This is a genomic window from Vibrio intestinalis (assembly GCF_025195085.2).
Taxonomy (GTDB): domain Bacteria; phylum Pseudomonadota; class Gammaproteobacteria; order Enterobacterales; family Vibrionaceae; genus Vibrio; species Vibrio intestinalis.
In genome coordinates this window covers 1-57,671 of the sequence record NZ_JANAVY020000019.1, presented here as the reverse complement: position 1 = coordinate 57,671, position 57,671 = coordinate 1, and the positions used below count along the sequence as shown (strand labels likewise).

Below are 57,671 nucleotides of genomic sequence, written 5' to 3'. Positions count from 1 at the left end.
AATAACAGCAGAGAAGAAGATAATGATAGGGAGGACGCGAACAGCAAAAATAAAACCAGTACTTGCTAAATCGCCAAACAGGAATTTAATACCTTCATCAGCAAAGCCCAACAGGCTCGAAACGCCACTACTCAAACTGGTTAACGCGGCTTGGCCAAGAGGGAAATAGAGAACCAAGGCAGCAAAACCGACTTGAAGCATCAACGCGCGAGAGACTGTTTTCCAATTGATCGCCTTACGACTTTCCGACAACAGTAACGCGCACCCGATCAGGGCGAGGACTCCGATTAAACCAAATAATACATTCACTTTAGATCACCTTTACAAGCATTGAATTGGTAGCTGGTCCGGTCCGTGGGGTCATTCACCATTCCGTGTGACGGCTTGTATTGGTTGAGCTGATGCTCATAACCGGGCGGGAAGTATAACGAACAATATGAGAACTTCATCACATATTTTGACGCAAACGATCAAGCGCTCAGCTTTTAATCACGTAAACGTTTTTCATATTCGTCTCGTTAATGAGATTAAAGACCTATTTATTGAAGCGAAGTCACACTACAAAACGCAAAAGCAACAAAATGCATATAAAAACTGGAAGCGGCTATGATCTATTTCTATTGTTTAACGTAGCTAACGTACTCTTTGCATTCGTTAACAACGTCAAGGCTATACTGAACAAACACAACAACCTTTGCCCCGCCGCCACGTGGGGTATTTTTTTGCCTAAAAGTTTAAGTGCTGCCTTTTATCCACTACTGCCCAAATAAACTTTCAAATGAGTTGATCTCACTCTCATCTTACTAATGTATTAATGAAAAGCCATAGCGCCACATATGAAACCTAATGTACAACAGTAGGTTAGTGTACTTTCATTACATGACAAGGCCGCAGGTATGAAGAACCTTCCTATTTCTTATAAAGTCAGCATCCCGCTGATTGCAGTATTTCTTACCCTTTTGTTTTCCACGCTTTTCTCCATGTATCAAGCGCATCAACAAAAGACTCTTAACCTTCAGTTGAACTCGCACATTCAACCCGCTTTCATCGAACTGGAAGATGCTTATCGAGATCTTTACCAAGTGATGGTCGCTAGTATGAATATTTACCAAGCGAAAAGCGAAGAAAGCATCGCATATCACACTGAAGAATATTACGACAATGCAAAGAAAGCCGTCCCACGCATGCAGTCGCTTCAGCCTCTGTATGATAATGGGCTACTGAGCAATGACACCATAATGCACTATGAAATGATGGTCTCCACTGCTGAAATATGGCTTGAGCGCTTTAAGCCTATGTTTGATGACCCAAGTAACGCGCACGCTTACTATCTCAAACACAGTGAATCACTAGAAAAGCAATTTGAAGTGATAAGAGAAAGCCTAGGCGTGATACAAGATGAAATTGAGGCAGAGAAAATTACTCTGGTTGATGAAATCAATGCGTCCATCTCTCGCTCAAACATTGCGATTCAAATCAGTGCTGCGTTTGCCCTGTTTGTCGCAATTATCGCATTCTGGATGAATAACCGCTTTGTGGTTAAACCGATTAAAAATATCGAAAACGCCATGGCGGACATCGCGCAAGGTGAAGCCGATCTTGCTCAGCGAATTAGCATTGATAGCAAAGATGAATTGGGCAGATTAGCCAATTCCTTTAACCAGTTTGTCTCTCGAATTCATGGCACGGTCGAGCAAGTGATCATCTCTTCTAACGCGGTTCGAGCCGAGATGGAGAACATCAAATCCATTACTCAAGGCTTGGCCAACTTTAGTAGTAATCAGCAACAAGAGAGTGAGACCGTAGCGACGGCTGTATCGCAAATGCTTTCCACCACTGAAAGTGTCAGCGACCATGCCATTGTAGCCGCCGATTCTAGCCGCACCGCCAACTCAGAGGCAGAAACGACCAACCAGACCTTGAGTGCTACCGTGGTATCGATTGAATCGCTTTCAGAAGATGTGCGCAACGCTAGTGACGTCATTCATACCCTCTACACTGACGTAGGCAACATCGCTACCGTGCTTGATGTGATTCGTGATATTGCTGAGCAAACCAACCTACTGGCACTGAACGCAGCTATTGAAGCAGCACGTGCTGGCGAACAAGGCCGCGGCTTTGCCGTAGTGGCAGACGAAGTTCGTTCATTGGCTAGCCGAACTCAGCAAAGCACAGGTGAAATTCAAAACATGATTGAACGCCTGCAAGAAGGTTCAAAACGCGCGGTATCCGTCATGGATTCAGGACAACAAAATACGGGTGAAACCATCACTTCCGCGCAAGAGGCGTCTACGTCACTTAATACCATCCGTGCTTCTATTGAAAACGTTAACGATATGAACACTCAGATCGCAATTGCAGCCACTGAGCAAGCCAATGTCGCGAATGAGCTCAATATGAACATTCATAAGATAGCGGACAACAGTCAACAAATGGTTGAGATGGTCGCAAGCGCTGACAACGCATGTGTCAGCCTATCTGACCAATGTCAGCATCTAGATGAACTGGTCGCTGCATTTAAGGTTTAATTATTTAGCCTTTGCCACTCCCCGTAATAGAAACGCCACTCCCCGTAATAGAAACGCCACTCCTTTCAGAGTGGCGTTTTATCTTTAAAGCGTATGGATATTAATTAGCGAAATAGTTGTCGCTCAACAACTTCACTTAATGGCATCGGCTTATAGAAGTAGTAGCCTTGAATCAGCTCAATGTTTTGCTCGCGCATAAACATCATTTCGTCTTCATGTTCAACACCTTCGACTACGATCTCAGCCCCTGTCACACGCACTAATTGACTGGTGAGGCTAAACATCTCGCGGCCATTTTTATTCTTCAGATTCAGCACTAACGAGCGATCTATTTTTACTTTATCAAACTCGTAACTACTCAAGTAACCAATCGATGAGTAACCTGAGCCAAAGTCATCTAAAGCGATACTGATCCCCAACTGCTGCAATTGAGCGAGTACATTCGCCGTGGTTTTCTCGTCTTGAATCAGTAGGTCTTCGGTAATCTCTAGTTCTACTTGCGAAAAGTCCACGCAGCTTTGCTCAATCAGGTTAGTTACGATGTCGGCAAAGCCTTCCACCAAAAATGTATCAGGAGAAATATTGATCGACACTTTAAAGTCTGGGTTAACCGTTAAAGGCGCCACTTCTTCCAGCGCTTGCTTAACCACCCATAAGTCTATCTCTGACGTTAAACCTAATTTGGCAAAGCTAGACAAAAATGTCGGTGGCGTAATCACGCCTTTTTTACTCTTGTGGCGAATAAGCACTTCTAGTGAACTCACTTTGCCTCTTCGAATATCCACTTGAGGCTGATAAAACAGCACAAACTCACCGCTTGCTTGCAGCTCGGCAATATGACGCTGAGCAGACAAATTCGCACTCATTTGTGGCAATAGACCTACCACTTCTTGTCTTTTTGCCACTTGCGGATAAACAAAGAAGTTATCGGATAAGCCCTTAGTGAAAATGGCATTGCCCCCCACGACTTTGTCCATTTGTTTGAAAAACGGATAGTAGATAGCAACGCCAACCAACAGGATAAGTAATTGCAGCACCGCGGCGGATTCATCCCCACCCGTAGCGTGAAATCCGCTGAAAAACACCGGCGTCATCCAACTGATGAAGCTCGATACTGGCGCGACCAAACCGCTGGCCGTCACAAAATAAGCCAAGCTCAAACCAATCAGTGGCGTCAGAAGAAACGGCACGATCAGAACTGGATTGAAAATCACCGGCAACCCGAACAAAATCGGTTCATTGATATTAAATACACTCAGAGTCAGTGCTGCTAGAGCAAGGGTTCGATACGCTTTGTTCTTAGTAAAGAACAGCATGCAAAGCACTAAGCTTAAGGTATTGCCTGCGCCGCCGATACCCGCATAAATGTCGTAAAAATTGCTAGTAATGATCGGTAACGGCGTGCCAAGCTCGTCATGCATAGCAAAACTTTGTAGCGTCAGCTCATACAACTCACTTTTGTAGGGAGAAAGTATGATGTGGCCGTTAATTCCGATCGACCAAAACAAGTTACGCAGCAGCTCATAGATCAGCGCACTAGAAAGTGAACAGGTGTCTAGGCTCGGCAATAGGGAGTTTACTCCAAATCCCCAATCCACGGCACTTTTCAGCAAAATACCGGCCATTGAGTAGGTAAATACCAAAACGATGGTCGAACCAATTAGGTTGAGCGTTTGATCGACCACATTTGGCAAATCAGACTCAATGAACAGTTTTTTCCGAGTAAGTAACGCCAGCGTTTTGCTAACAAACAGCGGAATAAGTACGGCTAACGGGTAGTTTGAAGGTACTACGGTTCCCGGTTGAAGCATGCCCCACTCGTGACAAATGATCACGTAGATAAGCAGCGACGAAGTGATCACGTTCGCCCGAGATACTCGCTCGTAGCCTGCCAAAAACTGGGAGAAATAGACCACCAGCAAAATGGGAAAAAGTTTCCACACCAAAGTGCTGGTGAAGATAATTTTGTGCCCGAGCCAATCGTAACCAAGCAGCTGAAAGCCGTTTCCAACTAACATACAAAACGCCGATAACAAACTGACCGGCAAAAGCATGACAAATACATTGCAAAGGCCATTGATATAAGCGTTTTCAGAAATATTTGCCAACAAACTATAAAGTGGTTTTATTTTCATTATGGTACTTCAATTTTCGTTATTTGCTCGCGCAAGAGGGTTGCAAATTGAAATGCCGCACCAGTTTCCATGTGGTTTCATACCTAACTGAATATTAGGTAGGTTGGTTCATCAACAACGTCATACTGACATCTTGCTTGATGTCACTAGACACATAAGCAAGCAGGCGCACGTTACAAGCAAACGCCTTTCAGTTCCATTGCAATAATTTGTCGTAACGAAAAGCAAAATCACCCCTATATCGGGGAGATTTACGGCTTAAAATTGAAGAGGTAAAAATAACAAAACCCCAATGTTTCCATCGGGGTTTTATCATTTATCGAGTCTAGTTGAGCACCATGCGCCGCGTAGTTACTAAGCAAATATTGGGATTTTGGTCGGTTAAAAAGGCTTGTTTGCCTTCGACCCGCTTGGCTTTCAATACCATGGTATTATCATCCAGCTTACCTTGAAAATCCCACTTACTGAACGCCTCATGTCTCGCGTCTGCACATGAAGTCTGCAATACATAGCTTTCAGTTACTGAAGTATCGCAGCCACCTTCGCTATTCTTGACCCCATGAAAAGTAACATGGCTTTTTCTATCTCGGTATTGAGTCACTGCTAGTGCATTAAAGAGATGCACATCGCTACCGCTATCATTGTAAGCAAGCATCCTATGAGGATTGCTTTTTAAGCTTTCAATCGATAGCGTCCTTAACTCAGAATCACATGCCAATGTCTGTTCATCAGCAATGGCATCCATAGAGGTCAATTTCGCTTGTTCAGTTGCCGCTAGGCTACTAAACGACGTAATAGCAAAGATCAAAAGCGCTTTATTGCTCATTCAACGACTCACATTTAGTGTTTTTCATTAGCCACAATTGGCATTGAAAACTGGTAACGTTCACCAGACTGTTCGATCAAGGTTATCACAAGTGAAGTATCTGGCTTAAGTTGCTGAGTCACACCCATGAACATCAAATGGTAACCGCCTGGCGTTAACTCAAACGTCTGTTTGGGTTCGACTTCTATATAGTCCACCTTGCGCATGGCCATTTTACTGTCACGCATAAACATACGGTGGAACTCAGTATGCTGAGAGGCGGAAGTTTCCGCTGCCACAAAACGCAGCGGAGCATCACCACTGTTCGTGATCGAAAAATACCCAGAGCTGACTTTAATACCAGGAATAGTCGCTTTTACTCGCGCATTCTCGACCAAAACAGTATCGGTAACTTGAATGGTTGATTCTGCATGATGTGGTTGCGTTGCATGGCCATCTTGGCAATGGGCGTAGGAATAAGAAGCAAAAAGAGCCATGCTCATGGCTAAGGTCAATTTCTTAAACATCAGAAAGGTCCTTAAATTTTAGTTGGAAAGCGTGCGTTCTATCTGTGCCGCCAATTCGATTGGCGTTGTCGTGTGGCTCATTGAATCAATCAACTTACCTGTCCTATCTATGATGTAAAAGCGTGATGCATGGTCAACGGTGTAAGCCAACTCAGAAGATTCCATATCAACCAAGTCAAAATACACACCATATTGGCTAGTCAAGGTTTCAACTTGCTCTTCGGTGCCCGTAATACCTTGCATGCGAGGATCAAAATATTTGGCGAATTCTTCAAGCGATTTAAGGTCATCACGACCGGGATCTACGCTGACGAAAAAGCCTTGGATGTCGTCATAATACTGTTGGTCAACTTGCTTAAATGCTGCCGACATAACGCCCATCGAAGAGGGGCAAACTTCTGCGCAATTTAAGAAGCCAAAATAGAGCACAACGACTTTACCTTGGTACTCGTTTAGATCGACCGTGCCATCTGCGCTATTCAGTGCAAAGTGGCCACCTAAATCTTTCAGCTGTCGAGGCTTTTCACCTATGGGTAATGTGGAGTTGTAAAAATACAGGGCGAAAATAGCAGCCAGCGCAAGAGCGCCAGCCACCAATACCCATTTTACGGGATTTTTTGCCATTAAATCATTCCATTGAGCAAGTCACCAAGCAATGAAGCATGATGAGTAACGGGAACATCTGGTGCAGAAAAATCTACCGAGATCAGTAGACAGAACACCATAATGCTGACTATTGAAAAGATAGTAAGTTGCTTACCCCACTGCTCTGCTGGCATTTTCTGAAAACTCACTTTTGCCAGATATAACCAGTAAAGGCTAACTAACCCCATACCTAACGCATACCAGCTGCCTGCATAACCTAAGTAAGTCAGTGCAAACGCAGCAACCGCAAACGCAATGATGTAACCAATAATATGAGTTCTTGCTTTCGCAATGCCTTCTTTGATTGGCAACACAGGGATAGAAGCTGCTTTGTAATCATTAAAACGATAAATCGCGATGGCATAAGAGTGCGGGATCTGCCAAATACAGAATGTTAGGAACAAAATAGCTCCGCCCATATCTAGCTGATTCGTCACTGCGCAATAACCGATAACCGGAGGACACGCCCCTGATAGACCACCGATTAGTGTGCCGTGTACTGACTGACGCTTGTAATAAAGGCTATAAAAACCGACATAAACAGCGAAGCCCAATACACCAAACGCAAAGGCAACCAAAGAGGTATAGAAGTAAAGAGTCGCAAACCCTGCAACCCCTAATGCGGTCGCAAGGATTAATGCGTGAGATACAGGTACGATTTTTTGCACCAATTCTCGCTGGCAGGTACGCTTCATCTTGGCATCGATATCTCTATCGATGTAGTTATTAAACACGCAACCAGACGCGACAATCAAAGTCGTACCAATACATACCGCTGCAAAAATCTGCCAGTCTATCTGTCCTTGCGACGCAAGAAAAAAGCCAGCAGCCGCGGCAACAAGGTTGCCGCGAATAATGCCCGGTTTCGTCAGTTGTAAATAGTGATTAAACATGAGCTCTTCCTATTAGTGCCCCATCAGCATGTTGTGGTTTAGGTGCTCCATAATCCATAGAGAGCCTATCAATATGATCGCTACAATCACGACCACAAACACCGCCGAAGTAGTGTTCCACATCTGTTCTGAGGATGTATTCATGTGCAAGAAGAAGATCAACTGCACTAGGATTTGCGCTACAGCAGTCACCATAATCACTGTGATAACAAGTGGTTTATCACCAATGCCAAACATCACCATGGCAAAAGGAATGATGGTCAGCAACAAAGAGTAAACTAAACCCGTTACATACTCTTTAACGCTACCATGCGCCTGACCACCTTGGCCTGTTTCTGTTGAGTGCCCCATTACAATACTCCCATCAAGTAAACCACGCTAAACACACAAATCCAGATCACGTCTAAGAAGTGCCAGAACAAACTCAAGCAGTTCAAACGTGCTCGGTTGTCTTCGGTAAAACCGTCGCGTTTAAAGTGGAAGTAAAGAACAATCATCCATACTAAGCCTGCAAACACGTGCAAGCCGTGCGTAGCAACAAGAGCATAGAAAGATGACCAATAAGCACTGCTGTCAAACGTTGCGCCCGCCACAGTGAAGTGGTGGAACTCATAGAGCTCCATCACCAAAAAGCCCAGACCCAAGGCAAACGTAATGCCTAGCCAGCGGAACATACCACTCATGTCTTGAACTTGCGCTTTGAGCATTGCCATACCGAAGGTAAAACTACTAAACAGCAGCAATGCCGTACCACCAGCAACAAACCATAGGTTAAATAGCTCTGATGGCTCAATGATGCCTGCGAAACTGTTTGAGAACACCGCGAATACCGCGAACAAGGTACCAAACAGTAGGCAGTCACTTAAGATGTAAATCCAAAAACCAAATATCGTATCGCCAGCATAATCATGATGATCGTGATCATCATGGGCTTCTGGCTCAGTAGGTACTACTGTCGGTTGGTCTAGATCTGATTCAATAATTGCAGTCATAACTCACCTATCCTTATACCGTTGCATCAGCAGGTTTAAGGTCTGCATCTTTGTCATCGTCGTCTTTCACGTTCGTTTGAGGCTTAACTTCAAACTCTGGGCGCTTAGCATAAACTTGTGCCAAGTGCGGTTCTTCAATCGCTTCAACTTCTGATACTTCAACAAAGTAATCTTTGCTGCGTTGGAAGCTGTATGCGATCCAAGATGCCACCATACCGAGCGCACCAAAGATAACCATCCACCAAACATGCCAAACGAAGGCAAAACCAAACACCAATGAGAACGCACTGATCACCACACCTGCCCAAGTATTCTTTGGCATGTGGATACGCTTGTATTTCTCTGGTTTTTGATACGCTAGACCATTCACTTTACGGTAATGGTGTTCATCACGGTCGTGAATTTTTGGTAGCGTCGCGAAGTTGTAGAATGGTGGTGGTGACGATGTCGCCCACTCTAAAGTACGGCCATCCCACGGGTCACCTGTCGTATCTAAGTTTTGTTTGCGATCACGGATGCTGACGTAGAACTGATAGAACTGCACAGCAATACCCGCAGCGATAATGCACACACCAAATGCAGCAATCCACAGCAGAGGAGCCCATTCAGGGTTGTCTGTCACGTTCAAACGACGTGTCATACCATTAAAGCCAAGCACGTAAACCGGCATGAAGGCTACAAAGAAACCAATTGTCCAAAGTGCACAAGCTAGCTTGCCAAGTTTCTCATTCAGCATGTAGCCCGTTGCTTTTGGCCACCAGTAAGTGATACCTGCGAAGTAACCAAATACCGCACCGCCAATAATTACGTTATGGAAGTGAGCAATAACAAATAGACTGTTATGTAGAACAAAGTTCGCCGCAGGAACGGCCAACATAACGCCCGTCATCCCACCGATAGTAAAGGTAATTAAGAAAGCTATCGTCCACCACATACTCGCGCTGAACTCAACGCGGCCTTTGTACATAGTAAATAGCCAGTTAAATATCTTAACCCCGGTGGGTATGGATATGATCATGGTGGCGATTCCAAAGAAAGCGTTAACGCTTGCCCCTGCCCCCATAGTAAAGAAGTGGTGAAGCCACACGACAAATGAAAGCACCATGATTACCGCCGTCGCCCAAACTAGCGAGGTATAACCAAATAGGCGCTTACGAGCGAAGGTTGCACACACTTCAGAGAAAATACCAAACGCTGGCAGAATCAGGATGTATACCTCAGGGTGACCCCACGCCCAAATAAGGTTTACATACATCATTTGGTTGCCGCCCATGTCATTGGTGAAGAAGTGAGTACCAATGTAGCGATCAAGCGTCAGCAAAGTTAAGGTTACAGTCAGGATTGGGAAAGCTAAAACAATCAGTGCGTTTGAACATAGTGCTGTCCATGTGAACACTGGCATTTGCATCAGCTTCATACCCGGAGCGCGCATTCGAAGAATGGTCACGACAAAGTTAACACCCGTTAGCAGAGTACCGATGCCCGATATCTGTAGCGACCAGAGCCAATAATCGACCCCAACCCAAGGGCTGTATTCCATCCCCGAGAGTGGCGGATACGCTAACCAACCTGTCGCGGCAAATTCACCGATGAATAGCGACATATTGATTAAAATGGCACCCACCACAAATAACCAGAAACTCAACGAGTTTAGGAATGGGAAGGCCACATCTCGCGCACCAATCTGCAGCGGAACAATGATGTTCATCAAACCCACCACTAAAGGCATGGCGACGAAGAAAATCATAATTACGCCATGGGCAGTGAAGATTTGGTCATAGTGTTCGGGAGGAAGATACGACGCATCTATCGTGGCGGCCGCTTGTTGCGAGCGCATTAGTATCGCATCAGAGAAACCACGCACCATCATGACAAGAGCAACGATGATGTACATGACACCAATACGTTTATGGTCAACTGAAGTTAGCCAGTTCTCCCAGAGATACTTCCATTTGCCCATGTAAGTGATAAGACCTAACAGGCCAGCACCACCAAGCACCACCGCAATCATCACAGGAAGGATGACTGGGTCTGAATACGGGATCACATCCCAGTTCAATTTGCCGAAAATCGCATCCGGCTCGGCATAAACATCGCCTTTATAAGCCATTTTGCGCTCCTGAGTGTTTTTCAATAATGTCTTTGAATCTCAGTGGGTCCACTGAAGCGAAGTAAGTCACCGGATGAGGCGTTTTGATCTGCTCTTTTGCGTTTGCAGTTAGCGCATCGTAAGACTCGTCATTAAGCACTTGCTGAGAAGACTTCACCTCAGAAATCCATTGGTCGAATTCAGCGTCATCTGTCGCGTGCGCTTTAAAGCGCATATTGGCAAAACCAAAGCCACTGTAGTTCGCAGACATGCCACGGTAGATGCCTTGCTCACTTGCCATCAGGTTCACTCGGTTCTCCATACCCGCCATGGCGTACACTTGGCTACCAAGCTGAGGAATAAAGAAAGAGTTCATTGCAGTATCAGACGTCACTAAGAACTCAACCGGACGATCAATAGGGAAAGCGACCTCATTGACTGTCGCAACTTGCTGCTCTGGATAAATGAATAACCATTTCCAGTTCATCGCAACAACCTGAATGGTCAATGGCTCTTTATCTGAAACTAGCTCTTTGCGTGGGTCTAAAGAGTAGGTAGTAAGGTAGGTAACCCAACCTAAAGCTAAGATGATCAGACACGGAACCGCCCAGACGATAACTTCGATCTTGGTGGAATGCTCCCAATCTGGCTTATATTCCGCATCTTTGTTGGTATGACGATACTTATATGGAAAGTACACCGACATAAACAACACAGGAATAATGATGATCGCCATCAGAAGCACAGAAGTGATGATTAAAGACTCTTGGGCAAGTCCAATAGGACCTTTAGGGTCAAACAACACCATGTTAGTACTAAAAAGTAGGCCTAATAATACCAGCGAAACAACTGATAATAATATTAATGCAACTTTTATGTTACATTTTATTTTCATTTATCCTCCCTGAGAGAACGCTATAAAACTCTTAAAAATACAATCAGTTACGTATTTTTCTTTGCTCTAACTCTCTTACTCTAAGATGTTTTGACATGAGACAGATGAAATAAAAATAAACAATATTTTAATAATTATTTAACATTCAAACGCTAATGTTAATTTTGACATTGCTCGAGTGTCTATAAAGAATTAGAAACTTAACACTTTATACACAAAATCGAGTAAATTTGAAAACCCCAAACTACAATTTGAAAAACTTTTACCATTAGCCTTTATTAAAATGATATACCGCACAGATTAATAGAACTATCATTTGCACTTCTTGCATTTTTAAGATCCTAAAAATAAATACACCACCAACCCCAAAAGCCACACAAAAACAAAGGACAATAATCCTTACAAATATAAATGATATTTAAATCGATGAAATTAAGCGTAAAAAGCGTGTAAAAAACCAGAAGAAAAAAAGTAAAAACACAAAAATACAACAAGTTAGACTCAAAATGCGTAATGCCAACTGAGTCAAACCTCGTGAGCTTTGGTTTGAACGAACAATAGCCGCACTATTTGAATGGAATAAGTGAAATATTCCTCACCTAAAACACCATAAATATATCACCATATTATTTATGGTTATTAAATATAACCAACACACTTCACTGCATTTTATTACCCTAGTCTATCTTCCTATAGCACTTTCTAAATCTACAGTAAGAACTGAGTACAAGCAGCAATAGATTAACCATGTAGCACGGAAACAAAACCACCCAAAATGTTAAATCCATAGACAAATGTTACAAAAAAGCGCCTTTGGTTTCCCAAAGGCGCTTTTGATGTTCATCTTGGCGAGATATGCACTATGTTCTATATAAGACTTTTACAACATGGTATCCGAATTTGGTTTTTACCAAGTGAGGAACCAGTGTTTCGCCACTAAAACACACTTTATCAAACTGCGGAACCATCTGACCTTTGCGGAACTCGCCTAAGTCACCACCCTTTTTACCTGAAGGGCAAGTAGAATACTTCTTGGCCAAGGTCTGAAACTTTGCCCCTTTTTTCAGTTGCTTAATGATGTCTTCAGCTTGTTCTTTATGCTTCACCAAAATGTGGAGCGCAGCAGCAGTATTTGCCATAACAATGTCTCTGTCAGGTTAATTTAGCGCGGGATTGTATCGAATTTGCGCTCTAGGTTCATCTAAGGTTTGTACCGTGATCTCATTTAGTCAAAGAAACCATGGCAATCCCTGATCTGCTTCATGGATCATAAATCTATTTGCGTTACCATACTCATTTATAGGATGTCATATCTGAGAGACACAATGGCGAAAATTAGTAAAGCAAATCAGTCGCAAGGCATGCTGATGTTTACGCTCACCACCAACAAGCAACTTTTTGCGATCGGAACACTTAAAGTACGTGAAATAGTACCTTATTTGCCGACCACGCAAATCCCCTACTCACACCACAATGTGATTGGTACGGTGACGATTCGTGATCTCAATGTTCCTGTTATCGATATGCCTGCTGCTATTGGTTTTCGTCCGATCCAGCCTGAAGAATACCATTCTTGCTATTTAATCGTGACCGACTGCTTGCGCACCGTCGTAGCGTTTATGGTGCGCTCTATAGAAAAAATCATCGATTGCGATTGGCGTAATATAGAACCGTCGCCACCAACAGCAGGAAACAATGTTTTCGTCACGGGTATTACTCGTTTCGACGAGAAGATCATCCAAATGCTCGATGTTGAATTACTACTCTCGAAAATCTATCCCAACACTGAAGCGGCAAACATTCCGATGCTGACGGATATTGAGCGAGAGAGGCTAAAAGCTTTAAACATTCTTCTGGTTGACGATTCAAGCATCGCCCGCAAACAGCTCGCTGATGCCCTAGACAGTATTAATATCACCTACGCGATTCGAAAAAATGGTGCGGAAGCCCTTGAGTACATGCGTGAGGCTACTCAGCAAGGTAAAGGCATAGATCTGCTAGTAAGCGATATTGAAATGCCGGGCTTAGATGGGTATGAGCTCGCGTTTGAAACACAAAATGACTCTGAACTACGCAAAGCCTACATCATTTTGCACACATCATTATCAAGCGAGATATGTTTACAGCGCGCACAACAGGTTGGCGCTCATGAAGCCCTAGAAAAATTCAATGCTGGCGATCTAATCAAAGCTATGCTCCGCGGTGCAGCGCAACTGAGTCAAGGGACAGAGCTTGCCTAACAAGCCAATGCCGTACACCAATTACTGATAAGTGAGCCTTTAGTCACCACAAGGTTGTTTTCTATCAAGTACGATCACAATTTTTAGGTTTACTCTCTTAGCTTGCTGTACGCACTCAAACAGTTTGATTAACGTAGACCTAACGAATAAGTAATAAACTAACTAAAAACAATTAGACACTTATTTTTATAACTGACTTAATAAGTTTGAGTTAACATAAACAGATAAGTAATAAAGCAAGACTGCCGCTGAAGATCATGACAGAAGACGATTTTAAGAAGTCGACGGCTAATCTCAAAAAAGCTGTCCCACTAATGATGAAGAATCATGTCGCTGCTACCCCAGCGAACTACGCGCTATGGTATGCCTACGTAGATAACGCGATTCCAAAGCTCAACTTCGAGCTAGATACGATTATCGAAAACTTTGGCATCTGCCCACCAGCGAGTGGTGAACAACTTTACAACAAGCATGTCGCTTCCCTTAACGAAACCAAACTGAGCGACCTACGCGCGAACATTGAGATATTAGTCAATGAAGTGGCTAGCTCAATGTCCGATACGCTAAGCGACACCTCTCAGTTCTCAGATCTTATTGATCGCAGTTTTAGCAACCTTGAACGTGTTGAAGACGAAAGCATGTCACTGGATGAAGTGATGACCGTCATTCGACAGCTGGTTGCAGAATCACGTGAAATCCGCCACTCCACCAGCTTTTTGAGCAATCAACTGAGCACCGCAAGTGAAGAAATTGGTCGTTTGAAATCTCAGCTGGCGGAAGTGCAAAAAGACGCGCTCTTTGACAGCTTATCTGGCCTATACAACCGCCGCTCATTTGATAACGACATCAAAACGCTGTGCTTAAGCGAGCAAAACTTCTGCCTCATTTTGGCAGATATTGACCATTTCAAAAACTATAACGATACCTACGGCCACTTGTTTGGCGATACGGTAATCAAAGGGTTAGCGCGCCGATTACATAGTAGTTGCCGTGATGGTATTACTGCTTATCGTTTTGGTGGTGAAGAGTTTGCGCTGATTGTCCCTAACCGCAATGTGCGTGTGGCGCGTCAATTCGCAGACAGTTTGCGCAGAACTATTGAGAAGCTTTCTATTCGTGACCGTCGCTCTGGCCAGCAAGTGGGCAATATCACTGCCTCTTTCGGTGTAACTGAGCGTCTAGAAAACGAACATTTTGAAGCAGTGATTGAGCGAGCAGACAAACTGCTTTACGAAGCAAAACAGCTAGGCCGTAACCGAGTAATGCCGCTCTAAGTGGTTTGAGCTTCTATTCTTTCCGGATCAATGACGCGATTTAACTGAGTTAATATCGCGTCAAATTCTTTTAGCACCTGCGTTATCTCTGCAATAGAAAACTCACCTAGATTCAATGCGAGTTCAACCTCAATAACCGAATCAGACAACTGACCCAACTCAAGATGGTAGGGCTTCATCACTGGCATCTTAGTCAGCGCTTGCAACGCATGCTTGGCTATCGCAATCGGCTCGCGTGCCACACCACTCAAGTTCTGTGTAAATGCACCGCTAACCGCACCTTCTAACAACACGCGAAACGTCGTGAGCTCATCAATGAGTAAAAACGCCTTACCTTGCTCGGTATCATGGGGGTAGCGTGCACTGCAGTGATTGGTCAACTCCAATGGAACGTTAAGATTTAAACCCGCTTGAGCGCAGCGCGAAACAAGCACAGTCAATAGCCCCTGCTCTGGCATCATCTTTTGTATTTCAATGATTCGGGTAAGGTGATAGTCGTTAGACGCTAAAACCACATCAACGCTTTCACCTCGCTCGCACAGGCCACTTTCAATCAATTTGGCACTCGCATTGACGATATTTTGCACCGTATTGATTGAATGATTTTCGATGATGATGTTTTCTTGCGGGATGGTTTGCCATGTAGAACTGCTTGAGCGAAATTCATCCCAAAGCGCCTCAGCTTCTGAGCGTGTTTGACCTGCTAACACGCCACCACAAAAAACCAAGATCGTTTGCTTCGGAGGTATAGATTGTAAATAGTGGTTAAGCTTCGCTATACGCGACACGCCCTCAAGGGTAAGTCTGTTGTCGACTAAGCGTTTGCCAAGAATAAGAATGACTTGCTTCACATTCCTTGATGTTTGATTACTCAATAGCTTCCCTTATCCAACGCATTTTAGTTAAGCCCGACTATATTTAGAGTATACCTGACTCACTTGCTCACTCTAGAGATTAATCTCATCAAGATTCAAAAAAGATCAGGTAACTGCCTGATAATAGATGGAAAGGAGTACAGGTATGTTGTCTATCTTCGACATATTCAAGATTGGTGTTGGTCCTTCAAGTTCACATACTAATGGACCAATGATCGCTGGGTTCGACTTCTTATCGCTCCTCGAACAACAACTTAACGACATATCGCGTGTGCGGGTCGACCTTTATGGCTCATTGTCACTAACAGGCAAAGGCCACCACACCGATAAAGCGGTCATTTTAGGCTTGTTGGGGAACAAGCCAGATACCATCAAGATTACCAGTGCCAAGCAGGCCTTAGCTGATGCCGTTAACAATCGTTCTCTAAACCTTGCGAGCAAAAAGCTTATCGACTTTGATTACGATACTGACATTGTTTTCCACACTGAAAACCTTCCACTGCATGAAAACGGGATGTCGATTACCGCTTTTGATTCAGAGGATAAACCGCTAGTTAGCCAAGTTTACTACTCTATTGGCGGCGGATTTATCGCCACCAAACAGCAACTCACCAATAACGAAACAAGCTCACATGTTAGCGTTCCTCATCCATTCAATTCAGCCGATGAGATGCTCACCCAAGCAGATTCACTCGGTTTAAGCATCGCTACCATGGTGCTGCGCAATGAAGTGATGTTTCAACCCATGGCGGAGATTGACCAACAAGCAGACAAACTTTGGAGAGTGATGCAACTGTGTATGGAGCGAGGCTTTGCTCAAGAAGGCATTCTCGAAGGTGGGCTAAGAGTGACACGCCGAGCCCCTAGCCTACACAAAAAGCTTAAATCCAATAGCGAAATAGAAAATGACCCAATGGCGATAATGGATTGGATTAACTTATTTGCTTTTGCCATCAGTGAAGAAAACGCCGCAGGCGGGCAAGTCGTCACCTCGCCAACCAATGGCGCTGCCGGAGTGATCCCTGCCGTTTTAACTTATTACCACCAATTTATCTGCCCGTTAGATACCGCTCAGCTTAAAGATTTCTTTGCTGTCGCAGGAGCGATTGGCATCCTTTACAAAATGAATGCGTCGATTTCAGGCGCAGAAGTCGGCTGCCAAGGGGAGATTGGCGTCTCCTCATCCATGGCAGCAGCGGGCTTAACCTCGCTACGTGGCGGCAGCAACGAACAAATCTGCATTGCTGCCGAAATCGCGATGGAACATTCATTAGGTATGACGTGTGACCCGATCGCAGGCTTAGTTCAAGTACCTTGTATTGAACGTAATGCCATGGGCGCAGTAAAAGCCATTAATGCCTCACGTATGGCGTTAAAACGCACTAGCAAGTGCGTTATCTCACTCGATAAAGTGATAGAGACCATGTACCAAACTGGTAAAGACATGAATAGGAAGTACCGCGAAACCTCGTTAGGAGGGTTAGCATTAATCCACCTCGCCCACCCTTGTGAATAACTATTTTATAAGACAGAAGTTACATAAGAAATCAACTTCATTGCCAGAATAAAAACCCAAAAAGCAAACGATTGGCATCAAAAAAAGCGGAATATCCCGTCTCGTTGTGGGGAAATTTCGTGCATCATCTCGCATTTCTGCCATAATCTCCGCCCTCAAAATCTATGTACCAACCCCAAGAGAATACTATGTGGAATAGACTCAATAAGTCGATGATGTTCTGCCAAATGATGTTTGGTTTATCTTTCTACGGTGTGATGATCATCCTTACGCGCTTCTTCTTAGAAGAACTGCAGTACAGCGAAGCCGATACCATGATGGTTGTTGGTGCGTTCTCATCCATCGGCCCACTATTTGCTATCGCTGGTGGCTTCATTGCCGATAAATTCTTAGGCGCATACCGCTCACTGACGATTTCTTACGGTGCTTTCGCGACCGGTTACCTTCTGCTTATTCTTGGTGCTTCTACCACTAACATTCCAATGAGCTTAGCGGGTATTGCCCTTGCGAGTTACGCTCGTGGCTTGATGTCTCCAGCTTACCCAAGCTTGTACAAACGTACTTTTGCTACCCCGGAAGACTTCGAAAATGGCTACCCTGTAAACTACTCAGTGAACAACGTGGGTGCGCTACTTGGCCAATACCTATTCCCTATGTTCGTACTGGTTATCGGCTTCCACGGCAGCTTCATGCTTTCTGCTGTTATGGCCGCACTAGCGTTCGTAACACTGGTCTTCTTCCATAAGCCACTCGTTAGTGTAGCGGCTGATATTGACCAAAAACCAGTATCAACCCAAAACTGGATTGCATTCTTTGTGCTTTCTGCAGCCATGGTTGGCTTAGTATTCTTCATGTTTAAAAACATGGATATCGGCCAAAACATCGTTTACGCGATTGGCGCTGCGGCAATCTTGTACTTCATTTCTTTGATGTTCAAATCAGGTAAATCAGATGCGCTTAAGATGGGTACAATCCTCATCATGACGGTGCTCACAACCTGCTTCTTTGTGTACTACGGCCAAATGATGACATCGATGACCATGGTGACTATCAACACCATGCGCGGAGACCTGTTCAACATCATTCCTATCGCACCTGAAGCATCAATGGCGATGAACCCTCTTTGGTGTATCGTAGCAGGTCCGGTTATCTCAATGACTTTCTCATCTTTAGAGAAGAAAGGGATCAACCTATCTACAGCAACTAAGATTGGCCTAGCATTCATCTTTACTGCTATCGCATTTGGTATCTTGACCATGGCGGTAATGAATATTGGTGAAGACGTGATCATTCGCCCTGAAATCTTCCTAGCGATTCACTTCTTCCAAGCTTTTGCTGAAGTCATTGTAGGTAGCTTAGTTGTTGCGTTTATCTTGTCTGTTACACCGAAACACATTGAAGGTTTTTCTGTATCACTGTTCTCAGTAGCAATGGCACTAAGTGGCATCATTGGTGCGGTGTTCTCTACCTCTATCGCGCTAGATAAAGGCCAAGAGATCACGCAAGAGATCGTTAAGAACGTTTATGGCGAATACTTCCAACTGTTGACTATTCTTGCTGTGGTTATGGTTGCTGTAGCGTTTGTTTCTTCGTTCATTATTCGTAAGATGCTTGAAGCAGCTCGTCAACATGAAGAACCAATGGTAGAAGCAGAAGCGCAATAATCTCGCTGACTACCTCTCTATTAAAACCCGAAGTTTTCTTCGGGTTTTTTATTACCTAAAGATTAGAGAATCACTGTATAGCGTGCTCGCGAGCCACTGATGCATTCAGCCAAAGAGTTTGCTATGATTCGCGACCGCACAACACTAGGTGGCATCATGAACCGTAAAAAGAAAATTAATCAGATCTTAAAATCGAAGCAAAAGAAAGCGAATGCAAAGCTGCACAAGAGCAACAAGCCTCGTTACATCTCTAAAGCTGAGCGCGCAAAAATGGAAGCAGAAGACGATCAGCAACAAGTAACAGATACTGTAGAAACTGAGCAATCGTCGGTAGAAGAACCTAAGGCCGAGTAGCCTTACCTCATGACAAAGGCTATGCTTGGTGAAGTGTATACAACGAAGAAAAACTCATGACAGACGACACCAAGCAAAAAGTAAAACAGCTATTAATAGCAACCAAATATGGCGTTTCAGCCTCAGAGATGCCAACCATCATCCAAGTGCCCGAACATCAGGGTTTAGCCATGATTCAACAACTGATTGAAGATGGTGAAGACATCCACTCACTTGGCGCTGAAGAAAACCCTGCCGAGTTTGTGCTTTATTCCATTGGCCCTATCGACGAAAGCATTGGCTAACCTTTAATAAATAGAGACTTCACTTTTTGGTAAAGGTAATCCCAGCGCTCCTTAAGACCGGTATCCATGCTAACCAAATAGCCCGTTGAACCTGTGTAGATATAGTCTACCGAATCATCAAACACGAACCATGCGGCATAGGTTGGATAGTCACGGTAGTTTTGCTTAAATCGCTCGAACACCAGTTGCTCATGTAAATAACCGAATCGGCTTCTAAAATGGCACGATGTCGGTGAAGCCAATGGCCCGTCCGCAGACTCTTTCGCCTCAATAGTGACGTCACGTGCTTCCATATATCGCCCATAACTGTATGCAATGTCTAACGAGTTATATTGAGCTCGATAGTCATAGCCATCCATCTCTTCACGGGTTGGGTTTTCACTCTGTAAAGCGATATTCAGGTTAGGGTAATTTCTGATATGAGTATCAATCTGCTCAATCTGCGCCTCAGGGTAAGTGTGCTTTACCAAAGCGGTACAAACGTGTTCAAGCTTTGCGTTAATTACCGCGTCACCATCCAATAAGAACAGCGGTAAGAATGGCGTCACCACGACGGTAGCAAAGGCTATCAAGATCGGATTCGGCTTTTTACGTTTGGCTTTTGACTGACGCGAAGGCTTAGTTTGTTTCGCCACTGCTGGAGAGGCTTTACCCTCACCTCGGTTTTTATTTCTATTTTTCTTTTTCGCCACGATGCTACTACTACATTCAAAAATACTACCAGTAAGGGAAATACTCGATAACTTACGTACTGCCCTTACACGACGAGCAGAATCTTACCACAAGCCGCAGCACCAGAATGGTAAAGAATTGAATCAAGATCAGATAGTTAGATTATTTAGGATATGACCAGTAGATAAATCACGAACGCACTGACTTGTTAAAAAGCCAAGAAACGAAAAAGCCCCAGCATTTCTGCTAGGGCTTAGAATGTGGCGGAGAGATAGGGATTTGAACCCTAGATACGCTATTAACGTATGCCGGTTTTCAAGACCGGTGCTTTCAACCACTCAGCCATCTCTCCGTTGCGTGGCGTATATTAGATATTGGCACGGGTCTTGTAAAGGAATAATTTGCACCTAAGAGTTTGTTTGCTCACTTAGTCGCCACCAAGTTATTGAAAGCCGATGTTCAAAAACGGCAAAACGAGCAAATTTGTAGGTTAAACACTCTAATAGATCACATTCTAATAAAATAGTGTTTTATTGTTAAGTTAATGAAATTATTATAAGTATCTAGGTTGAGCAAACGCGTGTACGCCCGAAAGTAATTGCAGATAATTGTGAACTGCTTCAAAATTAGGGAATTAGCGTAGTCTATGTTCTGTATCTGAGGTTTTTATGAAAGTCGCGGACTTATTTAAACATCGTAATGAAGTAAGCTCAAAACAATCTGAGTTTATGCAATGGGTATCGCCTGCAATGCGCGAGTATTGGGGTGAGTTCTTGCACAAGGCAAATAATCGCCAGCTATTTCAACGATTAAAAGATCTGCAACAACCTGCTGTTAATGATGAGCCACCAAAGCCAAAACCTATTGAGCTAAAACCAGAAGCTCAGCAATTGCTTGTTGAACTGGAATCTAAGCTTGATACCGTTATTCACACTGGTGAGTGGATTCATGTATCGCAAGAGCGTATTGACCAATTTGGCCAAGTGACAGAAGACATGCAATGGATTCATACCGATCCTGAACGCGCATCTGTTGAGTCGCCATTTAAAACCACGATCGCTCATGGTTTCTTGACGCTGGCTTTACTGCCAAAGATGACCGACAGCGTAGATCCTGATAACACCTTGTTCCCTACCGCAAAAATGGTGGTCAACATTGGTTTAAACCAAGTTCGCTTCCCGTACCCTGTGAAAGCAGGCAACCGCGTTCGCGCCGTTAGTACCCTCTCTAAAGTAACGCCAGTGCGTAAAGGGTTAGAAATCGAGCGTGAAATCAAAGTAGAAATCGAAGGCGTTCGTCGCCCTGCAGCCGTCGTTGTATCAGTGATTCAAGTTCACTTCTAATCCATTTCTACGTCAGATTAAAAAGGGAGAGCATTTGCTCTCCCTTTTGCTTTCTATTTTTCGGCAGTGTAGCCGTATTCCTGTATCAGCTTCTTTGCGCTGTCACTTTTTAAGAACTCAAGAAACGCTTTGCTATCGTCATCAAGTTTGTCGCTGCGATGAATCACTAAGAATGGGCGAGCCAGTTTGTAGCTACGATCCGCAACATTTTTGTTGCTTGGCTGTACGCCTTCAAAATTAATGGCTTTCACAGAGCGATCAATTGAGCCCATCGAAATAAAGCCAATCGCTTGTTTGTTGTGATTAACCAGCGTCTTTACCATGCTATTGCTGTTAACCACCAAGTTATCAGGGTTTACATCAGATACTTGTCTGTTGTTCACTACTTTGGTCAGCCCAAGTAGGCTTTCAAAGCTGTATTGCGTACCTGAAGAGGCCTCTCTCGTCACCACTGCGATTTTTTGGTCGTGCCCGCCAAGTTGCTTCCAGTTGGTGATTTTACCCTTGTAAACATCGTATAGCTGCTCACGTGTAATGTTTGTTAGCGGATTCGCACCATTCACGACGACCGCTAGGCCATCAAGAGCAAGAGTAGATACTTTGATGTTCTCATCTTGCTCGCTCTCAGTCAGGTTGCGAGAGCTCATACCTAAGTCAGCGACGCCTTTTTTCAGCAAGGTAATGCCTGCGGTAGAACCGATACCTTGCACCGCTATATAGGTTTCTTTATGCGTGGCGTTAAACTCTTCCGCTAGCACATCCATAATGCGTGCTACCGACGTTGAACCACTAATGTTGACTTCACTAGCCTGCGCTGACAAAGAGATAAAAGAAAAAGACAGTAACGCAGCGAGTGCGATTCGCATCATAATGTTCTCCAAAATTTCCTACTTGGCCATCCTTGTGATGTGTTACCCAACGATGACCACTAAACAATAACCACTAAATGATAACCTGCCACATCATATGGCGTTTTGATGACAATTTTGTGAAAGGCTATGCAGACGCCACGGTTTATAGACCATAATATGGGAAGCCATATGGTTGGATTGGAGTCAGTATGGGTTTAGTGAGTTTGTTGCAAAAGCAGGTCGAACACCGCGCGCTGTTTGTCTGCCAGCATCGTAATCAAGGGCTGCCACCAGAAATGGGTAAAGCCAACTTTGAGCCCGTTGAAAACGGCGTGATATTCATAAAACAGCACTACCTGTTGGACTCCAACCATTGTGATTATATGCGTTCAGTCGCGAAGATTGTTTGGGATCACGATGAAGAAACTTGGCTGCTTTTGATTACAGATGACGAAGCGAATGAAAGCTGGAAGCCCTACCCTTATCTGACGAAGAGTGGTGACTTAACCGCGATCATGCGTGAAGTAGAGAAAGATCCGAAGGAGATATTTTGGTCTTGATAGTCTGAACGCTAACCGCTGCACTATTCTGCGAGCAGCATTCCGCTGGTCATCATTTTGATGTTGTGCTCTAACAGTTGATTGAGAAACTCTTCATTGAGCTCAATGCCGTGAATAGCAAACAACGAATGCGGAGCAATGAATGGGAACACCATCAACGAAAGGTAAGAGACCTTACAAAGATTAGCATCCATCCCTTCCTTCATTTGGCCTTCACCAAATAACTTATCAAACAACACACTTTGAACGGGCTTAGTGATATCCATAAAAACTTTTTCTATTAAGGTGCGTTGAATTTCTGATGCGGGCATTTGCATCACCTGGGCGATAAGGCGGGGAAACTGGGGAAACTTAATCATTTCACGGTAGTACGTGCGCATAATATCAAACACGCTGCCGTTACTTGAATCTTGCATCAGGCGCTTAACCTGTTGTTCCATTGGCGCAAGCGTATCACGCACCATGGTTTCAAAAAGCCCTTCTTTATTGCCAAAGTAGTAGCGAATCAGCGCACTATTCACGCCCGCCTTTTGAGCCACTAAGCGTATGGAAACTTTGTCATAACTCATCACGGTAAACAGGTCTCGTGCATGTTTGATTAGCAACTCACGAGCATTAGTATCACTACTCGGTCGGCCTGCTTTGCGTTTTTCCATACTTCTCGCTCTATATTTGACGCTTTTAAACTGAAGCGTTATCGCTTATTGAACCAAGCGCCTCTCTATTTATCAATAGAGCATGTTTCACTTTTAAAACCATCTAAGCCAGGTTTAAGCTTTGATACACCATCAAGCAGCTCTAAACTGCATTCAGGCGAGCCAGATTTGCTCATCTTACTGACAAAGTTTAACTGATAGTCAGAGCCTTGCTCCGGCACAAATTCAGACAACATGGTACAGCCCATGCCACCAGAGTTAGCTGCCACCATTAACTTGATGGGTTCGCCTGCGGCAATCGGTACGGTTTTTTCTTCCGCATCGTATTTCCACTCGGCCCAGCCGCCAATGCCTATTTTGTGCATCACTTGCTTGTAACCACTGATGCCACGAATATCACATTGACCACTTTGATCCACATGGAAGAAGCGAACAGATGTCCCTGTCATCGTCCCTTCTGCCTCAGCATTTAGGGTGATACTCGCAAAGTCATCCTGCTGTGCTTGTTCCAACGCGTATTCACTGGCACAACCGCTTAAGTTGAGTACTAGCAATAATACTAATGTTCGATACATATCGTTCGCCCTCTTTTCGCAGCTTTTCGTCCTCTTAATCTTTGTGACTAAGTACTGACGAAACGCTTTCATAGGACAATATCTAAGCAATTAGCAGACCACTATAAACATCACACTGTGGCTTTAGTCGCATATTTTAATCAGAAAGATGGGGAGCAAGGCGCGAAATATTGGCGATAATCATGCAGCTGTCATTTTTCCTTCATCTAGGTTTGCTTAAATGCTGCGAATTCTATTTTTCTCTAAGGTTTTAAAGTTGGCTACGAAAGGGACAACGCTAAGCGAACACACGTTACTCAACCCAAAATCGGTTGAATATCAATGGGTAAGAACCATGTATGTGGAGGGGTATGGTGATAGCGAGATTAACCACTATATTCAGACCTGCTTTGGCGGTGATGCAACCTTTGCCGACCTTTTCCGCCGTGTGGCGTTATCTCAAGAGAGTATTTACGTGTTGCTTCGCTACCTTGGCTGCGCGCCATCTAATCGAGAATTTTAACTCTAAAGCCCTCACTGAGCGTTGAGTGCAAAATAGCCAGATCTATTTCTGTTTCATGTTGTTTTGCAACATGACGTTCTACGTTTCTTTATTTTTTAGAATTGCATCGCATTCAATTAGTCTACTGCTGTACCGTAAATACAGCAAAAACTAGTATGCTCGATGAGTTAGGCAGAAAAAAGCCCAAGCAAAGCTCGGGCTCAGGTTACAAAAAACTGTTAGTTTTTGGATAGTAAGGAATCTAGCTAACAGCCAGCTATGCGTAACGCCAACTTGCCTCTGCTTAACTGATCGGCGGCCAAACCAAGAGTGTTAAGAAGAGAACAAAGAGGCGACCAATAGGTCGCCTTTATCATTTTTATTAGCCTTTCACACCACCGGATGTTAATCCTCCGACCAACCAGCGCTGTGCAAGTAGAAAAACGATTGTAATCGGCAAAGCAGATAATACTGCTGCCGCAGCGAAGTCACCCCACAGATAGTTCTGCGGATATAGATACTGCTGCATACCTACTGCTAGTGTGTACGAATCTACATCAGAAAGCAACAACGATGCGACTGGAACCTCACCTACAGCCATGATAAATGACAAGATAAACACTACTGCAAGAATAGGCACAGACAGTGGCAATAGCACTAATCTAAAGGCTTGCCATGGTGTTGCACCATCAAGAGCCGCCGCTTCTTCTAGAGAGCCATCTATCGTTTCAAAGTAGCCTTTGATGGTCCATACGTGCAGTGCAATACCACCTAAATAAGCGAAGATAAGACCACCATGAGTGTTCAAGCCAAGGAACGGAATATACTGTCCAAGCTTGTCAAACAACGCGTACAGAGCAACAAGTGCAAGTACCGCTGGGAACATTTGGAAAATCATCATTGCTTTTAGAATGGTGTTCTTACCTTTGAACTTCATTCGAGCAAACGCATACGCTGATGTAGTAGAAAGAGCCACAATCAAAATCGAGCTAATGCCTGCTACTTTCACTGAGTTCCACAACCAAGTCAGTACTGGGAACGGAGGTGGTGTTACTGAGCCATCAGCATTGGTCACTGAGAAGCCTAGAGCAAGTTTCCAGTGTTCCAATGATGGGTTTTCTGGAATGATGCTACCTGTTGCGAAGTTACCTTCACGGAAAGAAATCGCCACAATCATCAGTAGTGGGAACATAATTGCCGCAAGGAATAACCACATAAGGGCATGTGTCGCCCAGACACGATATTTTAAAGATTTACCTTGTACCATTGCCATCAGGTTACTCCTTAATCTTGTGCTAGTTTAGTGAATCGAAGGTTGAGTAACGCGAGTGCGCCGACCAACAAGAAAATCAAAGTTGCGATAGCACTTGCTAGACCGAAGTCTTGACCGCCCGCACCTTCAAAAGCAATACGGTAGGTGTAGTTAACCAATAGATCGGTGTAGCCCGCAGGCTCTGATGTGCCAATCATGTTTGGTCCACCTTGAGTCAACAACTGAATCAATACAAAGTTGTTGAAGTTGAAGGCAAACGCTGCAATCAGTAGTGGCATTAAAGGCTTAATCATTAATGGCAGAGTGATTGTGCGGAAGTTATCGAAGAAGTTCGCACCATCAATCGCAGACGCTTCATACAAGTCATCCGGTATCGACTTAAGTAGGCCCATACATAGGATCATCATGTAAGGGAAACCAAGCCATGTATTAACAATAAGCACCATCATTTTTGCCAAGAATGGGTCAGAGAACCACGCTGGGCTTAAACCAAACATTGTCTGGAGCACCATGTTGATCTCACCAAAGCTTTGGTTAAACAGGCCTTTAAAAATCAGGATTGAGATAAATGCCGGTACCGCATAAGGCAAAATCAATAGTACGCGGTAAATACTGCGCCCTTTAAGCGCTTCCCACTGCACGACGCTCGCTAATACCAAGCCAATCACACCAGTGAATACGATTGTGAGTACTGAGAAGACAATCGTCCAAATAAAGATGCTTGTGAACGGTTGGCTGATGCCTTCATCTTTCCACACACGTTCAAAGTTATGAGTACCGATACCTACAATGAAACCAGGAGATACAGTGTCACCGACAAACTGACCCGCTTCATCAACTGGCTGATAGAAACCTTTATCTAGGTTCGGCTTTAGGGTTTCACCCGTTTCGTTATTAAGCAGTGTTTCGCCATCTTGCTGCAAAGTGTACAGAGGAACTACCGCTGCAAACTTACGCAAACCACTCATACGAATTTCTTCACCACTTGGCATCAGTAGATCAACTTTACCAAGTGAAGTGCGATTCTTGATGATAGTTTTAATCGGTTCTTTCTTACCACTTACTTGATCAACTGGCGTCAGTGCTAAGTTCATCTCACTCAATTGGCTCAAGTTGAAGAAATCTGAGGCCAGTGTTTTGCCCTCTTTTTCAACTACAAGCTGGTGACCAGAGTCTGTCTTATACAGTGAGAACGGGTAGCTTTGGCCGCTTTGGTAGGTACGATCTAATAGCACCTGCTGCGCGCGGTCATAGGAGAGTTGGTTCTTCGCACTGAAGTTGGTGAACGCCAAGCCAACCGTATAAATCAACGGGAACAAAATAAATAGAATCATGCCCGCAATACCTGGATAGATATAGCGATGCGCATAGGTCTTCTTGTTGCCGAAGATGAAAAGGGCTAAGCCGGTAAGTAGAAGAGTAAGAAGAGCAAAGGCGATTTCACCACGTGAATACATCAAAATCGTGGCATAACCATTCACCAGTGCAACTGAGCCTAATAGACCCCACTTGATAAAAACGCTTTTACTCGACGGTAAATTAAGAGTGTGAGATGTCAAAGCATCTGGGCCTTGTACTGACTGCATAGTAGAACCTGCTAGCGAAATACTAAAGAGATGAAGGAGGGACGAATCCCTCCTTGGGAGCATAGAACAGAATTACTTAGTCATCTGCTTTTCTGCATCTGCAAGGGCTGCATCTACAGTTTGACGACCTTCAACAATGTTGATGATTGCATTCTTAGCGCTGCCCCAGAATGCGTTCATTTGAGGAATGTTTGGCATGATTTCGCCATTCATTGCGTTGTCCATTGTTGCCGCGATACGTGTATCGGCATCTAGCTCACGTTGGAATGAGTTAAGTGCTACTGCACCTAGTGGCTTGTCATCATTCACTTTACGAAGACCATCGTTAGTTAGTAGGTAGTTCTCAATGAACTCTACCGCTAGGTCTTTGTTAGGTGATGCAGTGCTGATACCTGCTGTTAGTACACCTACGAATGGTTTAGATGACTTGCCGTTAAACTTAGGCAGTGTTGCTACGCCGTAGTTGATACCAGATTTCTCGATGTTACCCCAAGACCATGGGCCGTTGATGGTCATCGCTGTCTTACCTTGGTTGAAGGCAGATTCAGACACTGAGTAATCCATATCAGAAGAGATTACGCCTGCGTCCACAAGACCTTTAACGAAGTTCATTGCATCTTTAACGCCATCGTTGTTGATGCCTGCATCTTTAACGTCGTAGCCTTCTAGACCGTATTTAAACGCGTAACCACCGTCAGCAGCCATTAGAGGCCAAGTGAAGTACGGTTCTTTTAGGTTCCACATGATCGCAGTTTTGCCATCTTTCGCTAGCTGCTCGTTAAGCTTCGCCACTTCTTCCCAGCTTTTTGGTGGGTTTGGCACTAGATCTTTGTTGTAGATTAGAGATAACGATTCAACTGCGATTGGGTAACCGATCAGTTTGCCGTTGTATTTCACTGCATCCCATGCGAAATCAACAATGCCTTCTTTGATTTCTTTTGATGGAGTGATTTCCGTTAATAGACCCGCTTCTGCGTAGCCACCAAAACGGTCATGCGCCCAAAATACGATATCAGGACCATCGCCTGTTGCCGCAGTTTGTGGGAACTTGTCTTGAAGCGCATCAGGGTGTGCCACAGTCACAACAATGCCTGTGTCTTGTTCAAATTGTTTACCTACTTCAGCAAGTCCGTTGTAACCTTTGTCACCATTGATCCAAATAGTTAGTTGTCCTTCTTCGATGGCAGCATTAGCACCGAAAGAGCCAAGTGCAACCAGTGTACCAAGGGCGACTGAGCTTAGCGCTTTTTTCATGTTCATATCCTTTTTATATTTGTGTTGTAGGGTGTTACCGATAGGCTTCACCGGATTTCGTCAAGCATTGTTAAACAAAACCATAGGCGACTCATCATCCTACTTCCTACGCCTTGGGTATGATGAACTATTTTTGTGATCGCTATCGACTACTATTTCCAACTCAAATCACAAAAATATAGCGTATTGTGATCGCTCTCTATATTTACTCAGGATTAATTTTGAACTCGATCTCCTAAAGGGTTTTCCTCCCTATTTCTGCTACTCCCCCCCTACTACCCCTACAAAAAAAAACGCTGGGATGATGAACAATGACCTATAGTTAAGCAAAATTGCACCATCTTAAGTGGAGGGTAAATCCCTTACCGGCGTTGTGAAGAGCGGCGGTTTTCAAAGCTACGATAAAGATGTTGAAAGCAAGTCAGTGTTAGTGGATTAATACGGGGCACGCACTGATAAGTTTCGGGGGAGACTGATTTATCTTTGGCTTTGATGGGTGGCGGTACGACAGCCTGTTCCGCCACCCTTATTTCTTACCCTTACCGATTGCGACGCGCGTCGGTAAACTCCACCTTACTGAATTCCTACACTTACTGTCTGCGAGATAATTCATATAATGGGCGGGCAGTAATAAATATAAAAATCGAGGACGAGCTAGATGGCGAGTGTTACCTTAAAAAATGTCTGTAAAGCCTATGGCGATGTATTAATCTCAAAAAACGTAGACTTAGAAATTGAGCAAGGCGAATTTGTCGTATTTGTAGGGCCGTCTGGCTGTGGTAAATCTACCCTACTTCGCTGTATTGCGGGCCTAGAAGACATCACATCAGGTGATCTATATATCGGCGAGCAACGCATGAACGATGTTGAACCATCCAAACGTGGTGTCGGCATGGTATTCCAATCTTATGCGCTTTACCCACACCTAAACCTTTACGACAACATGTCTTTTGGTATGAAGCTAGCAAAAGCTGACAAAGCAGAGACGGATCGCCGCGTTGAGCACGCAGCAGAAATCCTTCAGCTAAGTCACCTGCTTGACCGTCAACCAAAGGCGCTATCAGGTGGTCAGCGTCAGCGTGTTGCTATCGGCCGTACCTTGGTTTCTCAACCAAATGTTTTCCTATTGGATGAACCTCTATCTAACCTAGATGCTGCGCTTCGTGTTCAAATGCGCTCTGAGATCACTAAGCTGCAACGCAAACTGGGTTGCACCATGATCTATGTAACGCACGACCAAGTTGAAGCAATGACCATGGCAGACAAGATCGTCGTTCTTGATGCTGGTTTTGTATCGCAAGTAGGTAAACCGCTAGAGCTATACCATTACCCACAAAACCGTTTTGTGGCAGGCTTCATCGGTTCACCAAAAATGAACTTCATGAGCGTGTTCGTTGAAGAAGTAGAAGATGACCGCGTGTTTGTTCAACTTGCGAATGGCACTACGTTCTGGATTCCTGTTGATGGCCGCACTGTTACTCGTGGCGAACGTATGTCTTTAGGTGTTCGCCCTGAACACTTAATACCAGCTTCAGAAGGTGACGCAACGATCAGCGGTAAAGTGATGATTGTTGAAAAACTAGGTAACGAAACGCAAGCTTACCTAAACATCGACAAAGCAGATGCCGACGTTATCTACCGCCAACCAGATACTTTAGATATTGAAGCAGGTGATTCACTAGAAATTGGTATTCCTGCGCATCGCTGTCACCTATTCCATAGCGATGGTAAAGCATGTCAGCGCCTATATCGTGAAGCCGGCGTAGAATAAACTGACACACAAGCCAAGAATCAAAACTAAGGGAGCAGCAATGCTCCCTTTCTACTTTTATGCGGTTTCGATTTTTTTGTGTCCATCTTGGAGGTGAACAAAATCAACCATATCGTCGCCAGATACCTGATAAGCCTGACCAAAGCCTTTTACGAATAACCCTTTCTCCGCTGTGAGGTTAAATAACACAAAGTCTTGCAGTTGGCTTAGGCCATCAATAATTTCGCCAAAGCGGTCTTTCATCTGTGCAACGACTTGTTGCCATTGCTCGCTGTCTCGCTCGACTACCGTCGCTACCGCATCAAAAGTCAGACGCTTACGCGCGAACAACTGCTTCGATGATTCTTCATCTTCAATCATCATTAAAGAAACGTTTGGGTTCGCTTGTAGATTACGCGCATGACGCGCAATCTCAGAGATCAGCACAAAGTAACCATCTTGGTTTTGTACAAATGGCGCATAGCTAACGTTAGGGCGACCTTCTGCGTCTACCGTCGCTAATTGCAGTGTGCGTCGCTCTTGGCGAAACTCTTTAATTTCTGGCTCTAGGCGGCCTTGCAGACGCTCTTGTTTTACTTGTTGGTTCATTCGCTGACTCCTATTCTTTCTAATCTCTTTACTTCAAACGGGTTGAGCATGTTCTGGTTTCGACCAGATTATTGGTTAAATTCCGCTTGCATGTTTTTGAACTGTTCCACTTGAGAGCGAATCAATTGACGCTTCTCATCACGCCCCAAGTAAACTTTGAAAATGTTATTGCCTTGGCCGCAGAAAAAACCAAAGTAGTGGCTCTCTCGTCCCATAAACGGCTTACTCACAAGGGCGATATTTTTAACGTTGTCTAGCTTTAAATGCCCATGCATCTGGCCTTCAGAGCCCATTAAGTTATAATAACCACGAGCTACTTTACCCTTAGGAAAAGGCGCTTTAACCTCAAAAATAGAACCAAACGACTGAACGATTGTTGTCACCGGGCCAAAATCAACCAATCCTTCCAAAATAGCTTGCGCATCTTCACCCGGTACTAGTGCCACCATCTCTTTCGGCAGCGCAGAAACCACGGCGAATTCCACAACACCTAGGCGCTCAGCAACCGCTGCGGGCAACAAATTAGGATCCTGTTCCAAGATCAAAGCAACATCGTTTTTAATGTTTTGCATACAATTTTACCTATCTGTTTTGCTACCTTTTTGGGCAGAGTCACTGCACTCAATGACTAGCAAACGTAATGCATAAGTGAATAACATGAATTAATAAAATGTTACTAACCAATGCAATTGAATCGCCATCAAACCTTATTTTATAAAGCCTGAGCTTGGTTGTTTATTAATTGTGACAGATGATAATTTGCCGCAAATGAGAATGCAATTGATAATTGATCTCAAATATTTTCTGCGTAATAATTCGCTCACTTTGAACAGAACTATCTTCAATGAGGCGAATTGTGAACGTAACTCGATATGTCATTGCTGGCGGTGTGTCTTTAACATTGCACGCTGCGTTACTGATTATGACTGACGAACCCAAAGCGTTTGCGATGCCTGCTGGGGCAAAAACACAAACTGTGTCTCTTAAATTTGTTACGCCAGTTGCCCCAGCACAGCCCAAACAAGTTGCGACACAGCCCGAACCTAAGAAAACACTTGAGCCAGCTCCGGTAAAAAAAGCGGTAGAGAAACCGGTTGAAACCGCGAAACCTAAAGCCAAGCCAAAACCTAAAGCAAAGCCAAAACCTATCGTAGAAAAAACGCCAGCGAAAAAAGTACAGCCAATTAAAAAGCCGATTAAACCCGTTGAAAAAGTGGTGAAAGAGACTCAGCTAAAACCAGAAACAACAACAAAAACCGAACCGACCAAAGTAGAACTCGACAAAACGGCCAGCAAACCCAAACCAACGACCTCCGGCGTTACAACCCAACCCGTCATGGTGAAAAAGCCTGCTTTTCTAGAGCGCCCTTCTGCTCCTAACTACCCAAGAGTCGCGCGTAAACGCGGCATTGAGGGCGTAGCCATGTATGAGATCTGGCTTGACCAAAATGGTAACCAAGTAAAACAAGTACTTATTTCATCTTCAGGAGCCACCATGCTCGACAAATCGGCTCTTGATGCGATCAAAAAATGGAAATTTTCTCCTCACACGGTGGGTAACCAAACCGTTGCCCACCGAGTACAGATACCTGTTCGATTTAAACTGGATTAAACATGCAACAACTCACGGATTTACAGCAGCAGTTAGGCCTGATGGCTTGGCCCCTTATCATCTGCTCGGCCCTTACCTTGATGATCATCACCGAACGTCTTTTCCAAGTCATCATCAGTTTAGGCGTAGGCAAACGCGCTATTAGAGAAGAACTTACCAAAGTATCACCGACCAACGGGCAACAGCTGGAACAATTGGCAGAAACTCTTTCACCTCGCCGCCCGCTGCTCTACAAAGGCGTTGCGATGTTATTAGCGCACCACAATTTTGATAAAGCACTGCGAGAGGATGCCGCAGGCATGTGGCTACAAGAAAAGCGCCACCAGCTCAATTCGGGCCTCCGTTTACTGACCTTAATCGGTGTGATCAGCCCTTTAATTGGCCTATTGGGCACTGTGCTTGGCCTGATTGAAATGTTTAAAGGCGTTGCTGTATCAAGCGGCAATATCACACCGAATGATCTTGCCGAAGGCCTAGGTATCGCTATGCGCACGACGGCAGCAGGCTTGTTGATCGCTTTGCCTGCCATTGCAGGCGCTCAACTACTTGGCTTGTGGGCAGATAAGGTGATGGCCAAGCTTGAACATACTTTGAATTACGTCAACTTGTGGTTAGAAGGCATTCGTTTGAACCCAACGACTACTAAGCAGTCTGCACAAGCATCTTCTACTGCTCAAAATGAAGCGGCGCTATGATTAAGACCTCCCAAGAAAAAACAAACTTTGGGTTAACTCCCGATCTCACACCGCTACTCGACATCATCTTCATTGTGATGGTTTTTTTGATGTTAACTGCCGCGGTAAAGCTGGAATCGATCGAAGTGGATCTCCCTACCACCGATTCGCAAGCGGTATCTGAAGTAGATAGCCGATCTATAACCATCAACATCTTAGATGCAGAACCTCATTGGGCAATTGATGGCAAAGAGTATATCGATTGGGAAAACTTCACTATCGCATTGCTAGAGCAACACAAATCAAATTCACAACCTATTGTTATTGGCGCTGAAAAGACCGCTGATATTCAACATTTGGTCAAACTACTGGCTTTCTTACAAGAAAACGGCATTGAAGCCACACAACTTTTGACTGAAGACAAATCAGATAATTAACGAGCTCAACATGAAAAAAATAACATTGATTAAAGGATTAGCCCTTGCCTCTATTGTGGCATTCACTCCTATTTCTTTCGCCAAAGAACGCATTATTAGCGCGGGTGCTGCGGTGACTGAACTAATGATAGCCCTTGGCCAACAAGATCAACTGATCGCTGTAGATGTGACCAGCCAACTACCCGATGGAGCACAATTACCTAAAGTGGGTTACCACCGCCAGCTCTCTGCTGAAGGTCTATTAGCGATGGGGCCAACCAAACTTGTCGGCTCAGACGAAATGGGGCCAGATACCGCGCTCGCACAGCTTAAATCAGCCGGAGTAAGCGTTGATGTAGTCAATACAGAAGCAACGCCACAAGGCCTGCTAGAGCGTGTTGATCAAATCGCTAAGCTCACTCACAGTGAAGCACAAGCAGCAAAAGTTAAACAAGATATCGAAGCTAAAATCGAACTGCTCAACCAAGCGAAGGCGCAACAAACCGAAGTAAAAAAAGTACTTTTCCTTCTAATTCACGAAGGTCGCCCTGCGAATGTTGCGGGTAGCAAAACGACGCCAAATGCCATCATTGAACTGGCCGGAGGTATTAACCCTGCTGCCAATCAGCTTGAATCTTACAAACCTCTTTCCGTTGAAGCCATGCTTGAAATGCAGCCAGACGTTATCCTCGTTAGTGGCCGCAGCTATCAAAAAATGGGCGGAGCAGATGCAATCTTAAAAGCAATGCCAATGCTAGCGGCTACGCCTGCTGGCAAGGCAAAAAACATTGTCACTATTGATGGTCATGCATTAGTTGGTGGCTTAGGTCTAAAAAGCTTAGAAGAAGCTCAGCGACTCAGTGCCATTCTAAGTCAGTAATAAGGTTTGTATGCTGTTAAGACACGTTTCTCTGTCGATAACACTGCTGATATTTAGTTTCGCGCTATTGGTGACGGCAGTAAGCTCCGTCACCATTGGGCCGATGAACATCAGCTTTATCGATAGCCTCACCAGTTTGTTCACGACCAATAACCAATTGGCTCCGCACATTAATCTCGTCATCCATGAAATTCGATTCCCCCGCACGGTGCTGTGTATGTTAGTTGGCGCAATATTGGCGGTGTGTGGCACGGTCATGCAGGGGCTATTTAGAAACCCACTTGCTGAGCCAGGCATTATCGGCGTATCCGCCGGCGCAGCGCTAGGTGCGGCGATTGCAATCGTATTATTTGGTGAGCTAAGCCAAGCCTACCCACAGCTGATGAACTTCGCTGCCGTACCGATTTTTGCTTTCCTCGGCGGTGCACTAACCACCATTGTGGTGTATCACTTAGGTACGAGTAAAATGGGCACCTCGGTCACCATCATGCTGTTAGCTGGCGTGGCGATCAGTGCGCTCTCTGGCGCGGGTATTGGCTATCTAAACTTCATTGCCGACGACCAAATGCTGCGTGACCTTTCATTGTGGTCGATGGGCTCTTTAGCTGGTGCGAATTGGCAAAACATCCTGCTTTGCTCCGTTGCTCTGGTTATCTTGCTGTGGTGCTTTATGCGCAAATCTTTGGCTTTAAACGCCCTGCTACTTGGCGAAGCGGAAGCCAACCATCTTGGTATTCCAGTACAAAAACTAAAACGCCAATTGATATTACTGACCGCGGTCGGTGTAGGTGTGACGGTGAGTGTTTCAGGTATGATTGGATTTATTGGTCTTGTCATTCCCCATCTTGGTCGCATGCTTTCTGGGCCTGACCACCGCACTTTAATTCCTATCTCTGCGCTAATGGGCGCATTGCTGCTTACCTGTGCAGATATGTTCGCTCGCGTCGCCGTTGCCCCTGCTGAGCTGCCCGTTGGCATCGTAACCGCCATCATCGGAGCCCCATTCTTCCTCTACTTACTATTCCAACAAAAAGGACGCATTTTGTAATGAGTAACGTCGTTTTAAGCGGTAACCATCTTTCTGTTACCTATGGAAAGCGTAAGGTCTTGGATGATGTAAACATCGAGATCAAAGCAGGAGAAGTAACCGCATTGCTTGGCCCTAACGGTGCGGGGAAAAGTACCCTACTTAAGTTGCTGTGTGGCGAGATCCCGTCAGACAACGATATTAAGATCTTCAATCAAGCAAAGCATGATTGGCACGCGAGTGAACTTGCCAAGCACGTTGGCATGTTGCCCCAACACAGTACATTGAGCTTCCCTTTTTTGGCTCAAGAAGTCGTTGAATTAGGTGCAATTCCACTGAATGTACCGAATAAGCGGGCAAAAGCATTGGCGGATAAATACATGCAGATGACCGATGTCGCTCATCTTGCAACAAGGCTTTACCCGTCATTGTCTGGGGGAGAAAAACAAAGGCTACATTTAGCTCGTGTTTTGGTTCAACTTGACCAATCGGAAGGTAAAAAGATTCTAATGTTAGATGAACCCACGTCAGCATTAGACTTAGCCCACCAGCACAACACCTTAAAAATCGCCCGAGAAATGGCATGCGAACATAACGCCGCTGTTGTTGTGGTTTTGCACGACTTAAATCTTGCTGCGCAATATTCCGATCGTTTAGTCATTCTGCATCAAGGCAAACTAGTATGTGATAACTCACCATGGCAAGCCCTCACCAGTAAAATGATTGAATCTGTGTACGGCTATCAATCGATTATTTCCGAGCATCCTACTCTTGAGTTTCCGATGGTTTACCCAGCGGAATAAGACTTCTATGTAGCGTAGATACGAAAAAGGGCTCTTACGAGCCCTTTGATTTATGACAATTAGCTACTGCAATTTACGATACCCAAGCAGTTTGCTTTGAGCTATTGCTAGCGCGTAATGATCTTGCATCCATCCAAGCCAATAGCGCTAGAATTAAACCAACCAGTAAAAGACCGAACACCAATCCCAACTGGATTAGGTTTTTAACGAACTTATCTTCGGTATAGCTTGTATCAACGTACAAATGCGTTTGCTGGCCTTGCTCAGCCACATCAACCACAACCCCATAGTCTAACGCTAGTGATTGCTGCTCATTCAGCATTTTAACCACACCCTCTAGGTAGCGACGCTTGAACGTTTTATCGCTGCTTACTGTGCCACCACTACCTCGGTATTCTTTAAGCTTGTCCCATGCCGTCGGTTCGCCTTCATAGCCCACTAGATGTATAACGGTATTTGATTGAGATGCTGCTTGCTTCTGAGCATCATTCACCGCTTCCATCCACTGAGCAATAACAATATCAACCGCTTCGCCTTTCATCGCCATCAAATCGCTCACTTTGTAACGTTTGACGTAATCAGTCTCACCAACATCTTCAAGATCATGCGCTAAAATTTCTTGCCAACACGCATCGCTTTCGCAGCTTTCATCCTCAGACAGCGACTGCCACAGCCTTACCAGTTCCTGCTTACTCTGTTTGAAACCTTCCAACGTTGGATTGATTTCAACCCACTTAGCCCACTTTGCAATCGCCGCTCTATTAATGGAAACAATGTTGTATTGTGGCTCTAATGTTTGACCGTAAATTCTCGCGTAGGAAGAGAGCATTATGTAAGCGCTATTGCTGATTCTACGCTTTGGCACGTCGTCATTGATATGCCAAAGCTTCACAATGAACGGCTCGCTAATCGCTTTGATATCAACATGTGGCAACGTATCGAACATACCGTAGCTAGTACAAGTTCCCAAGTTATGGCTAGAGGTATAAGTATCAGCACACATTGCACCGATTGAGTCTATTGAAATACGCTGACCAACATTACCCGCCTCAACAAATTGGCTTTGCTTAGCAATCGGATCTAACTCTGGGTGTGACAACATGCCAAAGATAGCCGATAGCTTAGCTGGCCCCATGAACATGAAGAAGAATAAACTTGAGACAATAAAGCTCAACGCCATGTATCTAAGATGCAAGTTTGCAGATTTGTTGGTCGACTTTGCTTGTTGCTCAATTGAGTAATATGGCTGAACACTGACTACCTGGCCAAGTTCCACACACACTTCAAAAGACGTCGTTTTATTAAGCGGAGTCTTATCCAACCATTGTTCTGGAATCGAATACTCATCGTATTTCTTCCAGTTCGTCGGTCGTTGGATTCGAATGCATTTAATATCGTGATAATCATTAATCGACTCGATCTCACCACGCATTTTCACAATGGTGTACTCTTGGCGAGCTCGCTTAGCGCCTTTATTCCACAACCACAATAAAATCACTGCAACAAACAAGTAGAAGAATACGATTACACCTGCGCTATTAGGGTTAGCATCTTCAAGAAAGAAAGCAAATAGTAGACCTAAAGCAACGACACCCGCCATCCAACCAAACCCTGGTTTTACGGGGTCAAAATGCCACTGCTCAACTTCTGTTGCCTTACGCTCACTCAATATCTCAACATTGGAAGTCATTTCCTCCGCTTTGATTTCAGGCTGAGTTGGGTTGCTCGCTGAATATGTCGAGGTGGACGCAGCAGATGAATCAGACTCAAACTCAGCACCTGGTTCAACGACATATTGGGCACTTTGCCCTGTTTGTTCATCATCACCCTGACCTAGCCAATAGTCTTGCAATGACAATACGTATAGTTTGCCATCGTAAGCTGCGATCTTTGAGACAATGTCTTTTGGGAGAAACTGCGTCTGCTCTAGGTAAGTCTTGATTTCATGATAAGGCAATTCAACCATCACGCCGCCAATCGTGGTGAGTTGCTCGCCTCCCATGCCTGCAGTCGTTAACTCTGTTACCTCTAGGTCACCTTGAATGACAGTGGTAAAAATCGTTTCCGAGGTTTTGATGTGGTGTACATCACGAAGTATATCAAGCTCATGTGGTTTCGCCTCATCGTTGAAATCCTCATCGAGGAGGTCTTTAGTCGTTTTCTTCGCGTTTGATTTTTGGCCATGAAAAGAGAGCATGGCACATAACGATAGAACCAAAATGCCAATTTTGACGATAAAAATAAATTCATCCATGCAGTAGCCTACTGTGTTATTTCTGATTTTTATTAGGGGAAACAAAAAAGGCCTCACACTCTTTTATAAAGCAAGGCCTTTTAATAGCGGGCAATAATACGTGACTCGCGCTTTCAATTTCTAAAAAGATCAATAAATTATCTATTTTTGAGCATTAGATCACTTATTCAACTTGAGTGATATCGTTTGCCTTTGTTGTGTATAAAAACGGGGAATAACTATCGAGCGTGTTATTGCTCGGCGCAATGCCTAGTGTCCAGCGGCTCTTGATTGTAGAACACTTGATTTTTGCCGCTATTTTTCGCCAAATACAGACTCTTATCGGCATTCGCTAACACTTGATTATAGGAACACATCTCATCATTTTTAACCAAACCACCGCTTAGCGTGATGGCAATTGGAGCGACTTGAGTTTGAACCACGATACCACTCAACTCGAGCTGAATTCGGTTAGTCACACAATTAACACACTGGCCCTTCATTAAAACTGAGCTCAGTGCAACAATAAACTCCTCGCCACCCGTTCGGTAAACGTAATCTTCACCACAAATACTTTGTAATCGCTCCACCACACTGACTAGCACCTCATCACCACTCTCATGGCCATAGGAGTCATTAATTTGCTTGAAATCATCGATATCGAGCATCAAAAGGTACTCAATATTGACGATTTTTTGCTCCAGGGAGTGAACCAAAGCACGTCGATTCAATGCCTGTGTAAGGGGATCATGCAAAGCCATATATCTCAACTCATTGACTGATTTTTCTCGGCTCGATTCATAAGTATGTGAAACAACCCAGACACAGAGATAGGCCAAAGACAAGTTGGCGAATACTTTTGCAGGAATTAATAAAGTATCGGTTAGGTTTGGAATAACAACCCACATTTCAAGCACTATAAATACCGCACTTGCAGCAAAGCCTAAACGTTTACCTAAAGCCAAATAAAATACGGTCGGCAATGCTATAGACCAAAGAAACAAAACACCTTCAAGGTTATGACTTGCACTGCCGAGTATTACTAAGCTTCCAAGAATCGTGGTGTGACAAGGTAAAAACCACACTCTCATTGGTCGCTTACTAATATCCATTAGCATCCAAGCCGATAACACGAAATAGCCGAGTTCGAGGATACCTAATATTGGAGACTTTTTAGCAAATAGAAACAAATTCGCGATACCCAATATCAACGCGGCTAAACCTAGGTTGATACACATACCAATCAAAACCTTGCGTCTTAATCGGTCAGTGCTATCTATCACTTCATTCATCACTACCCCCGCCAACATTAAGAGTTAACATCATAGTAACATCAATTGCGTACGTAATGCTCTATGCTATTAAGATTGTTTTGCCGTTAAATAAAAAATCCCCCGACACTGTCGAGGGATTGAATTATGCTATTTGCATTGAGCTTATTTGGCTTCAGGTGCCTCTGGCTCGGCTTTTACTGGCTCAGCAAAGATTTGCGTCGGCTTAGCCACTAGATTGCGGTTCTCTTGGTTCACTTCTGCAAGTACCACCTCTAGCGTATCACCTAGGCGATAGACGGTTTCTTTATCAATAAGCACCATGCCTTGCTCACCATTGCACTCTAGGCGCTCTTTGTTAGCCAGAATAAGTGAAGCTGGAATAAACGCTGCTGCGCCATTTTCTAACAAACGGATACGCATGCCAGCGCGGTTGATATCGAAGATTTCACCGGTGAACTTAGTTTCTTTTGCTGGCTCTTCTGCAAGGGTACGTGCGTATAGCCAATCACCCACGTTACGCTCAGCAATCTTGTGATGCTTACGGTGCAGTGCAAGCTCTTCGCCCACAGTTTCGTCTGCCGTTTGTACTGGCTCTTTACCTAGAATATGCGCTTTAAGCATGCGGTGGTTAATCATGTCACCGTATTTACGGATTGGTGATGTCCACGTTGCGTAGATATCAAGACCCATCGCGTAGTGAGGTAATGGCTGATTGCCGATTTCACTGTAAGTTTGGTACTTACGAATGCGGTTATCTAGGTATGACGTTTCTTGCTCACCTAACCAGCGACGCATCGCCGCAAAACCTTCAAGGGTTGCGATTGATTCAGCGGTAAATGGTAAATCACCTTGTGGGTTTACGAGTTCAATGACGTCCGCAATCTTTTCCGCTTTAATACCCGCATGGTGGTTAAACACACCAGAGTTAAACGTCGTTTGTAGCGTTTTACCCGCACAGATGTTCGCGGTAATCATCGACTCTTCTACCAGACGGTTTGCGCTGCGGCGCATGTCTGAGTGAATCGCAACAACGTCATTGTCTTCGCTTAGCTCGAAACGATAGTCTGGACGGTCAGGGAATACGACTGCATTCTTCTCACGCCAATCTGCGCGAGCTTGAGCGAACTTATGCAGATCATTAACGATTTGCGCGATCTCTTCACTTGGTTGCCAATCTTTAGATTCGCCAGTTTCCAGCCAATCAGACACGTGATCGTAAGCCAAACGTGCATGAGACTTAATGTTTGCGGCGAAGAATTTAATGTCATCGCCAATTACGCCATCTTTCGCTACCGTTACTGTGCAGCAAAGTGCTGGGCGAACTTCATCTTGAATCAGAGAGCAAAGCTCATCAGCGAGGTCACGCGGTAACATAGGGATGTTACGACCCGGCAAGTAGATAGTGAAACCACGTTCACGCGCTACTTTATCCATCTCAGAATCTGGAGTGATGTAAGTGGTAGGATCAGCAATCGCTACTGTTAGTTCAAAGCCGCCATCATCTAGCTGCTTCGCGTACAAAGCATCATCCATATCTTTGGTTGACTCGCCATCGATAGTAACAAACGGTACGTGAGTCATATCAACGCGCTCTAGATCTGCATCGTCTTTGATTTCCCAGTTATCGATACCCGCTGGCTCGCTATTCGGCAGATCGTTTTGTGCCAGTGTTACCCACCATGGAGCAATTTTGTCATCTGCATCAGTAATCTTCTCTGAAATCTCAGCGAAGAAACCGTTGTCACCTTTTAATGGGTGGCGAGTTAGATGAGCAACGACCCAATCACCTTCTTTTAAATCATCGCTCTTAAGACCTTTTTGCGTCTTAGCTTTTAACGATAACTTTTTCAGCTGTGGGTGATCAGGTGTAACGTTCAGTTTGCCTTTAAATAGCTTTACTCGGCCAATGAAACGCGTGATGCCTTGTTCTAATAGCTCTTCTGGTTCAGCTTGTTCACGATCCTTCTCAGTACGGATGATCGCTTTTACCTTATCGCCGTGCATACATTTCTTCATATATGGAGGCGGAATAAAGAAGCTGGTTTTGCTATCTACTTCTAGAAAGCCAAAGCCTTTATCAGTTGCTTTGATGGTGCCTTCTTTCTTAGGTAGGTTTTCTTGGATTTGCTGCTTGAGTTGAGCCAGTAGAGGGTTATCTTGGAACATCTTTATTTTTTCACTAATAAAATTGGCGTCACTATAACATTGGCAATGTGACCAAGCTACTGAAAGCACCACTTTGTTGTCCTTTAAACCAACAAAAAATGCGCAAATAAGCAACGTTTTCCTACTTATGTGACATGGATTAGCCTCAAAACGTCTCTTTCGAGAAAAAATTGTGATGAATTTCAATTTTTTCTGGCTTTTTTTATGCTTTTAGGGAATAATCCGCCTCCCTTAGACGTCCCTAGCGGCTTGATGCGTTTTAACACTTATCCGCATCTGAATGGATTCAGCGATTGAGCTTGGATTTGTATTGGAATTTGTAGAGCTGGTGGGACCTTTTGTTTTTAATTTAGTGGGATCCCAATGACAGATTCTGTAATTCAATTTAGTGAATTAGCACTAAACGACGCCATTCTTTCAGCACTTGATAGCATGGGCTTCGTTTCTCCAACTCCTATCCAAGCAGCAGCTATTCCTCACCTTCTAGAAGGTAAAGATGCCCTAGGTAAAGCTCAAACTGGTACAGGTAAAACAGCAGCATTCTCTCTTCCGTTGCTAAACAAACTAGACCTATCTCAACGTAAGCCACAAGCTATCGTACTTGCTCCTACTCGTGAGCTAGCGATCCAAGTTGCGGCTGAAATGAAGAACCTAGGTAAAAACATTTCTGGTCTTAAAGTACTAGAAATCTACGGTGGTGCTTCAATCGTTGACCAAATGCGTGCTCTTAAAAATGGCGCACACATTGTGGTAGGTACACCTGGCCGTGTTCAAGACCTTATCAACCGTGATCGTCTACACCTAGACGAAGTTGGCACTTTCGTCCTTGATGAAGCTGACGAAATGTTGAACATGGGTTTTGTTGACGACGTAACAGAAATCATGGAGCACGCCCCTGCATCTGCACAGCGCGTTCTATTCTCTGCGACTATGCCTCCAATGCTAAAAAACATTGTTGAGCGCTTCCTACGTGACCCAATCACTGTCGACGTTGCTGGTAAAAACCACACGGTAGACAAAGTAGAACAGCAGTTCTGGGTTGTGAAAGGCGTAGAGAAAGACGAAGCAATGTCTCGTCTACTTGAAACTGAAGAAACTGACGCGTCAATCGTATTCGTACGTACTCGTCAAGATACCGAGCGTCTAGCTGATTGGTTATCTGCACGCGGCTTCAAAGCGGCAGCTCTACACGGTGACATTCCTCAGTCACTACGTGAGCGTACTGTAGATCACATCAAAAACGGTGTTATCGATATCCTAGTTGCAACTGACGTTGTTGCTCGTGGTCTTGATGTGCCACGCATCACGCACGTATTTAACTACGACATCCCATTCGATGTTGAGTCATACATTCACCGTATTGGTCGTACTGGCCGTGCTGGTCGTAAAGGTAAAGCGATCCTTCTAGTTCGCACTAACCAAATCCGTATGCTTCGCACTATCGAGCGCGTAACTAAGTCATCTATGGAAGAAATCCAACTTCCTCTACGTGACGAAGTAGCAGCAGCTCGTCTAGTTAAACTAGGCGCTGAGCTTGAAGCAGACAAAGAACACAAAGCGCTAGACAAGTTCTCTGAGCTTGTAGAGAAGCTACAAGAATCTCTAGAAATCGATGCAGCAACTCTTGCAGCGATTCTACTGAAGCGTCAACAAGGCAAACGCCCTCTATTCTACATTGGCGAAGACCCAATGATTGAAGCGATTGAGCGTGACAAGCAACGCCGTAAAGAGCGTCGCGAAGGCGGCCGTGACGGTGGTCGCGATGGCGCTCGTCGTAGCTTCAACAACCAAGACTGGGATACTTACCAGCTTCAAGTTGGCCGTGAGCAAGGCGTTCAAGTTAAAGATATCGTTGGCGCACTAGCAAACGAACTTGGCCTAACTAAAGGCTCTATCGGTGCTATCAAACTGGCACAAGGCGAAACTTACGTTCAGCTGCCTAAAGCAATGAGCTCTGATGCAGCAAGCAAACTAAGCAAGCTACGTATTCGTCAAAAAGAAGTTGGCGCTGTAGTGTGTGACTTCGATGACTTCCGCGAGCCTCGTGGTCGTCGTGACGGTGGTCGCCGTGATGGTGGTCGTGACGGCGGTCGTGGTCGTCGCGATGGTGGTGGTTACCGTGGTAACCGCGATGGTAACCGTGAAGGTGGCTACCGTGGCAATCGTGATGGTAACCGTGACGGCAACCGCGATGGTAACCGTGATGGCGGTTTCCGTGGCAACCGTGAGGGTGGCCGTGGCGGTCGTGATGGCGAGCGTCGTTTTGACCGCAACCGTGGTGGCGACAACCGTGGTAACTACCGTGGCGAACGTGGCCATGGCCGTAGCCGTCGCGAAGACTAATCTCAGCTAACACGCTTTGAATCAAAACAGCCGCTCAATGAGCGGCTGTTTTATTATTACCCATTCATAAAATTGGCCAATCAAACACTCACTTCCCTTCGATACAAAACGATAGATTGTAAATTCTAAAACTCGATTTCTTACTTCCGAGTCATACCTCTTGTTTTGAAATTAAGACAATAGACGACCGTACTCCACGCTCTTATCCTCTCGCCATTACCCTACTAATTACAATGAATTATGGATGTATCATTAAATAAACGGGGAAAAGCAAAAGGCTTTACACTCATCGAAATGGTGGTCGTTATCGTTGTGCTTGCAGTGTTAAGTGTAACAGCGGCCTCGGCGTACCTTAATATGGCAAAAGAAGCGCGTATTGCTACACTACTGGGCGCTAAAGATGCGTTAGCAACGATCAATTACCAAGTCTACACAAAAGCGGTATTACAGAACCAACAAGACGTCAATGATGGTAATGTGAAGAATATCGATCTCGATAATGATGCATTAACGACGTCGTTGGGCACTTTGGCCTCATAAAATACGTGGACGCGGCGGAAGACTTAAGCGGCTTAGACCCTAGGTTTACGATCCGCACATGGTATGGCGTGGATCATGTTGACGAACCTTACTTTTTGATTGGATTTACAGACCACTCGCCAAGCAACAGCAATTTATGTTATGTCGAAGTCTACTACCCTGACAGCGGAAACGGCAACGTCATCTATACGCCTATCACTGACGATTGCTAAATAAAAAGCACTGAGACCGTCAAGGTGTCAGTGCTTCATTTCATTCTATTACTTTGCAATCCTATTTTAGGACGTCGGACACATATAAGAACCGACAAGCGGTACTTCTAGAGCTTTACCAGTCAAATCACAGCCTTCGTGCTCGACAATCTGTAAAGGCTTATCGGCAATATTAAAATAACTATAATCAGCCATCGAGTTTAGAACTTGGTATCGGTAAGTAAACTCTTCATCAGGATAAACAAACTCTAAGCCTACCAGTCGTTCAATTTCACCGTCACTGCGCAAGGCGAATGTGGTTTCAATTATCCAGCATTCCTCTCGCTCTTGCAGCGACTGTTCAATCATCTCAAGGTGAGCTTCATAGCACTCGTGCAGCAGTTCCGAAAAGCGATATTCCGTTTCCCTTTCCGTCAAATTGATAGGTTGAAAATATAAATGAGGAATACACTCAGTGCCCTGCTCATCTTTAAATACAGCTCCGATTTCGCCCTGTTCGAAAAGCGAATATTCACTTTTGCTTAAAACAAGACGTTGTTTAAATTCGGTATAGTTAATCGTTGCATCGATCATTGATTCAAACCCTTTATTCTAAATCTTCTAAAGTCTTTAGCATCTCTTCCAAACCTTGATACCCATATAGATCAACATCTGAGAAATAACCTAGATAATTTGTAATCCATCGCTTCATTTCACCTTCGTCATCGAGTTCCTGTGCTAATTCAACTTGCTTAATACAAACCTGTGCCAACGCACGAGATTCCTCAACACTTAATTCTTTCAATAGGTAACTCTGCCAACAAGCGCTCAATTGCTGCATAGCTTGTGGAGTCTCGAGATAACGAGTGTTAAAGATTGATACGTGGATCACGCTTGCCTCTAGAGCCGGAGACTGAGCCAACAAAAACTGCTCTGTTATTTTATTAACCATCGCAACCACCTGCTCTTGATCGGCTCGATCATTCAACTTAGCCCATGAAAAACAAAGCCTTGCATATCGAACTGCAAATTGTTCAGGCCAACATGAGTCAGGAACAATGCTCTCGATGGCTTTCAGATACCCGCGAGTCGAGTAACACTCTCGCTCCGCATATTCCAGCGCTTCTGCTAAACCATCAAGGTAATTCGAATATAAGACATCGCTTTGCTGAGGGTTGTGAACTTCAACTAAAGAGCACACTGCATCATAGAGTACGCTATCGCAAGCCGATGATGTGACTGATAGGTTATTCCAATTTTTCACAGATTCGATGAGCAGTAACTTTAACGCGCTCAAGCATTCGCGCACAAAGAGCGGCTGTGTTGCAATGGCTTGTGCTCTTTTATTCGGACGAACGACGCCTTCTTCATCGAAGCCACCCTCACCTTCCCATTCCTCTAACCAATCATCTTCGTCAGCCAAACCGTAGTCATCTGCAGCATAGTAGTCACTATCAACACCTTTAATTCCAAAACGTTGGCAAGCCAAGGCTGCAAGGTCAATCGCATCGTCATACAGCCCCCAATCGAAGGCTTGCTGGGTAGCGGCTAACCAATTGTGCAGTTGCTGTTCATCAGAAGAATCGTTTTGTACAAGCTCTTCTTTAACTGTAACAAATGTCTGCTTATGTGCAGATTTAGCGGCAAAGTAACTGTTTTTCTTTGCCAGATAGACCATCTCTTGAATACGGTCGTCCTCACAATCACCTTGATAACGATTTAGCAGACGTCGATAGCACTCTAGCGCTTCCTGATGGCGAGATACATTACCCAGCGCAACACCTAAGTTATACATCGAACGGGCAATATACTGATGGCTGGTTGCATCGGTAAATGCTTTGTTTTGCTCAATAAAATCTTGATAAATAGAAATCGCTCGCTCAGCATGACCTATGGCCAAGTAAGACCGAGCAATTGATTGCCACATAGATCGTTGCTGTTTAACGTCCACATCATGAGCTTTAACCAAACTGGTATATCGAACAAAAATATCATCAAGCATAGCGACATCAGAAAGATAGCTCGCCTGTTCTAACATAAGGTCTAGCAAGCCCTGCCAGCTCTCGCCTAATTGCTCTAGCTTAACAGTCGTGGTCGATATTGCATCTAAGTAAGTGGTCGCAAAATCAGCCATTCGTCTATGGTTGTTCACAAGAGAAAAGGCATACAAATGCTGGTAGGCAAGCTCAAGCAAATCTGGTGTCGGTGTCACTCTTATCTGTTGGGACAACTGAACCCAATCAAAGCCTAACTTCGTGATTTGATCTATCGAAGCGACAAAGTCTTTAGCGCGCTTAATGTGACGATAGATCGCACTTCTAGCATCAACCTGACCTTTGTCGTAAACGCTAAGTAGTTGATTAAATTCATGCTTAGCGCCAACAAAATCACTTTGAGATAACTTCAGACACCCCGCATGAAGACGTGATTCCGCCGCTACCGTTTTCTCTTCAAGATCGCTCTGTTCGATGACTACAATTAGCTCTGAATAAAGGCTTAGTGCCTTTTCAAACTCGCCTAGATCCGCAAGCAAACCCGCATGGTAACAATTTAACTTATGCAGCGTGATAGGACTGTTAGGGTGTTCAATACTCGTTACAGTATGAATTGCCTGCTTAAAAAACTCATGCCCCTCACAGCCATCGTGAGGAATCCGATGTGCAAGATTAATTGCTTTGTTTAAGTAGGCTTCAAGCACGTTTTTTATAACGTCGGTATCTTCCTCACCTGAAAAACGTTCAATCAACTGCCGATAAACGTCGTTTTCCGCTCGGCTATCCCCAATATCATCATAGGCGTAAGCCACTCGAATCATCGCATTTGACACCGCTAAAACGGCTACTGGGGTGGGTTCTTCCGCAAGCTTGCTTTCTAAAAACGCTAAGGTATTTCTAGCATCAACTAAACGTGAATCTGTCTCTGACATGGTCTATTTCTTTATTTTTATCAATGACACGATTATTTCATTAATTATCAATTATTTTCAGCGATAGACAATAAAGCGTGATCTCAGTCATTATCATAAACACTGTAACTTCATACGGAAAGTTATAACTACGAAAAAAGCAAAAACTGCATATTTATCAAATAATTATTCAGGTCAATTTTGTGATCGAATAGTCAATAAGCAGTTACATTACTCCATATACTCGTAGCACAACATTCTCACAGAATGATAATAATAAAGGGACAAGATTCCCTAGCTTCGCAAATACAACTGACATGAACTTTGTTTTTTCTCATAGATAACTTTGGAGAGTTAGTATGAAAACTTGGTCTGTAACATTTGTAGCGAGTGCAGTGGCTCTCGCAGTTAGTAGTAGTGCTTTCGCTTGTACTGGTTTAATTGTCGGTAAAGGAGCTTCAGCAGATGGCAGTATTATGATTGCTCGCAATGAAGACTTCGGTATTAACAACTGGAACAAGCATTTGGAGTTCCGTCCTGCGCAAGATAATAAAGCTGGCGACTGGGACTTAGGTAATGGCCTTGTTGTTCCTATGCCAAAACACTTTTTCGCTTACTCCGCTATTCCGGATTGGGACGCACATACCGTCAATAACGAAGGGAAGTTTTACGAAGAACGCGGTATTAACGAACACAATGTCGCTATTTCAGCGACCACCAGCGCAGAGGTAAACGATCGCGTTGCTAAGATCGACCCACTGATTGATGCTGGTGTTATCGAAGCGGTGATCCCAACTTTAATCCTTCCTCAAGCAACCTCTGCTAAGCATGCTGTTGATCTACTCGGTCACTACGTCGAAACCTATGGCGCAGGCGAAGGGAACAGTCTTTACATCGCCGACATCAATGAAGCGTGGTTATTTGAAATTGGGTCTGGCCACCACTGGATTGCGGTTAAAGTGCCTAACGATAGCTATGCGATGATTGCCAATGGCCTTCGCGTGCACGGCGTTAACCTAGCTAGCAAAGATGTCATGCATTCTGCGAACCTTTTCGAGTTTGTACAAGAGCATAAATTGCTAGACAAACCAAACAAGAAATCCTTCAACTTTGCCAAAGCATTTGGTGTAGTGGCGGACGTATACAATGTTGACCGTGAATGGCTTGGTCAAAAAATGCTAACTCCTTCTAAGAAGCAACAAACTCGAATGGAGCAGTACCCGCTATTCCTAAAACCTGACCAAAAAATCTCTGTTAACGACGTAGCTGAAGTACTTAGCGCGACTTACGAAGGTACAAGCCTAGAGGAAGACGGCCAGCGCCCTATCCGTGTGGAACGTCAACTTGAATCCCATGTAATTCAACTTCGTCCAGACATGCCAAAAGAGCTACAAGGTTTAATTTGGCAAAGCTTTGGTGTATTACCTGAGTCAGTGTTAGTCCCGCTGTACACTACGTTACAAGATTACCCGAAAGCTTACCAAGTCGGTGACGATACTTATAGTGATGAGTCCGCATACTGGCAGTTCCGCAGTTTGACTGCATTGGCAACCGCGAATCAAGACAAGTACCTACCTATGCTTAAAGCAACATGGGATAAGGAAGAGAGCAAACTTTACAAGCAAGTTCAACACCTTGATTCAACGCTAGAAACCGTTTACAAAACCGATAAACAAGCCGCTCTGAACATGGCGTCAGACTTCTCCTATGGTCAGCTGATTCGCACCTTGAACATGGCAACAGACCTAAGATACAAAATGATGACCGACCTGACTAAGAGCACTGAGAAGAAATACTCAGATGAAGAGTTCGAGAAGATCATGAACTTATAACCCTTATCAAAACGGAGCTTCGCGCTCCGTTTTCTTTCTCTACGTCGCTAATATGCAGTCTTCGCCTCTAAAGTAATCGACATCCACCGCAAACCGATCCTCAAACGGCTGTTTTTCAGTAAGTTCTTCGTTTCTCCACAACACTTCTATGGTTTACCACCGATTTTCAAGTTGGTACTATGCGCTGCGTGCGAGTATCAACCATGAACTCTTTTATTTATCGCCTGATAGGGCTGAATTACGTTTAGGAAATAATGCCATTATTCAACAAGAGTAAAGGCATGCTAACTCAATATGAACAGTAGTACCCAGACTCTCCCACAAGACAAAACGCCGACATCAATCAAGGTAAAGGATATTTGCTTAGATATTGGTGAAAAGCAGGTATTGGACAACCTGTCCTTTGACCTACAAGCAAAACGCTTGGGTATTATTGGCCGTAACGGTTCCGGTAAATCAACCTTATCTCGCGTGCTATCTGGCCTTATAGAAATATCTTCGGGCGAGTTGACCGTTGCCGGAATCAACCCTTTCAAAGATAGAAAATCAGCTATTAGAGAGATAGGTCTGCTATTTCAAAACCCTGACCACCAAATTATCTTCCCTACCGTTTTAGAAGAAGTCGTTTTCGGCTTACGTCAATTAGGACAAAAGAAACAACAAGCGGAAGAGAACGCATTAGAAACGCTGCGAGGTTTTGGCAAAGAACACTGGCGCGATGTGCACACTTCGGCACTTTCACAAGGGCAAAAGCACCTCGTCTGTTTAATGTCAGTGGTAGCGATGAAACCAAATCTCATCATCCTTGATGAACCTTTCGCAGGCTTAGATATTCCAACCAAGAAGCAGCTTCAACGCTATCTTGAACAGTTCCCAGGTAGTTTGATTCACATTAGCCATGACCCAAATGACTTAGAGAATTATGACCAGTTACTTTGGTTAGAAGCAGGTAAGATCGCCGCGATTGGCGACAAAAATGAAGTGTTGCCGAAATACCTCGCTGAAATGCATCGAATTGGAGACAGTGATGATATCTCTATCCTCTCCGATTGAGACAAGAGCACACAATTGGAGTGCAGGCCTTAAACTCGGTGCACTCTGTTTAGCCACCTTGGTACTGTTTTATGTCGACAACCTTATCTTTCATGGCCTATTTCTCGCTTCGGTATTAGTGCTTTATGCACTACCGGGAAAAGCATTTTTTACCAGTGGCTTACGATATATCACTGTCGTTTGGCCGTTTATTCTAGTGGTTGGCCTTTGGCACATTTGGACACAAGAAATCACGCTGGGCGTAACGATAATAATAAGATTGGTCTCTGCTATCGCATTAGCCAACCTCGTTACAATGACGACCCTCTTATCAGACATGATTGACGTGGTTCGCTACCTTGCTCGTCCTTTTCAACGCCTAGGGTTAAACACCAGAGCATTGGAGCTCGCAATCGCTTTAGTTATTCGCATGACGCCAGTGTTACTGACCAAGGGACAAAATCTCTCTTGGGCATGGAAAGCACGCTCGAACCGTCGTTCTGGCTGGCGAATTATATTACCTTTTACTGTGGTCGCATTAGATGATGCAGACCACGTCGCCGAAGCGCTTCGCGCACGCGGTGGCACTATGGACTTGGAGAAAGACTAACATGGAAAAAAACATCGCTTACACCGCTCTATTTGCGGCCTTAATTGCCGCACTAGGCATTGTGCCAAAAATCACTTTAGCCTTTGGTGTACCTATCACGGCGCAAAGCCTTGGAATTATGCTTTGTGGCACCATCTTAGGCGCTAAGCGCGGTGGTTTAGCTGTATTGTTATTCTTATTGCTTGTCGCTTTGGGACTACCGTTATTGTCTGGCGGCCACGGCGGTTTAGGTGCTTTCGCATCACCAGCCGCAGGCTTTCTATTCGGTTGGCCTGTAGCTGCGTTTGTAACGGGCCTAATCGTAGAAAAATGGCGCCGTGGTAACATTGCCGTGATTGCGACTGTCGCTTCTATCCTTGGTGGCATCGTAGTCATGTACGTTTTCGGTATTGTCGGCATGTCTATCGCGCTAAACAAAACATGGCTAGAAGCTGCGGCATTAGTCACCGCGTTTATTCCTGGTGATGTGGTAAAAGCGGTTATCGCTGGTCTACTAACCTCTGCGATTGCTAAAGCTCGCCCTGCAAGTTTGCTATCAAGAGCCTAGCAAGGCTCTCTGTTTAATAACCAATCACGACCTAGTTAAATTGCCGCGAGAGTGACGTAAATGAAGATTCTGATCTATACCGACAACGTATCAGCTAACCATATTCTTTACTATGCACTGGGAAAACTTCGCGGCAAAGACAACGTCTTCTTCGTCAATGCAAATGAGATTCTACAAGGGGCGCTAACAAAAGATGTCAGTCTTTTTGTTATGCCTGGTGGCGCGAGCCGATATAAAGCCGCAAAACTTAATGGCGCGGGCAATGAGTTAATAAAACAGTACATCGCTAAAGGCGGTAACTATTTAGGCATTTGTGCAGGCGCTTACATGGCTTGTGAAACCACATATTGGGCCAAAGGCGCACCTCACGAGATCATTGCGCATAATGAGTTAAGATTCTTCCCCGGAGACTCAATAGGCCCTATTGATGCTTATGGCCGAGGGGACAATTACAACGGAACTAACGCTCGCATCGTAACTTTAGAGTATGAAGGCGAACGCATTCCTTCGCTCTATATTGGTGGTTGTGCTTTCCAACCTAAAACCGTCAATGGTTATGAGGTGTTAGCCACGTTCACCGAACTACCGGGACAACCTGCCGCTATCGTCAGTGGAAATTACGGTATGGGGAAATGGCTACTGTCTTCAACTCATCCAGAATACGATAGTGAATCCCTAGAGCTTTTAGACTTTAATGTGGTAGGCAATGACTACCAACACTATTCAAACCTCGATAACAGCTCAACACTCAACTTAGATTTGTTTGAACGACTATTAGACAAGCTATAAAGATTTACCTTTAGGCCATCTCTGGCCTTAACGAGATGGCCTATTTTTGTTTCGTCACTTCATAGAAGTAACTATTATGCTTTTTAAGCGACAGCTGATTCAGCAACATCACTTCTTGAGTCGCTTCGATTGATTCTGTCGTATCCAGAGTAAGATTGCCTGACTCCGTATCTATCTGATATCGCGATACCAAGTAGCGCTCTCCAATGGATAAGTCTTCGACTCTTACCGTTAAATCAACAAGCTCTGCTGTTTCACCTAACACAAACAACCTTACTGGATATAAACGCTCTTGTTGTGATTTGTTCAACGTTACGTCGCTCACAGCAAAACCAAAATAGAAGTTGGAAGGATTTCGCAACGTATATGGCTTAGCAGAATTGGCAAAATTAGCTTCATCGACTTCTAACTTGCCATAATTTCGGTTATTGCTGTTGTAAATTATATTCTCGGAATTATAGCCAGTAACCACGACAAAATGGTCTAGAAACCAACTCGGGTTTGATGAAGGGTTACTTTTAACGCCAGAGAATATCGGATTTTGCTTGCTGAGGTTATCTTTAAGCCACTGAACGTAATCACTCACATCCTTATCGCTGTGGTTTATGTAAGTAGTATATTTAAAGCCAAGTTGCTTTAAGACAGGCTCAATCTCATCTGAATAGAGATCGAGATGTTTGGGGTTGCCCAACTGGTTGATCGTTTTTTGAGAATGGTAGTATCCGTAGTATAGCGCGATCATTTGAATCGAGACTTCACCACACCAACCCACACGATCCACTCCTGGTGTAAACACATCCCAATTCAAGTTTGGAATGTTTAACTCTACTCGACTCGCTGAGCTGATATACGCTTCATTATTTGCAGCTTGCTCACTATGTATAAATATCTGTTTCGGCTTTTCGACCTTACATGACACCAAAAATATCATGGACATGACCAACAAAGTTTTAACCACTGATTTCATCAAACGTCTGCCCTATCTCAACTACTACAATATGTGAATGAAGTGCAACTTAACACAGCCACCTAAAGTCAGTGACACTAAGGCTAATACATCGCTCGGCAATGCGACCTAACCGAAAATTATTGTAATAAATACTCCTTGTCACTTTCTAAGTAATAACTCACACCTAACAAGCGATAACAAACATAACAATAAACTTGCAAACTATTAAGAGTCACATTTACCGCTGTCTCAAACGCCAGTTTTGACAATTAAAGGTATCTTTTTTGTCCGTCAGACTAATAAAACCAACAACACTTCAAATTAGGAAATTTAAACATGGACGCAAAACTTATTGCCCCTTCAATCGCCATCATTTTCTTATCCGCAACAGCGATAGCCAACTCAGTGGATGATGGCGTCATCGAACATCAACGAGCTGTATTGCAAGAAAACACGAAAGGCAAAGGCTTCGGACCTCAATCGCCCCGAGATATAGACAACCTCACCGGCAGTAACTCACGCAGGTTTGGATTAGCGCCAAACTACTCAAAAATGAATTTGTGCAATATCCACTTCCACAAAAATGCTGAGCACAAAGGTGGCGAATTTAGTAAATATGCAGGCAATGGTGACGGCAAAGGCCATAATACTGGTTACTTATATAACGGCTCGTTAAGCAGCGAAGAACTCAAACCATTTGCAGACAAAAACAGTGACCTAAAATCAGGTGACACTATCGAAGTTCATTACGTGTTTTCAACAGCACAAGTATCACCAGGCGCAACGCTCGGTGCCTGCCTCTCCGATTCATTAAACAACCCACAACTTCGCGTAGAAACTCAAGTATCAGTGTTAGTGAATGACGACAGTGCACTAGATTTCAAAAACTTAACTGAATTTGGCCTAAAAAATGGCTATTACCAAGCATTCAACATTCCAACAAATACCGGTAAGCCAATCCAATACGCAGGTTCAACAACTGGGCCTAGTTACAACGAAAAAGGATCTCCCCTTCAAGTAACATGGAGTGTAAGACCGAAAGTAAATAAAGTGAATATCGCTAGTGTTGCCAAGTGGCTAGAAGGGAATGAATTTAACGAAGATCATGCTCACGGTGTCAGAAACCTCGTAATAAACCCCGCGCTACTTTCTTCAGGTGAATAAGGAAAACGACAAGTTACAAAAGATGGCCTAAACAATAGGCCATCTCTGGGCGCAAATTATACGGCACAATGAAACGCCCTAAATACCATTAACTTGGGCTCACTCAACGCGAGCCAAGTTACTTCGCTCGATACTTTGGTAATGTTTCACGACGCTTTGAACATCTGAGTCAGTCAGTACGTGGATAGGGATTTTTCTAGCCACTTTTTTCCCTTCGTGATCCACATCTAAAACAAGTGACTTTTTCTCGTGACGTACTGAGATAATCGCAGTTTCTGAGATTAAAATTAAAAACTAGCTTCTACAATTATAAATAGTTAACCTTATTCTATAACCCTCAACAAAAAGTATATAGAACTTAACTCATGACCAACGACCGTAAAGTGGACTGTCGACGTTTTTATCTATCTCCCACTCACATAGAGTTTTACTCTCGACTAAAGATTTAAATATCTCTTCAACTTGTTCATAGTCAACACGACATCCACTAGTATCCATCATAAAATTGACATATTGGCTTACTACTTCTCTTCTCCTGTCAGTATTTTTATTCAATATATCCATAAAAATATCCGTTATTTCTTTTCTTAATACCTTTGCTTTTTCATCATCCAGTTCATGATTCAATTTATGTTTATACTCACTAATAATATCAGCTAATCTTTTCATTCTATAATCTCATAAACACTAGGACGTAACTCTGTTTTGATAAGGACTTCTTGATCCTTGATGGAATATTTATAAGCCGGTGCCTTAAGTTTGTCGCCAGTCTGAGGATCTATTCCTTTAGAGACATCAAAATAATTTTCTTTTCCAACCTTATCAAGGTCTATTTTTACAATTTTGCTCGCATTAGGTTTACCGTGCCTAGGTGAAGGCTTAGCATAAAACTGAGCTGTCTTAAGATCTTTTGTTGTAGACAAATACTGAGTTCTCAATTTTCCGTCGTCAATATGCTGCTGTATTGAGTAATTTGCATTTGGACCCTTCGGAGCAATATTGCCATTTTCAATAGCAGCCAACTCTTGCTCTTGCGTCAACGCTCGATAAACAAAGTTGTTACAACATTCACCATCACTATTTGTACTTGCCAAGCCCAACGGATCAACCCACCCAGTTGGATTGACTACATATTGATAGTTATTTAATCCTCCCGCAAGCCCTATTGGGTCTGCAGTAATAAATCGGCCGGAGTTAGGGCTGTAATAACGATGTCGGTTGTAATGGAGGCCGGTTTCGGCATCATAGTATTGGCCTTGGAAGCGCAGAGGATTCGCGACTTGTTCAATATGCTGTTTTAATACATTACCGTAAGCCCGATATTGCACTGACCAGACAGATTGCCCTCTTGCATTGGTGATATCCGTTGGCGTACCTATTTGGTCGAGGTGGTAATAATAAACTTGGCTATCGACACCTTCACCTTTAACCAGCGCTAAAGGCTTAAAACTCCCCAACTCATAAATGTAGCTCTGGTAAGAACTATCACTGCTTTCAGCGATAAGCTTATCGCCCTGCCACACAAACTCAGTCGTCGCACTTGCACTATCCGTAACAACTTGCTTCTCAACCCTTCGCCCAAAAGCATCATACTTATAGTTGGCCACGCTGCCGTTAGGTAACTCAACTTGAATAAGGCGATGTTGCCCATCATAGTGGTAGCGAGTTTCTATCGTTTGATTCTTGCCCCGCTTTTCACTAACCATACGACCAAACTCGTCGTACTCGTAATGACAGTCACCTTGGAATTTCAGCTGATTGCCCACTACGTGGCTGTCGTCTTTCTGACTTATTGAACCTAGCGTCTGCTTAAGTAGGTTTCCGGCGGGGTCATGATTGAAATGCTCTTCTACAGCGCCTTGAGTAAGACGTAGTCGAGCTAATGGGTCATAGTTTTACTCTACTGCCCCATAGCGGCTATCTGACATACTTAACAGTTCGCCAGACATTGAATAACTATAACTACGCTGCTGAGTGATGTTGTCGTTTTGCAGCTGAGTATGCGCCGTTAAACGGCCTTGTTCATCATGCTCAAATTGGCTAAGGATTTTCCCTTGGGTTCGTCTTGTTTCTAATCCGTGTTCAAAGCGATGCGAAGTAATCGGTGTCTCATTAAGCACTAAGCGCTTAAGCCCCCCCCGTGGCTATGTTCATAGCGTAACTTGTTCGCATCTGGCATTTGCCAGCGGGTTAAATTACCCAGAGCATCATATTGATAGTATTGAGAAGCCCAACCTTGGTGTAATGCCGATCAGTTAAGAAATTTTTGAGATCATTTGACCGATCCTCAAAAAGCTTCAAAATCCGATATTAGGAAACTAATATCGGATTTTTTTATGCCTTTAGAAAGCCAACTTG

General features: G+C 44.2%; 53 protein-coding genes, 1 tRNA gene and 2 pseudogenes (1 of these 56 running past the window's edge). 25 read left to right on the top strand and 31 right to left on the bottom strand.

The annotated features are described in order from the left end of the window. Positions 1-309: the 5' portion of a NupC/NupG family nucleoside CNT transporter gene (locus MU515_RS18055; protein ID WP_260261782.1), read on the bottom strand. Its footprint begins 900 nt before the window's first position; the window shows 309 of its 1,209 coding nt (coding positions 1-309); the start codon lies at positions 307-309; its stop codon lies beyond the left edge, outside the window. A 587-nt stretch (positions 310-896) separates the two neighbouring features. Here MU515_RS18055 and MU515_RS18050 point away from each other — a divergent pair. Then, positions 897-2,528: a methyl-accepting chemotaxis protein gene (locus tag MU515_RS18050; protein WP_260261781.1), complete on the top strand. Its 1,632-nt coding sequence runs from the start codon at positions 897-899 to the stop codon at positions 2,526-2,528. A gap of 104 nt (positions 2,529-2,632) precedes the next feature. Here MU515_RS18050 and MU515_RS18045 read toward each other — a convergent pair whose 3' ends face one another. From MU515_RS18045 to ppiC, 10 genes are all read right to left on the bottom strand, one after another. Next, positions 2,633-4,663 carry an EAL domain-containing protein gene (locus MU515_RS18045; protein ID WP_260261780.1) on the bottom strand — a complete coding sequence of 677 codons (2,031 nt, stop codon included), beginning with the start codon at positions 4,661-4,663 and terminating at the stop codon, positions 2,633-2,635. A 325-nt stretch (positions 4,664-4,988) separates the two neighbouring features. Next, entirely contained in the window at positions 4,989-5,489 is a 501-nt protein-coding gene (locus MU515_RS18040) for a hypothetical protein (protein WP_260261779.1), read from the bottom strand. Between the two features lie 14 nt (positions 5,490-5,503). Continuing rightward, positions 5,504-5,995, bottom strand: coding sequence for a copper chaperone PCu(A)C (locus tag MU515_RS18035; protein ID WP_260261778.1), 492 nt, complete (start codon positions 5,993-5,995; stop codon positions 5,504-5,506). An 18-nt stretch (positions 5,996-6,013) separates the two neighbouring features. Beyond that, entirely contained in the window at positions 6,014-6,619 is a 606-nt protein-coding gene (locus MU515_RS18030; protein WP_260261777.1) for an SCO family protein, read from the bottom strand. Beyond that, positions 6,619-7,533 (bottom strand): heme o synthase, encoded by a 915-nt coding sequence (cyoE, locus tag MU515_RS18025; RefSeq protein ID WP_260261776.1) that lies wholly within the window; start codon positions 7,531-7,533, stop codon positions 6,619-6,621. Before cyoE ends, MU515_RS18030 begins: the two co-directional genes overlap by 1 nt. A gap of 12 nt (positions 7,534-7,545) precedes the next feature. After that, positions 7,546-7,884, bottom strand: a complete 339-nt coding sequence (cyoD, locus tag MU515_RS18020; RefSeq protein ID WP_260261775.1) for a cytochrome o ubiquinol oxidase subunit IV — start codon at positions 7,882-7,884, stop codon at positions 7,546-7,548. Further along, positions 7,884-8,525: a cytochrome o ubiquinol oxidase subunit III gene (cyoC, locus tag MU515_RS18015; RefSeq protein WP_260261774.1), complete on the bottom strand. Its 642-nt coding sequence runs from the start codon at positions 8,523-8,525 to the stop codon at positions 7,884-7,886. Before cyoC ends, cyoD begins: the two co-directional genes overlap by 1 nt. 13 nt (positions 8,526-8,538) lie before the next feature. Beyond that, positions 8,539-10,596 carry a cytochrome o ubiquinol oxidase subunit I gene (cyoB, locus tag MU515_RS18010; protein ID WP_260261793.1) on the bottom strand — a complete coding sequence of 686 codons (2,058 nt, stop codon included), beginning with the start codon at positions 10,594-10,596 and terminating at the stop codon, positions 8,539-8,541. Positions 10,597-10,624: 28 nt separating this feature from the next. Then, positions 10,625-11,509 carry a ubiquinol oxidase subunit II gene (gene cyoA / locus MU515_RS18005; protein WP_260261773.1) on the bottom strand — a complete coding sequence of 295 codons (885 nt, stop codon included), beginning with the start codon at positions 11,507-11,509 and terminating at the stop codon, positions 10,625-10,627. Positions 11,510-12,369: 860 nt separating this feature from the next. Continuing rightward, the gene (gene ppiC, locus MU515_RS18000) at positions 12,370-12,648 is read right to left on the bottom strand and encodes a peptidylprolyl isomerase PpiC (RefSeq protein ID WP_260261772.1); all 279 of its coding nucleotides are present in this window, start codon (positions 12,646-12,648) and stop codon (positions 12,370-12,372) included. A 186-nt stretch (positions 12,649-12,834) separates the two neighbouring features. On the opposite strand from ppiC, the gene MU515_RS17995 reads away from it, so the two are divergent. Beyond that, positions 12,835-13,749 carry a chemotaxis protein gene (locus MU515_RS17995; protein WP_260261771.1) on the top strand — a complete coding sequence of 305 codons (915 nt, stop codon included), beginning with the start codon at positions 12,835-12,837 and terminating at the stop codon, positions 13,747-13,749. 257 nt (positions 13,750-14,006) lie between these two features. Beyond that, complete coding sequence (locus MU515_RS17990) at positions 14,007-15,023, top strand: GGDEF domain-containing protein (protein ID WP_260261770.1); 1,017 nt, start codon at positions 14,007-14,009, stop codon at positions 15,021-15,023. Here the strand turns inward: MU515_RS17990 and MU515_RS17985 are convergent. After that, positions 15,020-15,898 (bottom strand): YdcF family protein, encoded by an 879-nt coding sequence (locus MU515_RS17985; RefSeq protein WP_260261769.1) that lies wholly within the window; start codon positions 15,896-15,898, stop codon positions 15,020-15,022. The genes MU515_RS17990 and MU515_RS17985 overlap by 4 nt on opposite strands. 145 nt (positions 15,899-16,043) lie before the next feature. On the opposite strand from MU515_RS17985, the gene MU515_RS17980 reads away from it, so the two are divergent. The 4 genes from MU515_RS17980 to MU515_RS17965 all read left to right on the top strand — a co-directional run bounded on the left by MU515_RS17980 (position 16,044) and on the right by MU515_RS17965 (position 19,716). Next, a complete protein-coding gene (locus MU515_RS17980) occupies positions 16,044-17,414 on the top strand; it encodes an L-serine ammonia-lyase (RefSeq protein ID WP_260261768.1) in 1,371 nt (456 codons plus the stop codon). Positions 17,415-17,602: 188 nt separating this feature from the next. Next, positions 17,603-19,078: a peptide MFS transporter gene (locus MU515_RS17975; RefSeq protein WP_260261767.1), complete on the top strand. Its 1,476-nt coding sequence runs from the start codon at positions 17,603-17,605 to the stop codon at positions 19,076-19,078. A 156-nt stretch (positions 19,079-19,234) separates the two neighbouring features. Further along, entirely contained in the window at positions 19,235-19,432 is a 198-nt protein-coding gene (locus tag MU515_RS17970) for a DUF2986 domain-containing protein (protein ID WP_260261792.1), read from the top strand. A gap of 56 nt (positions 19,433-19,488) precedes the next feature. Beyond that, entirely contained in the window at positions 19,489-19,716 is a 228-nt protein-coding gene (locus MU515_RS17965; RefSeq protein ID WP_260261766.1) for a hypothetical protein, read from the top strand. Here MU515_RS17965 and MU515_RS17960 read toward each other — a convergent pair. Both MU515_RS17960 and MU515_RS17955 read right to left on the bottom strand, forming a co-directional pair. Next, positions 19,713-20,408: a hypothetical protein gene (locus MU515_RS17960; RefSeq protein ID WP_260261765.1), complete on the bottom strand. Its 696-nt coding sequence runs from the start codon at positions 20,406-20,408 to the stop codon at positions 19,713-19,715. The genes MU515_RS17965 and MU515_RS17960 overlap by 4 nt on opposite strands. Positions 20,409-20,649: 241 nt before the next feature. Continuing rightward, positions 20,650-20,740, bottom strand: a tRNA-Ser gene (locus MU515_RS17955). A gap of 316 nt (positions 20,741-21,056) precedes the next feature. On the opposite strand from MU515_RS17955, the gene MU515_RS17950 reads away from it, so the two are divergent. Continuing rightward, positions 21,057-21,731, top strand: coding sequence for a MaoC family dehydratase (locus MU515_RS17950; RefSeq protein WP_260261764.1), 675 nt, complete (start codon positions 21,057-21,059; stop codon positions 21,729-21,731). A 53-nt stretch (positions 21,732-21,784) separates the two neighbouring features. On the opposite strand, the gene MU515_RS17945 is transcribed toward MU515_RS17950, so the two are convergent. Continuing rightward, positions 21,785-22,600: a phosphate ABC transporter substrate-binding protein gene (locus tag MU515_RS17945; protein ID WP_260261763.1), complete on the bottom strand. Its 816-nt coding sequence runs from the start codon at positions 22,598-22,600 to the stop codon at positions 21,785-21,787. A 191-nt stretch (positions 22,601-22,791) separates the two neighbouring features. On the opposite strand from MU515_RS17945, the gene MU515_RS17940 reads away from it, so the two are divergent. After that, entirely contained in the window at positions 22,792-23,142 is a 351-nt protein-coding gene (locus MU515_RS17940; RefSeq protein WP_260261762.1) for a DUF3024 domain-containing protein, read from the top strand. Between the two features lie 23 nt (positions 23,143-23,165). Here the strand turns inward: MU515_RS17940 and MU515_RS17935 are convergent, their stop codons facing one another. Together MU515_RS17935 and MU515_RS17930 are read right to left on the bottom strand one after the other, a co-directional pair. Further along, a complete protein-coding gene (locus MU515_RS17935) occupies positions 23,166-23,798 on the bottom strand; it encodes a TetR/AcrR family transcriptional regulator (RefSeq protein WP_260261761.1) in 633 nt (210 codons plus the stop codon). A gap of 65 nt (positions 23,799-23,863) precedes the next feature. Beyond that, a complete protein-coding gene (locus MU515_RS17930; RefSeq protein ID WP_260261760.1) occupies positions 23,864-24,373 on the bottom strand; it encodes a hypothetical protein in 510 nt (169 codons plus the stop codon). Positions 24,374-24,593: 220 nt separating this feature from the next. Here MU515_RS17930 and MU515_RS17925 point away from each other — a divergent pair, with 220 nt between their 5' ends. After that, positions 24,594-24,875 carry a hypothetical protein gene (locus tag MU515_RS17925; RefSeq protein ID WP_260261759.1) on the top strand — a complete coding sequence of 94 codons (282 nt, stop codon included), beginning with the start codon at positions 24,594-24,596 and terminating at the stop codon, positions 24,873-24,875. A gap of 361 nt (positions 24,876-25,236) precedes the next feature. Here the strand turns inward: MU515_RS17925 and malG are convergent, their stop codons facing one another. From malG to malE, 3 genes are all read right to left on the bottom strand, one after another. Then, entirely contained in the window at positions 25,237-26,127 is an 891-nt protein-coding gene (malG, locus tag MU515_RS17920) for a maltose ABC transporter permease MalG (RefSeq protein ID WP_260261758.1), read from the bottom strand. Positions 26,128-26,138: 11 nt separating this feature from the next. Then, positions 26,139-27,713 carry a maltose ABC transporter permease MalF gene (gene malF, locus MU515_RS17915; RefSeq protein ID WP_260261757.1) on the bottom strand — a complete coding sequence of 525 codons (1,575 nt, stop codon included), beginning with the start codon at positions 27,711-27,713 and terminating at the stop codon, positions 26,139-26,141. A gap of 72 nt (positions 27,714-27,785) precedes the next feature. After that, positions 27,786-28,967, bottom strand: coding sequence for a maltose/maltodextrin ABC transporter substrate-binding protein MalE (gene malE, locus MU515_RS17910; protein ID WP_260261756.1), 1,182 nt, complete (start codon positions 28,965-28,967; stop codon positions 27,786-27,788). Positions 28,968-29,625: 658 nt separating this feature from the next. Between malE and malK the strand changes: the two genes are divergently transcribed. Then, positions 29,626-30,738: a maltose/maltodextrin ABC transporter ATP-binding protein MalK gene (gene malK / locus MU515_RS17905; RefSeq protein WP_260261755.1), complete on the top strand. Its 1,113-nt coding sequence runs from the start codon at positions 29,626-29,628 to the stop codon at positions 30,736-30,738. A 57-nt stretch (positions 30,739-30,795) separates the two neighbouring features. On the opposite strand, the gene hutZ is transcribed toward malK, so the two are convergent. Together hutZ and hutX are read right to left on the bottom strand one after the other, a co-directional pair. Next, positions 30,796-31,326, bottom strand: a complete 531-nt coding sequence (hutZ, locus tag MU515_RS17900; RefSeq protein WP_260261754.1) for a heme utilization protein HutZ — start codon at positions 31,324-31,326, stop codon at positions 30,796-30,798. 68 nt (positions 31,327-31,394) lie between these two features. Then, a complete protein-coding gene (gene hutX / locus MU515_RS17895; protein WP_260261752.1) occupies positions 31,395-31,898 on the bottom strand; it encodes a heme utilization cystosolic carrier protein HutX in 504 nt (167 codons plus the stop codon). Between the two features lie 284 nt (positions 31,899-32,182). Here hutX and MU515_RS17890 point away from each other — a divergent pair, with 284 nt between their 5' ends. From MU515_RS17890 to MU515_RS17865, 6 genes are read left to right on the top strand one after another with little or no spacing between them, the layout of a single operon-like run. Continuing rightward, positions 32,183-32,938 carry an energy transducer TonB gene (locus tag MU515_RS17890; RefSeq protein WP_260261750.1) on the top strand — a complete coding sequence of 252 codons (756 nt, stop codon included), beginning with the start codon at positions 32,183-32,185 and terminating at the stop codon, positions 32,936-32,938. 2 nt (positions 32,939-32,940) lie between these two features. Further along, positions 32,941-33,633 carry a MotA/TolQ/ExbB proton channel family protein gene (locus MU515_RS17885; protein ID WP_260261749.1) on the top strand — a complete coding sequence of 231 codons (693 nt, stop codon included), beginning with the start codon at positions 32,941-32,943 and terminating at the stop codon, positions 33,631-33,633. Then, positions 33,630-34,049, top strand: a complete 420-nt coding sequence (locus tag MU515_RS17880; RefSeq protein ID WP_260261748.1) for an ExbD/TolR family protein — start codon at positions 33,630-33,632, stop codon at positions 34,047-34,049. The genes MU515_RS17885 and MU515_RS17880 overlap by 4 nt, the downstream gene beginning before the upstream one ends. 10 nt (positions 34,050-34,059) lie before the next feature. Beyond that, complete coding sequence (locus tag MU515_RS17875) at positions 34,060-34,908, top strand: heme/hemin ABC transporter substrate-binding protein (RefSeq protein ID WP_260261747.1); 849 nt, start codon at positions 34,060-34,062, stop codon at positions 34,906-34,908. A 10-nt stretch (positions 34,909-34,918) separates the two neighbouring features. Next, complete coding sequence (locus MU515_RS17870; protein WP_260261746.1) at positions 34,919-35,956, top strand: FecCD family ABC transporter permease; 1,038 nt, start codon at positions 34,919-34,921, stop codon at positions 35,954-35,956. Beyond that, the gene (locus tag MU515_RS17865; RefSeq protein ID WP_260261745.1) at positions 35,956-36,738 is read left to right on the top strand and encodes a heme ABC transporter ATP-binding protein; all 783 of its coding nucleotides are present in this window, start codon (positions 35,956-35,958) and stop codon (positions 36,736-36,738) included. The genes MU515_RS17870 and MU515_RS17865 overlap by 1 nt, the downstream gene beginning before the upstream one ends. Positions 36,739-36,811: 73 nt before the next feature. On the opposite strand, the gene MU515_RS17860 is transcribed toward MU515_RS17865, so the two are convergent. The 3 genes from MU515_RS17860 to rnb all read right to left on the bottom strand — a co-directional run bounded on the left by MU515_RS17860 (position 36,812) and on the right by rnb (position 42,411). Then, a complete protein-coding gene (locus MU515_RS17860; protein WP_260261744.1) occupies positions 36,812-38,992 on the bottom strand; it encodes a hypothetical protein in 2,181 nt (726 codons plus the stop codon). A 230-nt stretch (positions 38,993-39,222) separates the two neighbouring features. Further along, entirely contained in the window at positions 39,223-40,263 is a 1,041-nt protein-coding gene (locus tag MU515_RS17855) for a GGDEF domain-containing protein (RefSeq protein WP_260261743.1), read from the bottom strand. Positions 40,264-40,407: 144 nt separating this feature from the next. Then, positions 40,408-42,411: an exoribonuclease II gene (gene rnb / locus MU515_RS17850; protein ID WP_260261742.1), complete on the bottom strand. Its 2,004-nt coding sequence runs from the start codon at positions 42,409-42,411 to the stop codon at positions 40,408-40,410. Between the two features lie 363 nt (positions 42,412-42,774). Between rnb and MU515_RS17845 the strand changes: the two genes are divergently transcribed. Further along, complete coding sequence (locus tag MU515_RS17845) at positions 42,775-44,754, top strand: DEAD/DEAH box helicase (protein ID WP_260261741.1); 1,980 nt, start codon at positions 42,775-42,777, stop codon at positions 44,752-44,754. A gap of 294 nt (positions 44,755-45,048) precedes the next feature. Next, positions 45,049-45,506, top strand: a pseudogene (locus tag MU515_RS17840) (type II secretion system protein). 66 nt (positions 45,507-45,572) lie between these two features. On the opposite strand, the gene MU515_RS17835 reads toward MU515_RS17840, so the two are convergent. After that, positions 45,573-46,079 (bottom strand): hypothetical protein, encoded by a 507-nt coding sequence (locus MU515_RS17835; RefSeq protein ID WP_260261740.1) that lies wholly within the window; start codon positions 46,077-46,079, stop codon positions 45,573-45,575. A gap of 13 nt (positions 46,080-46,092) precedes the next feature. After that, complete coding sequence (locus MU515_RS17830; protein ID WP_260261739.1) at positions 46,093-48,411, bottom strand: tetratricopeptide repeat protein; 2,319 nt, start codon at positions 48,409-48,411, stop codon at positions 46,093-46,095. Between the two features lie 338 nt (positions 48,412-48,749). Between MU515_RS17830 and MU515_RS17825 the strand changes: the two genes are divergently transcribed. The 5 genes from MU515_RS17825 to MU515_RS17805 all read left to right on the top strand — a co-directional run bounded on the left by MU515_RS17825 (position 48,750) and on the right by MU515_RS17805 (position 53,200). Next, complete coding sequence (locus MU515_RS17825) at positions 48,750-50,222, top strand: C69 family dipeptidase (RefSeq protein ID WP_260261738.1); 1,473 nt, start codon at positions 48,750-48,752, stop codon at positions 50,220-50,222. A 294-nt stretch (positions 50,223-50,516) separates the two neighbouring features. Further along, complete coding sequence (locus MU515_RS17820) at positions 50,517-51,275, top strand: energy-coupling factor ABC transporter ATP-binding protein (protein ID WP_260261737.1); 759 nt, start codon at positions 50,517-50,519, stop codon at positions 51,273-51,275. Continuing rightward, positions 51,250-51,864 carry an energy-coupling factor transporter transmembrane component T family protein gene (locus tag MU515_RS17815; RefSeq protein WP_260261736.1) on the top strand — a complete coding sequence of 205 codons (615 nt, stop codon included), beginning with the start codon at positions 51,250-51,252 and terminating at the stop codon, positions 51,862-51,864. Before MU515_RS17820 ends, MU515_RS17815 begins: the two co-directional genes overlap by 26 nt. A gap of 1 nt (position 51,865) precedes the next feature. Next, complete coding sequence (locus MU515_RS17810) at positions 51,866-52,411, top strand: biotin transporter BioY (protein ID WP_260261735.1); 546 nt, start codon at positions 51,866-51,868, stop codon at positions 52,409-52,411. A gap of 60 nt (positions 52,412-52,471) precedes the next feature. Further along, the gene (locus tag MU515_RS17805) at positions 52,472-53,200 is read left to right on the top strand and encodes a BPL-N domain-containing protein (protein WP_260261734.1); all 729 of its coding nucleotides are present in this window, start codon (positions 52,472-52,474) and stop codon (positions 53,198-53,200) included. 40 nt (positions 53,201-53,240) lie between these two features. On the opposite strand, the gene MU515_RS17800 is transcribed toward MU515_RS17805, so the two are convergent. Beyond that, the gene (locus tag MU515_RS17800; protein WP_260261733.1) at positions 53,241-54,167 is read right to left on the bottom strand and encodes a C39 family peptidase; all 927 of its coding nucleotides are present in this window, start codon (positions 54,165-54,167) and stop codon (positions 53,241-53,243) included. Positions 54,168-54,485: 318 nt separating this feature from the next. Here MU515_RS17800 and MU515_RS17795 point away from each other — a divergent pair, with 318 nt between their 5' ends. After that, positions 54,486-55,313 carry a delta-class carbonic anhydrase gene (locus MU515_RS17795; protein ID WP_260261732.1) on the top strand — a complete coding sequence of 276 codons (828 nt, stop codon included), beginning with the start codon at positions 54,486-54,488 and terminating at the stop codon, positions 55,311-55,313. Positions 55,314-55,676: 363 nt separating this feature from the next. Here MU515_RS17795 and MU515_RS17790 read toward each other — a convergent pair whose 3' ends face one another. From MU515_RS17790 to MU515_RS17780, 3 genes and pseudogenes are all read right to left on the bottom strand, one after another. Next, entirely contained in the window at positions 55,677-55,982 is a 306-nt protein-coding gene (locus MU515_RS17790) for a hypothetical protein (protein WP_260261731.1), read from the bottom strand. Next, positions 55,979-57,145: pseudogene (locus MU515_RS17785) on the bottom strand (RHS repeat domain-containing protein); the annotation flags it as partial. The pseudogene MU515_RS17785 and the gene MU515_RS17790, both read right to left, overlap by 4 nt. 63 nt (positions 57,146-57,208) lie before the next feature. Continuing rightward, positions 57,209-57,433 carry a hypothetical protein gene (locus MU515_RS17780; RefSeq protein WP_260261729.1) on the bottom strand — a complete coding sequence of 75 codons (225 nt, stop codon included), beginning with the start codon at positions 57,431-57,433 and terminating at the stop codon, positions 57,209-57,211. Positions 57,434-57,671 lie beyond the last annotated feature (238 nt).

Bases quoted from the DNA above. Each gene is read 5' to 3' on its own strand.
- MU515_RS18050 (WP_260261781.1), top strand. From the start codon at position 897: ATGAAGAACCTTCCTATTTCTTATAAAGTCAGCATCCCGCTGATTGCA.
- MU515_RS18045 (WP_260261780.1), bottom strand. From the start codon at position 4,663: ATGAAAATAAAACCACTTTATAGTTTGTTGGCAAATATTTCTGAAAAC.
- MU515_RS18040 (WP_260261779.1), bottom strand. From the start codon at position 5,489: ATGAGCAATAAAGCGCTTTTGATCTTTGCTATTACGTCGTTTAGTAGC.
- MU515_RS18035 (WP_260261778.1), bottom strand. From the start codon at position 5,995: ATGTTTAAGAAATTGACCTTAGCCATGAGCATGGCTCTTTTTGCTTCT.
- MU515_RS18030 (WP_260261777.1), bottom strand. From the start codon at position 6,619: ATGGCAAAAAATCCCGTAAAATGGGTATTGGTGGCTGGCGCTCTTGCG.
- cyoE (WP_260261776.1), bottom strand. From the start codon at position 7,533: ATGTTTAATCACTATTTACAACTGACGAAACCGGGCATTATTCGCGGC.
- cyoD (WP_260261775.1), bottom strand. From the start codon at position 7,884: ATGGGGCACTCAACAGAAACAGGCCAAGGTGGTCAGGCGCATGGTAGC.
- cyoC (WP_260261774.1), bottom strand. From the start codon at position 8,525: ATGACTGCAATTATTGAATCAGATCTAGACCAACCGACAGTAGTACCT.
- cyoA (WP_260261773.1), bottom strand. From the start codon at position 11,509: ATGAAAATAAAATGTAACATAAAAGTTGCATTAATATTATTATCAGTT.
- ppiC (WP_260261772.1), bottom strand. From the start codon at position 12,648: ATGGCAAATACTGCTGCTGCGCTCCACATTTTGGTGAAGCATAAAGAA.
- MU515_RS17995 (WP_260261771.1), top strand. From the start codon at position 12,835: ATGGCGAAAATTAGTAAAGCAAATCAGTCGCAAGGCATGCTGATGTTT.
- MU515_RS17990 (WP_260261770.1), top strand. From the start codon at position 14,007: ATGACAGAAGACGATTTTAAGAAGTCGACGGCTAATCTCAAAAAAGCT.
- MU515_RS17980 (WP_260261768.1), top strand. From the start codon at position 16,044: ATGTTGTCTATCTTCGACATATTCAAGATTGGTGTTGGTCCTTCAAGT.
- MU515_RS17975 (WP_260261767.1), top strand. From the start codon at position 17,603: ATGTGGAATAGACTCAATAAGTCGATGATGTTCTGCCAAATGATGTTT.
- MU515_RS17970 (WP_260261792.1), top strand. From the start codon at position 19,235: ATGAACCGTAAAAAGAAAATTAATCAGATCTTAAAATCGAAGCAAAAG.
- MU515_RS17965 (WP_260261766.1), top strand. From the start codon at position 19,489: ATGACAGACGACACCAAGCAAAAAGTAAAACAGCTATTAATAGCAACC.
- MU515_RS17950 (WP_260261764.1), top strand. From the start codon at position 21,057: ATGAAAGTCGCGGACTTATTTAAACATCGTAATGAAGTAAGCTCAAAA.
- MU515_RS17945 (WP_260261763.1), bottom strand. From the start codon at position 22,600: ATGATGCGAATCGCACTCGCTGCGTTACTGTCTTTTTCTTTTATCTCT.
- MU515_RS17940 (WP_260261762.1), top strand. From the start codon at position 22,792: ATGGGTTTAGTGAGTTTGTTGCAAAAGCAGGTCGAACACCGCGCGCTG.
- MU515_RS17935 (WP_260261761.1), bottom strand. From the start codon at position 23,798: ATGGAAAAACGCAAAGCAGGCCGACCGAGTAGTGATACTAATGCTCGT.
- MU515_RS17930 (WP_260261760.1), bottom strand. From the start codon at position 24,373: ATGTATCGAACATTAGTATTATTGCTAGTACTCAACTTAAGCGGTTGT.
- MU515_RS17925 (WP_260261759.1), top strand. From the start codon at position 24,594: ATGCTGCGAATTCTATTTTTCTCTAAGGTTTTAAAGTTGGCTACGAAA.
- malG (WP_260261758.1), bottom strand. From the start codon at position 26,127: ATGGCAATGGTACAAGGTAAATCTTTAAAATATCGTGTCTGGGCGACA.
- malF (WP_260261757.1), bottom strand. From the start codon at position 27,713: ATGCAGTCAGTACAAGGCCCAGATGCTTTGACATCTCACACTCTTAAT.
- malE (WP_260261756.1), bottom strand. From the start codon at position 28,967: ATGAAAAAAGCGCTAAGCTCAGTCGCCCTTGGTACACTGGTTGCACTT.
- malK (WP_260261755.1), top strand. From the start codon at position 29,626: ATGGCGAGTGTTACCTTAAAAAATGTCTGTAAAGCCTATGGCGATGTA.
- hutZ (WP_260261754.1), bottom strand. From the start codon at position 31,326: ATGAACCAACAAGTAAAACAAGAGCGTCTGCAAGGCCGCCTAGAGCCA.
- hutX (WP_260261752.1), bottom strand. From the start codon at position 31,898: ATGCAAAACATTAAAAACGATGTTGCTTTGATCTTGGAACAGGATCCT.
- MU515_RS17885 (WP_260261749.1), top strand. From the start codon at position 32,941: ATGCAACAACTCACGGATTTACAGCAGCAGTTAGGCCTGATGGCTTGG.
- MU515_RS17880 (WP_260261748.1), top strand. From the start codon at position 33,630: ATGATTAAGACCTCCCAAGAAAAAACAAACTTTGGGTTAACTCCCGAT.
- MU515_RS17875 (WP_260261747.1), top strand. From the start codon at position 34,060: ATGAAAAAAATAACATTGATTAAAGGATTAGCCCTTGCCTCTATTGTG.
- MU515_RS17870 (WP_260261746.1), top strand. From the start codon at position 34,919: ATGCTGTTAAGACACGTTTCTCTGTCGATAACACTGCTGATATTTAGT.
- MU515_RS17865 (WP_260261745.1), top strand. From the start codon at position 35,956: ATGAGTAACGTCGTTTTAAGCGGTAACCATCTTTCTGTTACCTATGGA.
- MU515_RS17860 (WP_260261744.1), bottom strand. From the start codon at position 38,992: ATGGATGAATTTATTTTTATCGTCAAAATTGGCATTTTGGTTCTATCG.
- MU515_RS17855 (WP_260261743.1), bottom strand. From the start codon at position 40,263: ATGAATGAAGTGATAGATAGCACTGACCGATTAAGACGCAAGGTTTTG.
- rnb (WP_260261742.1), bottom strand. From the start codon at position 42,411: ATGTTCCAAGATAACCCTCTACTGGCTCAACTCAAGCAGCAAATCCAA.
- MU515_RS17845 (WP_260261741.1), top strand. From the start codon at position 42,775: ATGACAGATTCTGTAATTCAATTTAGTGAATTAGCACTAAACGACGCC.
- MU515_RS17835 (WP_260261740.1), bottom strand. From the start codon at position 46,079: ATGATCGATGCAACGATTAACTATACCGAATTTAAACAACGTCTTGTT.
- MU515_RS17830 (WP_260261739.1), bottom strand. From the start codon at position 48,411: ATGTCAGAGACAGATTCACGTTTAGTTGATGCTAGAAATACCTTAGCG.
- MU515_RS17825 (WP_260261738.1), top strand. From the start codon at position 48,750: ATGAAAACTTGGTCTGTAACATTTGTAGCGAGTGCAGTGGCTCTCGCA.
- MU515_RS17820 (WP_260261737.1), top strand. From the start codon at position 50,517: ATGAACAGTAGTACCCAGACTCTCCCACAAGACAAAACGCCGACATCA.
- MU515_RS17815 (WP_260261736.1), top strand. From the start codon at position 51,250: ATGATATCTCTATCCTCTCCGATTGAGACAAGAGCACACAATTGGAGT.
- MU515_RS17810 (WP_260261735.1), top strand. From the start codon at position 51,866: ATGGAAAAAAACATCGCTTACACCGCTCTATTTGCGGCCTTAATTGCC.
- MU515_RS17805 (WP_260261734.1), top strand. From the start codon at position 52,472: ATGAAGATTCTGATCTATACCGACAACGTATCAGCTAACCATATTCTT.
- MU515_RS17800 (WP_260261733.1), bottom strand. From the start codon at position 54,167: ATGAAATCAGTGGTTAAAACTTTGTTGGTCATGTCCATGATATTTTTG.
- MU515_RS17795 (WP_260261732.1), top strand. From the start codon at position 54,486: ATGGACGCAAAACTTATTGCCCCTTCAATCGCCATCATTTTCTTATCC.
- MU515_RS17790 (WP_260261731.1), bottom strand. From the start codon at position 55,982: ATGAAAAGATTAGCTGATATTATTAGTGAGTATAAACATAAATTGAAT.